Source organism: Bifidobacterium sp. ESL0732 (assembly GCF_029395535.1).
In the GTDB taxonomy this organism is placed as follows: Bacteria; Actinomycetota; Actinomycetes; order Actinomycetales; family Bifidobacteriaceae; genus Bifidobacterium.
This window is the reverse complement of the sequence record NZ_CP113920.1, coordinates 519,043-576,713: the sequence shown is the minus strand read 5'-3', so window position 1 is coordinate 576,713 and position 57,671 is coordinate 519,043. Positions and strand designations below refer to the sequence as shown.

Below are 57,671 nucleotides of genomic sequence, written 5' to 3'. Positions count from 1 at the left end.
ACCAGGCGGTGTCGATATGCCGGCATCCGGCGTCGAGCGCGGCGTGGATAGTCTCGATGCCCTTGGCCTCACCCAGATTGTTCTCGATGGTCAACGGCATCTCGCCCAAACCAATGGCGGTGGTGTCGAATGGACCAAGATTACGATGTAATACCATATTGTTCCTTTGTCGGATATCCAATACCAATGCCTCCAGCCTACGAAACCAAGCGGATTTTCTAAATGTCTTCGCCAACCCTAAAGAATTGTGATGCACAAGCGACCACTTTCTTGCATCTGCGCGCCCCCAAGCAAGAAACCGGCCACTCAGCAAGCCTCAACGACCACTTTCTTGCTTCCACACGAACACATGCCAGAAAACGGCCACTAAGCCGACCTCAATGGCCGCTTTCTTGCATCTGCACAGCTCCATGCCAGAAAAGGGTCGCTGAAACGAACTCAACTCAGTTATTTACGCCCTTAAATGACGGCTTGCAGCTGCCACATCGTAAGTGAAGTTAGCAAGCCAGAACAAAGTTCGCCATACAAGGTAAAATGCTGTCAGTTTCTAGGTAAGAAACAAGAGAAGAAAGGGCAGCGATGGCGCCGACGATACCGGATTGTGATTTCATCCGCGAGCTGGGAAGCGGATCCACGGCCGACGTGTATCTGTACCGCCAGCACAACCTCAACCGCGAAGTCGCAGTCAAGGTCGGTAAGTCGAGGCAGGACCGCAGTTTCGACAAGGCGTTCGAAAAAGAAGCCAAGATCATGGCCCAGCTTTCCACGCACCCTTATATCGTCTCCATTTACGGCTCCGGGCTCACACCGCAAACCAGCCTGCCATACCTCGTCCTCGAATACGCGCCACACGGCTCCTACAAGGAAATCATGCGCAGCCGCAGGCTCACCGTCGCCGAAGTGCTCGACCTGGGGGTGAAGCTCACGGGTGCCTTGCAGACCGCGCACCGTCACGGCATCATCCACCGCGATATCAAACCGGCCAATATTCTGGTGACGTCCGCCAATCAGCCGGCGCTTTCCGATTTTGGCATCTCGACGAGCATCTACGAGTCGAAATCGCGCACTGGCTTCTCCGTGCCATGGGCACCACCGGAAGTGCTCACCGGCAAGGGCGGCGGCACGGAGACCTCCGACATCTATTCGCTGGGAGCCACGCTTTACGGGCTTCTGGCAGGCAAGTCGCCTTTCGAATACATTTTCCATCCGCGCACGCAAAACGAGCTGGCACAGCATATCGTCTCAGACGAATTGCCGAAAAACGCCATCCCGAACGTGCCGAAAGAAGTCGAGCAGATCCTTCTCAAAGCCATGAACAAGGATCCGGACGCCCGTTACCTTTCGGCCCAGAAGTTCGGCCGGGCCATGCAGCAGGCGCAGGAAGATTGCGGGTTCAACATGACGCCATTCGTGGCGGAGGATTGCGACCAATTCCCGGCACGTCATACAATGCCGCAATCGGGACAGGGGCGTTTCGGCGCGAAAGTGGCCGTACCGAAACGGAAACGCTCGAAGAAACCCTTGGTTATCGCTATTGCCGCGCTGGCAGCGGTTGCGATAGTCGTGGCCGTCTTCGTTTTCGGGGTGATGCCACGGATGGATACCGGAAAATCGAACCAACGTACGCAAGTCAACACGATGCAAACCCCGCAAAACGACAAGACGGATTCCGACAATGCCAAAAACAAGAAAAACAGGAACACTCAGAACAACGCCCAAAAAGATGACGTGGCAAACGAGGACGCAGGCGCTGCCGTGCCGCAGGCCGCGAATCTTGTGGGGACTTCGGACGGTCAGAACGTGACGTTCACATGGGGCAACCCCGCCCCGAAAGCCGGAGATACTTACGCCTGGGCGGAAGTCCAGGACGGGGCGGCGGCACCCGGCACCCAGACGACCATCGTCAAAGAGCCCAAGGTCACACTCAATGCGGAAAGCGGGAAACCTCAGACCTGCATTCAAGTTAGTATTGTAAGAGCCGACGGGCATATGTCTGCGACTCCGACGATGGCTTGTGCAGTAACGAAACAGTAAAAAGCGGAGCATGCGCAGCAGCTCAAGATAACGATTGCAGAGTACATAGAAAATTTGGGGAAAGTCGTTCCGCGACTACCGTCAAGCAGAGAAGGAAGCAGTTGATGAAGGCATCGCGCAAACCACAAGGTGAGCATAGTATCCGTCTTGCCTTAAGACGCCTGAATTCGCAGACCAACCGACGCTGGCTCACCCCGGTAATCGTGCTGCTTTTGCTGCTCGGCATCGTTGCCGGAGCCATCATCATCAATACACTCACGCGCACGCATGTCCATCTGGACGACGGCACAGTGTGGGTCACATCGCTTAAGGACCGCAAGGCCGCACGTTTCAACGTCAAACTCCAGCAAGCCAACGGAGCCGTCGCGCCTACTACTCCCACCTTCGATGTCAGCCAGCACAACGATGACGTGATCATGTCCGACGGAGCCAAGGCACAGGGCATCGTCGCTTCCAACCTCGGCATTCACGGCAAGGCCGAGGTCAAAAATTCCACTTCTACATTCATCGGCGGCTCCACCACAGCGTTTTTGAACCATAAAACAGGCAATGTGTGGGTCGGCGATTCCAACAACCTCGATGCTATAACGCCCAAGACCTCCGCCCCACAGATGCAGCTGGGAGCGCATGGTCTTATTGCGGTCGACCGCAATGGCGCGGTTTACGGATACCGTCCGGCCGACGGTGCGGTATTGAAAATGGATAACGCCCACAGTGCGGTGAAAACGCTCAAATCCATCAGTGACGGCAAAGAGACCAACGCCGACAGTTTCACCGTCATCGGCGACCGACCCGTGATCGCTGCCAAGCAAAGCATCATGTGGCAGGGCGGCAGCGTCCAAATCGATTCACGCGGCCCGGTGAGCCTTCAGGCTCCTGCCGTCGATGATGCCCAAGGCAACTGGGTAGCCGCGAGCGCGCGCAACGGCGTCTTCACCGTGGATTTCAAACACAGCAACAAAACCTCGGCATTCATGAACAAGGGCATGGCCGAGGCTGCCCAGCCCGTTTCTTCCCAAGGCTGCGTTTACACCGCCTGGTCGCAGGCAGCGCGCAACTATATCCGTCTGTGCTCCGCCGACGGTGCAGCCAATGCAAACCAAGGCAAGGGCGACACCACCAAGGCGCAATGGCAGACACTGGAGTCCATCTCCCCCACTTCCCAGCTCGTTTTCCGCACCAACCACCGGCTTGTGGTCTTGAACGACGTGACCAACGGCAACGTATGGAATCCCGACCAGTCCAACAAAGTCATCAAGATCCAATGGCGCCAGATCGAAACGAAGAAGACCACCAACCAACAGAAAAATTCCGATTCCGCCAACAACCAGACACAGTTCAAGCCGACCTGCTCCGCCAAATCGGGCGAGATCAAGGCCGAAGACGACAATTTCGGCGCACGCGTGGGTGGCCAGCAGATTCTCGACGTATTACGCAATGACGAGCAGACCGATTGCTCGGTGCTGCATATCACCAAGGTCGGCCCTGTTTCGGGTGCCGGCATCACCGTAGCCCCGATTTATTCGGGTCGCTACCTGCAGCTGGACACGACCGGTGCCACAGCAGGCAGGACGAGTTTTACCTACGAAATCAATGACGGACGCGGGCAGTCCAGCTCCGCGACCGTCAACCTCACCATTTCGAGCGGCAATGTCAACCAGCCTCCGGCACAGACCGACACCCCTCCCGAATATGACGTCGAGCAAGGAGCCACGTTCACCGTCAACGCCCTGGGCAGCTTCACCGATCCGGAAGGCGACCCGATGACGCTCGTCTCCGCCGTGGCCCAGAACAACAACCAGGTCGCCATCTCCACCCGAGCCGACGGCCAGCTCGTCTTCAACACGGGATCGCTGACCGGTGGCCGCGTTGCCGTGGAGGTCACCGTCTCCGACGGCATGCACACCGGCACTGGGCTCATCTACTTCTCCGTACGTCCGGCAAACACATTGGGAGCGATGATCGACGCGGTGACCAAGAACACCACGCCCGACACCTCCACCACCGTCGAGCTCAAACAATACGTGCACGGCACCAGCGCCCAGCCGCCTGTGCTTTCCGCGGTCAACACCCCGACCGGGACGACCACTTCGACCAATTCCTCCGACCTTTCCTTCACGTTCAAAGCCAGCAATCCCGGTACCTACTACGTTCCGTACACCATCAGCCAAGGCAGCGTCGAGGCGCAGGGCCTGGCACGCATGGAGGTGCAACCGGTGGCCGGCGAAGCATCCAAACCGATAGCCGCCAACGACGTGGCGCTTCTGGGAGCCGACCAGACCGCCATCGTCGAACCGCTCAACAACGACACCGATCCGATGGGCGGCGTCCTCTCGGTCACCTCAGTCAACGTCGACCCGAAGCTCGGCATCAAGACCGGCCTGGTGGCACATAAGCGCGTGTATCTGACCGCCCGCCAAATACCGACCAAACCGGTCAAGTTGAGCTATACCGTGGCCAATTCGGCAGGTTCGTCGCGAGGCACTATTGTGTTGCAGCCGCCGGCCCTGACCACAGCCAACGCGGCCCCGAAAGCCGCCAACGTCACCGCCAATGTGCGTACAGGAGGCATTGTCAGCATCGATGTGATCGACCATGTCTCCCACGCCGACGGCACCACGGTGAAACTGCAGAACACCCTACAATTCAGCAAGAAGACCTTCAAAGGTCTGGTCTTCGTTTCCGGTGACGACGTGCGTTACCAGGCTTCGAACACCCCCGGCGTCTATCCGGTGACCTACACGGTGCGCGACAATCTGGGCAATGCGGCTTCCGGCATCATCACCATCACAGTGCACGCCAAGGACGCCAACAACAAGCCCGCCCCCACCCCTCAGGACACACAGGCGCAGGTGGCAGCCGGTCAGAAAGTGCGTATCCCGATTACGTTGACAGGCATCGACACTGATGGCGACGACGACACCCTGCTGGGCCTCGGCGACAAATCGCCGAAGATGGGCCGCATCGACGAAGTCGGCGCGAACTATATGGTCTATGAGGCCTATAACGATTCGTCAGGAACCGATACTTTCTCCTACGCTGTAGAAGATTGGACCGGCCAGCGAGCCCAGGCCCAGATTCGCGTGGGCGTTTACAAAGGCACTTCGGATTCCGGCGTATACGCGCGAGACGATCAGGTGACGCTGCGCCCCAACACCGAGGCCAACGTACCGGTGGCGCAGAACGATATCTCCGGCGACAACACCGACCTCACCGTCGAAAAGAACCTGCAGATGCAAGGCATCGGCGGGGCAAGTGTGTCCGACAACATGATTTCCTTCAAGACACCGGCAACAGCCGGAACATCATACATCGTGTACACGGTCAGAGACAAGGCAGGGCTTTCCGACACGGCCACGTTGACCGTGACCACCGACCCGAACGCACCCATCGAACCGCCCACCGCCTACGATTACCGCGTACCTTCCGCCGCAACGCTCGACAAGAAATCCGTTGACGTCGACCTTTCGCAATGGATCGCGAACCCCTCCGGCACCGCCGACGAACTCAAGGTCGACATCGATCCGACCGCCGCCGACCACGCCCACGTCAAGGGCGGGGCGAAATCCACCACAGTGAGCGTCGATCTGACCAACGAGGCGCGAAGCGTGCCATACACGGTGACGAACACCACCTATCACATCACTTCCACGGCCTTCGTGCAGGTGCCACAATACGGCGTCTTTCCGCCGACGCTTCGTCCGAAGGCCCCGCCGATCAGAGTCAACGCGAAGCGCAGCGTCAATATCAACCTTGCGGATTATGTGCGCGTAGGTCCCGGCAAGACCGCTTACGTCGACAAAGATTCGATCAGCGTCACCAAAAGCGATAATTCGGATTATTATGTCAACGACCAGACCATGAAGTTCACCGCGCCGAAGGACTACGCCGGCCCGGCCTCCATCACATTCACGGTTTCGGATGGCAAACGCGACGACAACAGCAAAGACAAGAACGGCTCGAAACAGGCCAAAATTATCAATACGTCAGTGCTCACCTTGCCCATCACCGTCATCGGCCGCAACGTGCCACCGCCCACTTTCTCATCCTCCACCATCAGCGTCGCAGCCGGCGAGGAAGCCAAGACCATCGACCTGACGGCCCTGACCCACGCCCCCAGCGGATTGGACGAGGATGAAAAGGACTACAGCTATTCCGGCGGCGAGGCCTCCGGCTCCATCGAATCGCATTTGACCAGCGGCGGCAAGCTCACCCTGAAGGCACCGACCGATGCCACCGTGGGATCGATGGCGAGCATTCCCATCACCATCAAATATTCCAACGGCACGGTTTCCGCAGGACTCACGGCCCAAGTCGTGCAATCCACGCGCCCGCTTGCCAAGATCTCCGGAGTCAGCAAGCGCATGAACGCGGGCGACAGCACCACCGTCAATATCCTCGACGGCGCCTTCAACCCATTCCCCGACTCAGCGCTTACGGTAGTGAGCTGCCAAGCCGACGACACCGCAAAACTCAAGGTCGACTGCGGCTCCAAGGGTTCCATCGGTATCCGCGCAGCCGCCGATATCGGGGCTTCGTCGAACACCGTGGTGGTCAACATCCAGGATGCGACCAAAACCAAGGAACGCGAAGTCAGCACCACCATCACCATCTCGATCATCGACAAACCGGCCCCGCCGCTGCTCTCACCGGTCGCCGGCCAGCCCGCCGATGGCGCGGTGAACCTAAGCTGGACGCCGGGTTCGGCCAACGGCAGCGCCATCAGCGATTACGAAGTGGATTACAACGGCCAGACCAAATCGTGCGGTGCTGTCACCACCTGCGATGTCACCGGTTTGACGAACGGCAAGACATATAGTTTCAGCGTCAAAGCCAAGAACGAGGCCGGCTGGTCGAAGCCGTCGAACAGCGTCGATGCCATGCCCGACAAGGTGCCCGACGCCCCCAGCGGCATCAAGGTTGACGGAGACTACCAAAAGGTCACCGTCAGCTGGGACGCAGCAAGCTATACCGGCACCAAGCCCGACGACTACCTCGTAACATTGAGCGATGGCCAGTCGAAGCACACCAACGGAACCGCCCAAAGTATCTCGTTCCCGATCAGCAACGGAGCCATCAGCGACGGAACCACCATCAGCGCAAAAGTCCGCGGCCACAACCGAGCAGGTGACGGTCTAGTAGGCGATTCATCGAATTCAGGCACGCCTTGGGGCGATCCCGATCCTCCTACCGTAATGCTGAGCCAACCGGACGAAGACCATATGAAGGTTGAAGCCACGGCCAACAATCTTCGCAACGCCGGCTGCAGCAGTATCACCATCGAAGGTCATGGGACGTTCGCCTGCGACAAGGCAAGCACGACGTTCGGGTTGTCTGAGCATGACTACGGCAACCCGATGAGTGTCAAAGCAACGCTCAAGCCCAAGAAAAACGCTTCCGATTCTTCTGCTACAAGCAACGATTTCACCCCAAGCTACGACGTCAAACAAGCCAAGAACGTCCAATTGAAACGCAATGGAAACCAGTGCACTCTCAGCTGGGAAGGTAATGGCACCCTGACCGGATTCAATATCGGAGGATCCCACACAACCACCAAAGACAAGGGCGACAGCTCCTTCTCATACACCATCGGTTCCTGGGAAAATTGCGGCACAGAAACCGTGACACAAAAACTCAATACCTCCGTCGGGTCCCCCGTCACGGCCACACCGGTAGGTGACCTTACCAACAAGGTAAAAGCCACCTTCGATGGTGTCTCCCTTGAATGGGGTAACGACCATAATCAAATCACCATTCACGGAACTCCAGAAACATTTGGACAAAGCGCCACGACCACTATCAACATTTGGTCTGGAAGCGACAAGCATACATACGATTGGCCGTCAACGTATCCTTTACTGGATATATCCACCTTGCCTGATGCCAGTAGTTACAAATGGCAAATCATCGTCACGGGAACGGATCCCGCATTAACCAACGACACAGGCGAGCATCCTGTCAGCGGGACAGGACGTAAACCGGCAGCATTGCCGACGCCGAACCCACCCGAAAGTTCAAGCCATCAGGGCGATCATCACAGCGGCGAGGATAAGAGCGGACAAAGCCAATCAGAATCCCAAAGCCTCGTCGACTACTTCCCCACCCTGCAGAGGATGGTCATCCAGCACAATCTCGCTGCCGCTGCCAAGAACCAGGGAGTGACACGATGATCACGACCAAGGAAATGAACGACGTTGCCTCAAAACCGGCCATGTCTTTGCATGGCAACATTCGTGCACCCGAAAAACGGAACAGGCAATACAACCAATACTTCAGTAACCACCAATCGGCTCATCCGGCAATCATAAAGGAGAATCTATGAGCACGCACCAGGTAGACCCATCCAACGATGAGACGAAAATCTCGGACGCCACTCACTTATCGCAAACCGGCGTAAGCGACGACACGACGAACCGCGGCAAAAGCGTGTTCCCCTCATTGCCGAAACGCTCCAAGTCCAAAGGCAAGACGGAAGCCAAACACACCGCCACAGCGCCAGACGACGACAGCACCGTGCTCGGGTCGATCCATGGCATCGGTGAGAGCGAAGCCATCTCCGAGGAAACCGTGCTAAGTACTTCGATGCCCAATGGCAGCAACGAATCCCCTGCTTTGCCCGTCGAAAATCCATCAAATGCCACCAACTCGCTGGATGGACAAACCGGCAACAGCTATATCGCGACTCCTACCACGCCGACGGCTACGAATCCAGGGCCTATCGAAAGTAATACATATACGTCCGACCAGACCGCAAACGCGCCGCAAAGCGGATATCAGAGACCGTCGGCAACGTCATATACAACCCCGGCCGGCAGCGTACAACCGCAGGTCTCTTCCGAGCCTTCAGCCGAATCTTCCGTCAGCCCAGATTCGCTTTCGGCCCCCTACACCGCGGCATCGCCGGTTTCAAGCATCATCCAGCCGCCCAGCGACTCCATCCTCGACTTCAAGCGTTCCTTCGACGCGCTGGTAGCCAACATCGGCAAGGTCGTCGTCGGCAAGCCCGAACCGATCAAGCTGTGCGTCACGGCCCTGATGGTGGGCGGCCACGTGCTCTTGGAAGACAACCCCGGCACGGGCAAGACCCAGCTCGCCCGCGGCTTGGCCAATTCCATCGACACCTCGTTCAAACGCATCCAGTTCACTCCTGATCTCCTGCCGAGCGACGTGGTGGGCGTGACCTTCTACGACCAGAAATCCGGCGAATTCGAGTTCCGCGAGGGCCCGATCTTCGCCTCGATCGTCCTGGCCGACGAAATCAACCGCGCCTCGCCGAAGACCCAGTCCGCGCTGCTGGAAGTCATGGAAGAGCAGAAGACCACCGTCGACGGCAAGACCTACCCGATGCCGCAGCCGTTCATCGTCATCGCCACGCAGAACCCGCTGGAACAGCTCGGCACCTACAAGCTGCCCGAGGCCCAAATGGACCGCTTCCTGATCAAAACCTCCGTGGGCGCGCCCGGCCACGACGTGTCGATCAGCATTCTCAAAGACATCGACATCACCGACCGCGCCGATACCGTTTCCGCTGTTTTAAGCGGCGACGACATCATCAGGCTGCGCAAGACCGCCAAGGACGTGCGCGTGGACGACCGCATCCTCGAATACATCGAACGCCTTATCGAAACGACCAGGTTGAGCGAAAAGCTTCGCGTAGGCTCCTCCATGCGTGGCGCTTTGGCCCTCACCCGTTGCGCCCGCATCTGGGCCGCCGCCGACGCCCGCGACTATGTGCTCCCCGACGACGTGCAGGACCTCGCCGTGCCAGTGCTCGCCCACCGCATCATCCTGAACGCCGAAACCGCGTTCAAGGGAGAAACCGCCGAACAGGTCATCGCCGAAATCGTCGAGTCTGTACCTGCCCCTGCCATGGGAGCCTGAAAGTAACACCATGCACTTCTTCAAAAACCGACAACAGCCGCAGGCGACGCCGCCAGGGTTCTCCGCGTCTGCACAGAACGGAACCATGGTGGTAGGTGCCAGCAGGCAAAACCACAAAGGTGGTCGACGTCTCAAAGGTCACAGACCTAGTCTGCTGAAAAACAACACTCGTCTTGCGCACCTTTGGCTCAAGGTGCGGCACAACGCGGCACAACTGCGCAGGAAGCTGCCCGGTTGGCTCACCGCCTACGTTTCGCCGCTCGGTTGGGCGGTGACCGGCGTGGCCGTGGTCGCCTTGGCGGCGTATCCGGCACTGGGTTGGCACGAGTTGTTGGTTTGCGGGATTATCGGCCTGGTCATGCTGCTCTGCGGCATCGCCATGTCACTTGGTAATACAAAATTCCATGCGGCACTATCCGTTTCGGATAATCGCATCACCGTCGGCGAGCGCGTCAAGGTCGATGTCAATATTGCCAACCCCGGCAAAAGCCCGACCGTAAGCGTGCTCGGCGACCTGCCGATGGGCGAGATGCACCAGCGTTTCCGCATTCCCGCGCTGGCTCCCGGCAAGACCAAAGACGAACAGGTCGAATTCCGCGCCACCTCGCGCGCCATCCTGCCCGTCGGCCCCTTGAAAATCAGCAAAGGCGACCCCTTTGGCATCGTCCGCCACGAGCAGTCGCTTTCGCAATCCGTTCAGGTCTATATCCACCCCAAAACCGTGTTCTTGAATTCCCTTGATTCAGGCATTTTCCGCGACCTCGAAGGCAGTCCCTCCGGCCAGGTGGTCGACGACGACCTCGACTTCTACGGTCTGCGCGAATACCGACCCGGCGATGACATGCGCAACGTCCACTGGCTTTCATCGGCGAAAACCGGCACGATGATGGTGCGACAATACGAAGCGACCAAACGCACCGACACCTCCATTACCCTTGGCGTCAACCCTACGGACTACTCGACCGAAGACGAATTCGAGCTGGCCGTCAGCGTCGCCGCCTCCATTGGCACCGAATGCCTGATCGAAGATCGCCCGCTGGCCATCCAGGCCGCCGCGGATTCCCTGATGCCGCGCGGGGCGATGCCGTTCCTCGACTGGATGAGTGGGGTGAAGCCGGATATGGACGAGAACCCGAACCTCGCCGTCGCCACGCTTCAAACCAGCCCCGGTGCTTCCTTCTATTTCTTCGTGGTCGGATCGGGTGCCAAGCTTGAACGCCTCCGTCGCATCGCCGCCGCGCTGAGCCGAGAATCCATCTGCGTGATGCTGCAGATCGACCCCATCGCCGGCAATGCCATTCACCAGTATGATGACTTTACCCTCGCCACGCTTTCCTCCCTCGACGACCTTCCGCTGATCATGGAGGCGCTGAAATGAGCGGCACCAATCCTATGGGCAATAGCAATACCTTTAATGCGGCAAACCCGAACGCGAACCAAGGCAATGGTTCCAGCTCGGTCTCCGCTTCCCTCCCCGATTTCACCGGCACAACCGGCACCACCAACACCACCGGCACATGGGCGAGCACGACTCGTGCCCCAATCGCCCTGACCGCAACGAGCGACGGTCAACGCCAGATATTCGTCACCGTTCGTCGCCCATGGGCCACCGCCGCCATCGGTGCGTTGCTCGTACTTGTCGCCGTCTGTCTCAATTCCGCGAATCTCATCGACGTCTACGGCAACGTGCTGGTCTGGGCGACGGCAGCCATTCCGGCTGCGCTGCTCGGTGCTCTGATCGCTCTGGCCGGTGTCAATCCGGCATTGAAACTGTGGTGGCAAATCGTCTTTCTGGTCCTCGCCCAGTTCCTCGTCGGCCCTATCATCGCTCTGAACGACACCACCATCGCGCATATCGTGCCGAGCCTGCAGACCTTAAGCCAAGGCTTTACGCAGACCTTCGGCTCGTTCAAATACGTCATCGCCGTCATCCCCCCGCTCGGCAATGCCAACGGCGGCCTGATGGCATTGTGGACGCTGAACCTCTGGACGGCGTTCCTCGCCGGCATTTTCGCGGTTTCGGCGAGCAACAAGATCAACCTCATCACCGTCTTCCCGTTGGCTATGAACCTAGCAGTGAGTGCGCTTCTGGGCACTTCCCGCGGCACATTGCGCCCTGCCTGCGGCATCATAGCCATGTTGGCCTTGGTCGCGTGGCTCGCTTGGCGCTGGCAATCGTTGGATATCCGCCGGCCGATCAGCATGATCATCATTATCATCCTTGCCGTTGGTCTCGCTTTTGGCGCGACTCTCATCGTCCCCCAGCATCGCTTGACGCTGCGCGACCGCTACAACCCGCCGCTCGACCCGCACCAATACACAAGCCCCTTAAGCGATATGCGTTCCTACGTCAAATACCATAAAAAGGAAACGCTGCTTTCGGTTTCCGGTCTGCCCGCCGGTACGCCGGTGCGCCTGGCCGTGATGGACCGTTTCGACGGCAATGTCTGGAACCTTTCGGATTCCACGGATGCCAGCGATTCCTCCGATTATCGCAAGATCGGCAGTGGTATCGCCAACACGACGCAAGGCGAGCATTTCAAAGCCACTTTCAAGGTGCACAAAGGCTTTTCCGAACAGTGGCTGCCGCTGGCCGGCGACCCGACGTCGGTAGGAATCAATACCAAGGATTTCTATTACAATATGGGCACCAATTCGGCCATCGTGCCAGACACGGCACTGGCTGGGCAGACCTATAGTGAATCCGGTGTCATCGCCGAGCTTCCCACCCAGCAGCAGGTTGCGCATGCCCGTGCCCAGCACGTCACGCAGCCCGAGGCCAAGGACATCCCCGACGGCGCCAGCAAACTCGCTCCCGCACTGACCGGCAAGCAGTCCACCGACGGCGCGACCGCACAGACGCTCGCCACCGCGCTTAAGACCAAAGGCTGGTTCTCGCACGGCCTTGCGGGCGATTATCCGTCACTGCCGGGTCACGGCAATTTCCGTATCGATTCCATGCTTGGCGGCAGCGCGATGGTCGGCGACAGCGAGCAGTACGCTTCGGCGATGGCAATGATGGCCCGGGAGCTCAATCTCCCCTCTCGCGTTGTGCTAGGTTTCATCCCGAAGGACAAAGACGGCAATATCTCCAAGTCCCGCACCACACACGCCAAGAACGGCGTGCCCCAGACCGATTTCACGGGCAACGACATCGAGGCCTGGGTCGAGATCAACTTCAAGGATTATGGCTGGGTGCCTTTCTACCCCACGCCCAAGGAGACAAAGGTCCCGAACAAGAATCAGGATCTGACGCCGCCGAATCCGAAGACGCTGGTGCGCCAGCCGCCGGTGCCGCTGGTCGATCCCCTGCACGACCAGAACCAGGCGCGCGACCAGTCCTCGCTTGACGGTGCGGATGCCGGGAATCTGAACGGCAACGCCACACTTATGCGAATCCTGGCAATTGCGAAAAAGGTCGCCGTTTACGGCAGCCCCGTATGGATTATTCTTATCATTTGCGGACTGATTTTGCTTATCAAAGCCATTCAGCTGGCCTTGATGGCCCGTCGTGGCAGCTCTGGGCAGCGCATCGCCTCCGGCTGGAAGGCCATCGACATGCTCGCCGACCAGAGCGGCATCAAGACCTCCGGCACCCGCCGGCAGCAGGTCGCTCAAATCGACAAGGCATTGAAGGTTGCGAATGACGCTGCAACAGTGACAGCAACGGATACGAGCCCTGCAACAGCAAGCTCTGCGGTTGCGACATCGGCAATGGTCTTCGGCACGGGGCAAGCCGTAAGCCCCAAAGCTCGAAAAGCCGCCGAAAAAGCGGCCAAGAAGGCCACCAAAGCGCAAAAGCGGAAGTCCTTCAAGGGCCATCCGATTGACATGGATCAGCTGAAGTTGCTCTCCCGCGAGGCCGATTGGGTCGCCTTCTCCGGCGAGAAGCCCGATGAGACGGCTTCCAGAGACTACTGGAAGCGGGTCAAGGCCATGCGCAAGGCCATCCTTGCTGACCAACCGCGTATGCGTCGTCTGCGCACCCGGCTTTCGCTCAAGGGCGTCTTCCACATACCGCATCTGAATCTCAAACGGCTGAAGGAGGCACTGGCCAAGCGCATGAGCGCAGCCAAAAAGAAACCGCACAAAATCTCAAAGGCAAATGCCGCAAATACCGCGAATTCGACAAAAGACGCGTCTATACTGACAGGTGTGCATTCGAGACGCTCAACCGCACGGAAAGGTCGTTGATTATGTCTGATCATCCACACATTCGTGCGGCCATGGGCACTGACATCGGCCGAAGACGGCACAACAACCAGGACACCGGCGTCAGCGAGCCAGGCGTCTATATGGTCTGCGACGGCATGGGAGGCGGCGTCGGCGGCGAACGCGCGAGCGCCCTGGCTGCCGAACACTTCAAGGCTGTCGCTGGCGAATCGGTGAGGTCAAGGCAGATCATCGAGTCGGCGTTGGATGCCGCCCAGCACGATGTCTACGATCTGGGTCAGCATCTCGGCGGCGTCGCCGGCACCACGGCCACCGGCATCATTCTCCCCGCTCGCCCAGCCGAAGACGGCAGCGAGCAGGCCCCGCTTTGGTACGTAATCAACGTCGGTGATTCCCGTACCTACCACTTCGACCTTGACGAAAAAGGCAACGCCGTCGCGTCTTCGATCAGCCGTATCACCAAGGACCATTCCCAGCGCCAGCAGGCCATCGACGCTGGGCTTATGTCGCCGCAAATGGCCAACGCAACTATCCCGCGCAACGTCATCACCCAGTGCATCGGCGCGCCGCAGGGCATCAGGCCGGATTTCTACGCCGTGGTGCCGTCCGGCCGTTTTATCGTGTGTTCCGACGGGCTGTATTCCGAGGTTTCCGACAAGAAAATCGCGACGATCAGCCAGGAGAACCCCGATCCCGAGAAGGCCGTCAAAGCGCTCATCAACGCTGCGCTTCACGCCGGTGGAGACGACAATATCACGGTCATCGTCGTTGACGTATGGCCGCAGGTCCCTGCTGACGAGCCTTGGCACGCCAGCAAACTCGACGATGGCGAGGAACTGGAGACCATCGGGGACATCACCTTGGACAGTCTGCATACATAAATCGCGCCAATCCTCAGGTTCCGGTTATCTGTGTGCCGTCCAGGCGACATAACGCAAACCAACCGATATAATCAATTGTTAGTGAAGCAGTACATAATCGATAATACAAACCGATGAACGTCGAGCGGTTCATCCGATAAGAAAGAGAAGTGAAGCAGATGGTTGATTACGACACCGCCGTCGCCATTGTGCAGGATTCCGAGGCAGACCCGGTCATGCTGGCAAAAGTCGCCTACGAAAACCCTGATTTCGGCGCGAACGTGGCCGCGAATCCCCGTGCCTACCCCGGACTCAAGCGCTGGATTGCCCAGTTTGGAGACGATCGTGCACGCGAGACGCTCAAATCCATGGGCTTTGAGGTGCCAGACCAAGGCGTTTCACCCCAAGAAGCGCCGGCACAACAGGCCGTTGCACAACCTTCCGCCGGTTCGTATTACATTGACCAACAGCCGCAACAGCAGACTTCCACCCCGTATATCGCCGACCAGCAGGCGGCCAGCAGCCAGTATGCCGCCGCCAATCAGTATGCGGCGCAACAGCAGCCGGTAGCTACCGCTGCCACCTCGGGCTACAACCAGCAGTTGCCGGTGGCCACGAACGCTTACGGCTACACCGCCGAGCAGGCACTGGACCCGAACACCGACCAGATGACCATCGCCAGCATCGCCCAATACGCCCCCGAGCTGCGTCCGTGCCTCGCTCGCAACCCCAACACCTACCCGGAGCTGCTGAACTGGCTCGCCCAGCTACACGACCCTGCCATCGACGCCGCGCTCGCCACTCGCCGCTAAATGCATACCATGCTGGCGCGTGCAGCTGAAAGCAGCGTTGCCGAAGACGCATTCGCCAGCATTTGTTATTCGACGATATACAACGATTCTAAGTCAGAGAAATTATCTGCCCTCTTTGCTCTCTTAAATGGCCATTCTTAGGGTTTGCTCTGTTTCATCCGCGAAACCACCCACATACAGACGTTTTACTCTGTTTCCCCACACCCGTATCCACGCAAAGACAAACTGTCGGAAATCCTATCGTACTTATGCCTCCAGCAAAAATACCAAAAAATATCTTTCAACAGACTGTATTGGTGCTATTGACCATTTTCTTATCTTGATTGTCACTTTTCACAACATCTGTGACGGCTCACGCTCTTTTTATCTAGTCATACTTTCCGTGCCTGTCCGAAACCCTTTTTAAGCTCGACCAACCGTCCTTAAGCCTTGATACATAAGGCTTTTAAGCCAACAAAAGCACTACAAAAAATGTAATATAAGGATGTTAAGGCAACAGCCGATATACAAGCAGAACGACATTATACCTGAAGTCACAATTTTGGAGAGAAGCAGAAATTGAACAGAAAGCTCAAACTCGCGATAGGCACGTTGGTGGCAGCGGCAATCTTGGCAACCCCTACACTCTCTCAGGCAGAGGAGATCCAACGATCCCATCCCGAAGACCAAACCCAGACTTCGTTGCAGGCTCCTGCCGACAGCAAAGATACCAGCAAAGACATTAATAATGCAGGCACACCCACTCCCGTCCCTGCCCATGCACCTGTTCCTACGAAAACAAACAGTGAGGGCAAGCTGGGGGACGACAATAACAAGGCGTCATCAACTACCCCGAAGGCTCCGACGACTTCGGAAGAACAGAAGACAGCGAATCAGGTCGGGCTCCCTGCCGCGCAGTCCTCTATCCCCCAGTCCGCTCAACCGACCGTACGCGACGCATCGTGTGACAGAATGATCGAGAAGACCGGTGCCACCTGGACACTCAGCCAAACGGGCAACGAATGCACCATCATCATCAACACCACCGTGCCCGGAGCCGAATTCGATGTCACCGGGTTCAAAGGACTTCCCGAGCGCACCAGCATCACCAGTGTGGCCTTTGAGGGTGCCATGACGAAACTTCCAGCAGATTCCAGCAATACATTCGGAGGAACCTCTGGATTCGATGCTGCGATGGCATCACTGAAAAGCGTAACAGGACTCGACAAAATCGATACCTCTGGCGTCACCAACATGGGTCATATGTTCGCGGGCTGCAACAAACTCACAAACCTTGATCTCAGCAGCTGGAATACCAGCAGCACCACCAACATGAACAGCATGTTCAGCATGGGCTCCGAACTCACCAATCTCAACATCAGCAGTTGGAATACCAACAAGGTCACCGACATGAGTCTCATGTTCAACAACTGCAGCAAACTCACAAGCCTTGATCTCAGCAGCTGGGACACCAGCAGCGTCACCAACATGAACAGCATGTTCAGCGGCTGCAGCAAACTCAGCGACCTAAATCTCAGAGATACTTTGATTACCGGCAAGGTCACCGACATGAGTTCCATGTTCAACAGCTGCTACAAGCTTGGTATCCTCAATACGGACAAGTGGGACACCAGCAATGTCACCGACATGAGTTCCCTATTCAACGACTGTCGCAACCTCACCCAGCTCGACACATCCAATTGGAAGACTGACAAGGTCATCTACATGAACAGCCTGTTCAATAACTGTCGCAATATCGGCACTCTGGACGTCAGCGGATGGAAGACCGACAAGGTCACCAGCATGTCGCAGATGTTCAGCCAATGCTGGGCGCTTGCAAACATTGATGTCAGCGGCTGGAATACCGAGAACGTCACCAGCATGAACAACATGTTCTCGTATTGCTACGAGTTCACCAGACTCAACGTCAGCGGATGGAAGACCGGCAACGTCACCGACATGACCAGCACCTTCTACGGTTTGAGCAAACTCACCACACTTGACGTCAGCGATTGGGACACCGGCAACGTCACCGACATGACCACCACGTTCGGTGGCTGCAGCGGGCTTACCAGTCTCAATGTTAAGAAATGGAACACCAGCAAAGTCGAAAAAATGACCACCACGTTCGGTGGCTGCGCAGGGCTTACCAGCCTCGATCTAGGCAGCTGGGACACGCGCAATGTCAAAAACATCAATTCAGCGTTCATTGGTTGTACCAATCTCACCAGCCTTGATCTCAGTAACTGGGACACCCATAACGTCACCTCCAATAATACGGCATTCGTGTTCGATGGGTGCACGAGTCTAAGCCAACTATCAATTGGAGAGAATACGAAGCTGGCTGACGACAGCTACTTGACAGACGCCTCCGCAGCCGAACCAACAGATGACACCTATACCGGATCTTGGATTCAGCTCGCTGTTCCGAGTACCCCGTCTGCAAATGTCGATCAGACCAAGACCTATACCGCCGAAGAGCTCCTGACCAGGTCGCGGGGCAATGACGGCAACAGGGCCGGCACCTACGTGTGGCAGCAGCAGCGCACGCTCACGGCAGACGCAAAAGCTCCCGAAGGCACCCACACCGATGGGGACAGCTCAAAGGTCGTCGCCACGGTCAAAGGCGGCATCGGCACGAACGTACCCGCCTACAATGCCGACGGCACCCTGAGAAAGACCTTCCCGACCCTGATTGCGCCGTTCCCCGTTGTCGCTGTGCCTGAGAATCCGTTTACTCTGCTTGACAGCAAGAACAAGGAGTCCAAGGACTACACGTTCAAGCACTGGACCGCCAATGGCGATATCGAAAATCCAGGTGACAGCATCGATTTGACCGATGGCAACCGCACCATCGAAGCGGTTTGGAACCATATTGATCACTCCGATACGCCCAGTACGCCTGAGCCCGGCAAACCCACTACTCCGGACAAGCCCGGCAAGCCCGATAACCCTGGCACTCCAGACAAGCCCGGCAATCCAAGCAACCCCGATACCCCAGACAAGCCCGGCAATCCAGACAAACCCGGCAAGCCGGATACGCCCAACAGGCCAAGCACCCCGGACAAACCCGGTACATCTGGCAACGCTGTGACTCCAACTAATCCTGGTCTTCCCGGCAACCCTGCGCCGGCCATCACGCCCAGCGTTCCAACGCTCCAGCCAGGCATTTCGGCGTTCGCCCCGACCCTGCGCGTTGTTCCCGGTATCAACAACGGCGGCAACCAGACAACCGGCAACGGAGGACATGACAGTTCGGCCAACGGCAACGCCCCACGTGTTTTGGGCCAGCAGAAAAAGAAAGAACCCTGCATACCGGCAAGCTATCGGCTTTCCGACGGCACCTCGGCTATCGCCGAAATATGCACGCACGACAACAGCGAGCCCACAGCTGCTCATTACGACGGCTTGCGACAGATGCCACTGTGGATGCTCCTACTGTGGCTACTGTTGACGTTCTTCATCCTCTTCCTGCTCGCTCACAGACAGAACTTCGAAGTCGTGCGTCACCGCAGCGTGGAGGAAACCCACTGACAGCTGAACAACACGGCGTCAACGTCCTTCAATCAAAGTAAACGTTTGGGTCCGGCTCCTCATCAACGAGAACCGGACCCAAACCTATAAGCTGCCTTCATTCAGAGCGATGACAAATGCCACCTATTCTTCTTCGGTGAGCTTGAAGAACTGATCGCCGATCCGCAACGTCGTAGGGGCCAGAAGCTGCACCGGGCTATCCTTGACCTGCCGCTCATGGTCGTCTTCGATGATATACGTGCCGTTGAGCGAACCGTAATCCTCAATCCACAGTGTTCCATCCTTGTCATAGCTCACGGCGGCATGGTTGCGCGAAACCGTGCGCGTCGGGTCGGCAAGCTTGATCGACATTGCACCTTCCGGCACGGTGGCCGAAACATTGCGGCCGAGCAGGGCACTCTTGTCGAGCAGAATATCCTGACCAGTGGCGTCGTTGTGCAGACGGTAGCGCTTCTTGGGCTTTTCGGCCATGAACGCGGTGGAAAGCACCGTGCCGTCCCAGTCCTCGATGTCGCCTTCACTGTTGGTCTGCGGAGTAGAGGAAGTCCAAGAATCGTCCACGGCAGGCTTCCTTGCCTCGACAGCCTTGTCCACAAGCGCCTGCGGGGTCTGGTCCGCGCTTGAACCCTGTTCGGGCTCATCGCCCACGGCCTGATTCGCGGATACTACTGTGGCGTCATCGTCATACCAACCGAGCTCCGGTGGTGGCGGAAAAGGCAAAGTGCTCATAATTGCAATTTTACCGCGGAACCGCAACATTTTTGAGGCAACGTTGACAGAGACAATACCAAAAATAGGCGCGCATACGAATTTGTCCCGGTGCGCACTCACGCATCGGGACAAATCGTAGCTGTTTAACCTATCCGACTCTTGAAGCCGGACTCAGCCGTCCTCAGGCCTGCGAACCGGAGTTGTCGGTTCCAGCACCCGAATTGGTGTCGGCGCCAGAGCCCATACCGAAATCGGTGTCGCCACCGAGCTCGCTGGCCCCGCCCTGATCGTTGAGGAAATCATCAGGGTTGAAGTCGTCGCCAAGCTTCAGGTCGCCGAAGTCGATATTGGAGAAGTCCATATCGTCCATGCCGCCCTCGCCGAAGTCGGAACCGGACGCGTCCCCACCCAAACCGAAGTTCGGGTAGATGGTGTCGCGGATGGCCTTGTCGGGCTCGACCGTCGCGTTGCGGTAACGCGCCAGGCCGGTGCCGGCAGGGATGAGCTTGCCGATGATGACATTCTCCTTCAAGCCCTTGAGCTCGTCGGACTTCTGCTCCAGCGCGGCCTCCGTAAGCACACGGGTGGTCTCCTGGAACGAAGCGGCAGACAGCCAGGAATCGGTGGCCAGCGAAGCCTTGGTGATGCCCAGAAGCTCCGGACGGCCGGCAGCGGGCTTGCCGCCTTCTTTCACGGCCTTCATATTAGCGTCACGGAACCTCGACTGATCAACCAGTTCACCGGGCAGCAGGCTCGTCGAACCGGAATCAATCACCGTGATGCGGCGAAGCATCTGGTGGACGATGACCTCGAGGTGCTTGTCGTGGATGTCCACGCCCTGCGAACGGTACACGTCGTGCACGCCCTCGACGATGTTGACCTGAGCCGCGCGAGGGCCGAGGATACGAAGAATCTTCTTCGGATCGACGGAGCCTTCGATCAGCTGGGTGCCAGTGTCGACGTGGTCGCCGTCCTTGACGAGCAGCGGCGCGCGACGGGTCACCGGGTAGGTGATCGGCTCGATGGTCGTATCGTCCGGGGTCAGCGTGACCTGACGGCCGTGGTCGGAATCCTCGACCTTGACGGTGCCCGGGTACTCCGTGATCGGAGCCTCGCCCTTAGGCGTACGCGCCTCGAAGAGCTCGGTGACACGGGGAAGACCCTGGGTGATATCGGAAGCGGAAGCGACGCCGCCGGAATGGAAGGAACGAAGTGTCAACTGCGTACCAGGCTCGCCAATGGACTGTGCCGCGACGACGCCGACGGCTTCGCCGACATCCACCAGACGATTGGTGGCCAGCGACCAGCCGTAGCACTTCGCGCACACACCACGCTTGGACTCACAGGTCAGCACAGAGCGGGCCTTGACCTCTTCGACGCCGTGGGCGACCATATCGCGCAGCACGTCCATGGAAAGGGCGTCTCCGCGCTTGTAGAGCACGGTCTTGCCGTCCTTCGGGTCGATGACGTCGTCGGAGAGCAGACGGGAGTATGGACCACCGTCCGCGTCCTTGACGAGCACGAGATTGCCGTCCTCATCGCGGTCGGCGATCTTGATTGCCAGACCCTTCTTGGTGCCGCAATCCTCCTCACGAACGATGACCTCCTGGGCCACGTCGACGAGACGACGGGTGAGGTAGCCGGATTCCGCGGTACGAAGTGCGGTATCGGCCAAGCCCTTACGAGCGCCATGCTGGGAGATGAAGTACTCCAAGACGGAGAGGCCTTCGCGGTAGTTGGACTTGACCGGGCGGGAGATGATCTCGCCCTTCGGGTTTGCCACCAAGCCACGCATGCCGGAAATCTGGCGAATCTGCATCCAGTTTCCACGGGCTCCGGACTGCACCATGATGTTGACGTTGTTGTCGTCCTTGAAGTTATCGCGCATGGCGTCTGCGACCTTGTCGGTGCATTCGGTCCACAGGTTGATGAGCTCCTGACGACGCTCCTCCTCGGTCAACAGACCCATTTCGTACTGGTCGTTGACCTTGTCGGCCTGGCCTTCGTAGTCGTGGATGATGGAGAGACGCTCCGGCGGCTCGACGATGTCGGAGAAGGACATCGTGACGCCCGACCAAGGAGCGCGGGTGAAGCCAAGGTCCTTCAGGGCATCCAGCGTGGCTGCCACCTGTGCGGTGGAGTAGCGCGTGGCGATGTCGTCGACGATTGTGGAAAGCTTGCCCTTGGCGACTTGCTCATTGATGAACGGGTAGTCGACAGGCAGGGTCTCGTTGAACTTCAGACGGCCGTAGGAAGTGGCGAAGAGGTAGGAACCGTCCTTGAAACGCTCTTCCTTGACCACATCGGGGCTGCCCGGCTCAGGATCGGTGACCTTGAGCTCGCCAGGCTCCCAGCCGGTCGGCAGGACGAAGTCCTTGGGCAGGCGCACGAGCACCTTGGCCTGGGTATCGACGTCGTGACGGTCAACGGCCATACGCAGTTCCTCGACGGAACCCAGCACGCGGCCCTGCCCCTTGGCGCCTTCCACCACAGTGGAAAGGAAGTAAAGACCCAAAATCATATCCTGGCTCGGCATGGTGACGGTGTGGCCGTCTGCGGGCTTCAGGATGTTGTCGGATGCCATCATCAAGGAGCGGGCCTCGGCCTGTGCCTCGACGCTCAGCGGAAGGTGGACGGCCATCTGGTCGCCATCGAAGTCTGCGTTGAACGCGGCGCAAGCGAGCGGCGGCAGGTGGATGGCCTTGCCTTCGACCAGAATCGGCTCAAAGGCCTGAATGCCGAGCCTGTGCAGCGTGGGCGCACGGTTCAGGAGCACCGGGTGCTCGCTGATGACGTCTTCGAGCACGTCCCAGACGGACGAATCCTGACGGTCGACCAAGCGCTTGGCGCTCTTCATGTTCTGCGCGTAATTCTGGTCCACGAGCTTCTTGATGACGAAGGGCTTGAAGAGCTCCAGTGCCATCGGCTTCGGCAGGCCGCACTGATGCATACGCAGCGACGGACCGACGACGATCACGGAACGGCCGGAATAATCGACACGCTTGCCCAAGAGGTTCTGGCGGAAACGGCCCTGCTTGCCCTTGAGCATATCGCTCAGGGACTTCAGCGGACGGTTCGAGGCGCCGGTGACAGGGCGGCCACGACGGCCGTTGTCGAACAAAGAGTCAACGGCTTCCTGCAGCATGCGCTTTTCGTTGTTGAGCATGATCTCGGGGGCGCCGAGCTCGATAAGCCTCTTCAAACGGTTGTTGCGGTTGATGACGCGACGATAGAGGTCGTTCAAGTCGGAGGTGGCGAAACGGCCACCGTCGAGCTGCACCATCGGGCGCAGGTCCGGAGGAATGACCGGGATCGCGTTCAACACCATCGCCTCGGGCTTGTTGTCCGTGGTGAGGAAGGCGTTGACGACCTTCAAACGCTTCAGAGCACGGGCCTTACGCTGGCCGGAGCCGGTGTCGATTTCCTCGCGCAGCTGCTTGGCCGCGGCCTCGAGGTCGAAGTCGCGCAAACGCTTCTGAATGGCCTCGGCACCCATGGAGCCTTCAAAGTAATCGCCGTAGCGGTCGCACATTTCCTGCCACAAGTCGACGTCGCCTTCCATGTCGCCCGGCTTCAAGGTCTTGAAGCGGTCGAACACGGCGGCGAGGCGCTGTGCCTGATCGTCGTAGCGCTGGCGAATGGACGCCATCTCGCGCTCGGCGGAGTTGCGGATCTTGGACTTGGCGCTGCCCTTGGCTTCGCCACTCGCCTCGAGCTCGGCCATGTCGGCTTCGAGCTTCTTGGCGCGTTCCTCGATATCGTTGTCACGACGCTTGTTGAGCTGTGCGATCTCGGTGTCGAATTCATCCTGCAGGTCCGGCAGATCCTGCTGTCGCTGCTCCTCATCCACGCTCGTGACCATGTAGGCCGCGAAGTAGATGACCTTCTCGAGGTCCTTCGGAGCGATATCGAGCAGATAGCCCAAACGGCTCGGCACACCCTTGAAGAACCAGATGTGGGTTACCGGTGCGGCCAGCTCGATGTGGCCCATGCGCTCACGGCGGACGCGGGATTTGGTGACCTCCACGCCGCAGCGTTCGCAGACGATGCCCTTGAAGCGCACGCGCTTGTATTTGCCGCAGGCGCACTCCCAGTCGCGGGTCGGTCCGAAGATCTGCTCTCCGAACAGGCCGTCCTTCTCGGGCTTCAAAGTTCTATAGTTGATGGTTTCCGGCTTCTTGACTTCGCCGTAGCTCCACTTGTGGATGTCCTCGGTAGTGGCGAGTCCGATCCTCAGTTTGTCAAATGCGTTGACGTCCAGCACTATGTTGTCCTGTCTTCCAATTGATAACAATCACGATTATTTTCTCCGGCCTGCCGGGCTTGGTGTTCTTATCCGCCAAGCCCAGGCTCAAGCCGTATGGATACGTTGCCTCTAGCGGTATTCCGGCTGAGGCGCCGCCTGATCGTCCTTGGCCGAGGCGTCCGGGCGGGCGCCGATGTTGAAGCCGAGATCGTTCGAGTTGCCCACAGGGTCGTCCTCAGCGTCGTTCAGGTCGATGGCCACACCGTCGGCGTTGAGCACTTCGACGTTGAGCGACAGCGACTGCATCTCCTTGAGGAGCACCTTGAAGGACTCGGGAATGCCGGCCGGCGGCAGGTTCTCGCCCTTGACAATGGCACCATAGGCACGCACACGGCCGTCGACGTCATCGGACTTGGTGGTCATCATCTCGTGCAGTGTGTAGGCGGCGCCGTAAGCCTCGAGGGCCCACACCTCCATCTCGCCGAAGCGCTGGCCGCCGAACTGGGCCTTGCCGCCCAGTGGCTGCTGGGTGATCATGGAGTACGGGCCGGTGGAACGCGCGTGGATCTTGTCGTCCACGAGGTGGTGCAGCTTGAGCATGTACATATAGCCCACAGAAATCGGCTTCGGGAACGGTTCGCCGGTGCGGCCGTCATAGAGGGTCGCCTTGCCGTCTTCGCTCACGAGCTTGTTGCCGTCGCGGTCGGGAAGGGTGCTACGCAGCAGGCCTTGAATCACGTCGGGACGCACGCCGTCGAAGACGGGGGTGGCCACCGGGGTGCCCGGATCGCCGTGCTCGGCGCCCTGCGGCACGTACTTCTTCCATTCGGCCTCGAGATCCGGGTCGAGCTTGATGTCCCAGCCTGCGTGAGCGATCCAGCCCAAGTGCAGTTCCAGCACCTGGCCCAGGTTCATACGGGACGGAACGCCCAAAGGATTGAGCATGATGTCGATCGGGGTGCCATCGGGCAGGAACGGCATGTCCTCTTCCGGAAGGATGCGGGAGATGCAGCCCTTGTTGCCGTGGCGGCCGGAAAGCTTGTCGCCCACCGTGATCTTGCGGTGCTGGGCGATGTAGACGCGAATCATCGAATTGACGCCGTTGGGCAGCTCGTCGCCGTCCTCCTCGGCTTCGTCACGCGTGATCTCCTTGATGGAGATGACCGTGCCGGTTTCGCCGTGAGGCACACGCAGCGAGGTGTCGCGCACTTCGCGGCTCTTCTCGCCGAAGATGGCGCGGAGCAGGCGTTCCTCAGGGGTGAGCTCGGTCTCGCCCTTAGGCGTGACCTTGCCGACCAGAATATCGCCGGCCTCGACCTCGGCACCGATACGGATGATGCCGCGCTCGTCAAGGTTGGCCACCGCTTCCTCGCCGACGTTCGGCAGGTCGCGGGTGATTTCCTCGGCACCGAGCTTGGTGTCGCGGGCGTCGATTTCGTACTCTTCGATGTGAATCGAGGAAAGGGTGTCGTCCTTCACCAGACGCTGGGAAATGATGACGGCGTCCTCGTAGTTGTAGCCGTTCCAAGGCATGAACGCGACCAGCACGTTCTTGCCCAACGCGAGGTCACCTTTCTGGGTGGCCGGGCCGTCGGCCAGGACGCTGCCGCGCTCGACGCGCTCGCCGTCCTTGACCAGAGGCACCTGGTTGTAGCTGGTGGTCTGGTTGGAACGCTGGAACTTGGCGAGCTTGTAGCTCGACTGGGTTCCATCATCGTTGGTGACGCGGATGATGTCAGCGGAGACGTAGGTGACCACGCCATCCTTCTCGGCCAGAATCGTGTCGCCGGAATCGTAGGCGGTACGCCATTCGGCGCCGGTGCCCACCAGCGGGCGCTCGGACTTCACGAGCGGGACGGCCTGACGCTGCATGTTGGTGCCCATCAGTGCTCGGTGGCCCTCATCGTGTTCCAGGAACGGAATCAGCGAGGCACCGACGGAAACCATCTGGCGTGGGGAAACGTCCATGTAGTCGACTTCAGAGACCGGCACATCGACTGCTTCGTCCTCGCCTGCACGCACAAGTGCGGTTTTCTCGACGAAGTTGCCGTTCTCGTCCAGCTTCTGGTTGGCCTGGGCAATAACGTGCTCAGCATCGCGGTCAGCGGTCATGTATTCGATGTCATTGGTGACATGGCCATTGACGACCTTGCGGTACGGAGTCTCGATGAAGCCGAACGGATTGACGCGGCCAAAGGTCGCGAGCGAACCGATAAGGCCGATGTTCGGGCCTTCAGGGGATTCGATCGGGCACATACGTCCGAAGTGGGACGGGTGGACGTCGCGGACCTCCATGGAGGCGCGGTCGCGCGAAAGGCCGCCGGGGCCCAGCGCGGAGAGACGACGCTTGTTGGTGACGCCCGAAAGCGGGTTGTTCTGATCCATGAACTGCGAGAGCTGAGAGGTTCCGAAGAATTCCTTGATCGTCGCGTTCACGGGGCGGATGTTGATCAGGGACTGCGGGGTGATGGCCTCGGCGTCCTGAGTTGTCATACGTTCGCGAACCACGCGCTCCATTCGGCTCAGGCCGGTGCGCAGCTGGTTCTGGATGAGTTCGCCGACCTGGCGAATACGACGGTTGCCGAAGTGATCGATATCGTCGGTCTCGACGCGAAGGTCCACGTCCTTGCCGTCACGCTTGCCAGGGAAGGTCTTATCGCCGGCATGCAGGGCCACGAGGTACTTGATGGTGGCGATGATGTCTTCGCGAGAAAGGCTGCGATCGGTCGGCTCGGCTTCAAGGCCCAGCTTACGGTTGATCTTGTAGCGGCCGACGCGGGCGAGGTCGTAACGGTGGTTGTTGAAGTAGAAGGACTCCAGCAGGTTCTTGCCGGCTTCCGGAGTGGCAGTGTCGGCCGGGCGGATCTTGCGGTAAAGATCGGTCAGGGCCTCGTCCTGCGTGTTGATGGTCTCCTTCTCGAGAGCATCGAGCACGAGCGGATAATCCTTGAAGGACTTCGCGATCTCGTCCTTGGTCATGCCGATGGCCATGAGGAAAACGATGGCGGACTGCTTGCGCTTGCGGTCGACGCGGACGCCCAAAACGTCACGCTTGTCAATCTCGAACTCGAGCCATGCGCCGCGCGACGGGATGATCTTCGCGCCGAAGACTTCCTTATCGCTGGTGCGGTCCGGCGTACGATCGAAGTAAACACCCGGGGAACGCACGAGCTGCGAGACGATGACGCGCTCGGTGCCGCCGATGATGAAGGTGCCGTGCGGGGTCTGCAGCGGGAAATCACCCATGAAGACGGTCTGGCTCTTGATCTCGCCGGTATCGCCGTTCTCGAATTCCGCGTTGACGTAGAGAGGGGCGGAATAGGTGTAATCCTTCTCCTTGCACTCCTGGACCGTATGACGCGGCTCCTCGAAGTACGGGTCGGAGAATGTCAGACTCATAGTCTGCGCGAAGTTCTCAATCGGGGAGATCTCCTCGAAAACTTCCTGCAGGCCAGAAGTATGGGCTACGTTGTTGGTGCCGGCCTTGATGTCGGCTTCGGCCTTCTTCTTCCAGCGTGCGTTGCCGATGAGCCAATCGAAGCTATCGGTCTGCACCCCCAGAAGATAGGGCACTTCAATGGGTTCCCTGATGGAACCGAAATTCACACGGTCCGACGCCTTATGCAACTTGATATCGTGCTCATCGGCGCGTGCGATGACTTGTGTGGTGTTCGTCTTGAGCTTATTTTCAGCCAATGGACGTTCCTTATCGCTCGCTTGATCTGTTCAATATTCTTTATCGAGGAAACGCGCCGCAAACGGCTACACTACGCGGGCGCTTCGTCGTTAGAGCATGCCCGCAATATGACACACCTTATGCAAAATATCTATTATACACGGTTATAGGACAATAAACGTTTGAGAAAGAAAGAAACCCCGGAGTGTCATGATATTTCGCATGAGTGACTTTCCCGGGGCAATCAATATTTATAATACATATATGACAAGCGAAAGTCAAACTACAACACTTACAAAGTTGCAAGAATGGTTCTCTACAGAACGAATGAGCACATATATTGCTGCGGCTGATTTACGTAACTGCGATCCGGTTGATTTATATATCTGGAACAACCGCGTTTCCAAGGCGTTCCTTGAAGATATCGCCCATGCAGAAATACTTCTACGCAATTTCATATCCACCCGTCTAGCAAAAGATTGCAATCGAAATAATTGGTATGACGACAACAGTCATTTTCACTTCGACACACGCAGGAGTAGCGGATTCTCCAACTCGGTAAACAAAATCAAAGACAGATTGCGAAATGACAGAAAACCGATTGACCCCGGGCACGTTATTTCCGGATTCACTTTGGGAACGTGGCATTTTCTTCTGAATAGTCGTTTGGAACAGACGGTCTGGAAGGCTCTACGTAATCCGCAAAACGGCGGTATGCCAAACTACCCTTCACGAAATCGCGCTGAATTTGAGGGGCACATGCAAACAATGCTCCAATTGAGAAATCGTCTGGCCCATCAAGAGCATATTGTCCTCATTGATGAGAGTCAAGAAAACACTTATCTCAATGAGCAATCAGCAAACATCTACTGGATATGTAAAATGCTGAATCCCGAAGCTGCAACATGGATCATCAAACAATCTCGAATCGCTGAAGTTCGAAATGAACGGCCATAATACAAAAGGTATCGCAGACTCGTTTGGTTACTTTCCCGACCTAACCATGTGGCTGACAGTCCGAAACAAAGTTTGTCATACTATTTTCAACGCAAGCCCATGGCGGAACGGCGGCGAACACGGGAGACCGCAGCGGCGACCAAGGCTGCAACGAGGGTAGCCAAGGCCAACGGGAGGTAGCGACGGACCTGCGAGCGCCAATTGACGCCAGTCATCGGCATGGCGGTCGCCGGGAATTGCAGGCGGACCAATTGCCCGTCTGAGTTCACCCCTTGCGAGCTGTTGCCTGCGGTGTCCTTGACGATAATCTTTGCATAACTGCCGTCGGGCACACCTGCCGGGACGTCGATGGCCCAATCCCCATTGGCATCAACAGTCGTGGGACCGGAGGCAGGCACGGACAACGGTGCAGTGCCGTCATGGCTGTACCACTCAACGGTGACCATGGCACCCGTATCCACCACAGCCTGCGCGGCGTTACCGGAACTCTTGGTCGACAACTTGAGCCGTCCACCGGAACCCGACGAGCCGAGGCCGACCTTCGCGCCCGTCACCACCGGAGCCACGACATCAAGGGTCTTGGTGGAGAATGCATACTCAGAACTGCCGTCGGCAGTCGTGTTTACACGCATACGGAAGGTATAAGGGATGCCAAGTCCTTTGGCGTCCATCGCGGCCAAGTCCGCAACAGGGAACGACGACCTCCACGTATATCCCGTGGTGTCCAAGGAGGTATCGGCTTCATCGGCCACTGTCCCGTCACCCAGAACGGTGGACGTCTCCTTGCCAGAATGCATCAGGCTGATCTCACCCTTGTCGCCTGACTGCAATGCGGCGATGCCCGCGTCCTGCTCCACAGTGCCGTCCAGCTTCACCTTGCCTGCTTCGCCGGTCGGCTGCGTCGGCGTCACCACATCCGACAACCCCGCCTTTGGCAACGGCTTCCACACCGCATAAAGGGTTGGATCATCACCAACGGAAAGTGGCAGAGACACAGACTGGCCCAGCGCATACCCCGTACCGGTCGCGGTACTGTTCGAGTTCCACCCACCGATTCGGAACCCGGAACGCCTCAACCCCGACACCGCAGGCAACGTCACATTAGGATTATCCGGCCAGCCACCGGAAACCGGAGCAGGAGCCGTACCCGTACCTTGATTCATATCAAACGAAACCGTGTATGGACGACCAACCCAAGTTTGTGAATCGGCAGGCAAACCAGATACGCCGGGATATCCAGTCCAATTGGAATTTTCACTTTCCCATTTGACCTGATGCCAACCTGTTTCCTCTACTACACTGGTACCATTCCATGCATTGAACGCATCTGAATTCAATCTTCCCAACCGAGGCAACTTCACAAATCTAAGTGAAGAGAACATGTGAGCAAACATGGCAGCAAAATCTGTTACATGTGAAACATCCCAAGAAGACAAATCAACTGTTTCTAACTTTGGATCTGCACCGAAAGTTGAGTTCAGGGATGTAAACTTTGACGTATTCCACTTTTCAAGTCCAATTATTGATTCCAAAGCATGATCATGTAAAAAAATCGCACCAGCATCACCGGTTTCAAGAGCAGAGAAATCTAGCTTCCCTACATCAGCAACACGCATATTCTGAAGACCTATGAATAAGGCACCAGAATCTTTTACCAAAATTCTATTAGAAACAACAAGTTTGGTAATATCATTCCTGTAGTCCCAGCTGCCATTCGAAGCTATAGGAGTCCATGGTGCGTAGCGGGAATATATCGGCACTGTGCCACTCTTTAATTCCAGCACACACTCGCTAGTACTTGTCTCCTCATGAACATTCCACACCAACGTATCGCTGCCTACCATCCAACGCTGGTCAACCACATGCCCATTCCCGTCAACTGTCTGGTTGCAGACACTTTGCGGAGAGATATCGCTCACGTGCGCTTTTGAAGACCTATCTGCATTTTGTTGGGAATCAGGTTCTAAAGATTCGGAGTTTTTCCTGTCGATTTGTTTTGGACCAGCAACAACACGAGAATCCGGCTGATTCTTTTCAGTATCGATTGGCGCTTCGGAATCCGCCTTACTGCCGGAATCAGTCATGGAATCTACAGAAGAGCTGCCCCCCCCGGAGCATTTTTCACATTCTGAGATTGCGTGTTGGACGAAGCTGATGAACTGACATTTCCGGTTTCTGCAGTATTAGCGGTATAGGCGGAATCACTGACTTCGGAGGCATTCGCACAACCGGGAAGCGCCAACGCAACCACGGCCAAAAGCGCCGGCAACATTGCCGTCACCCGCGCGAACCTACCACGTCGTTTCATGCTGCCTCAGCCCCGTCTTTGATAACTTGCAATGCCCAATTAACTAGAAATTCATTTTAAAAAATGCGCATGACATCAACACGTACCAGTCGCAGGATGCGACGAAACGATGGAAAATCGAAAGAGACATCAAGAAATCTTGAATTTTCCTTGATTCAAGGTTTTAGATTCGCCGGTACGGGTTTCCTTCGATAGACTCGAAGAAGCGATCTTTGCAAGAAACCCAAAACCCGAGGAGCATGTTTCATGAGTAACGTCAATGGAGATATGACGAAGCAGCCTCAAGGCGAAATAGTCCTGTATCAGCAGGAAGGCCAGAATGTCCCGGTTCAGGTGACGTATCGGGACGAAACATTCTGGATGACACAAAAAGACATTGCAGCATTGTTTGAAGTGACTCCGCAAACCATAACCCGACATCTGGGAAACATCTACAACGAAGGCGAACTTATCAGATTGGCAACTTGTACAAAAATTGTACAAGTTCAAAACGAAGGCGGCAGAACGGTTCACAGAGAAATTGCTTTCTATAATCTCGACGCAATCATCGCCGTCGGCTATCGCGTAAACAACAAGCAGGCCACCAAATTCCGCCAATGGGCCACAGCCACGTTGAAGGAATACGTAATCAAAGGCTTCGTACTCAACGATGACATGCTCAAGAACGGTCAACAATTCGGCAAGGACTACTTTGACGAACTGCTTATTCGCATCCGCGACATCCGCGCCAGCGAGCGTAGGTTCTATCAGAAAGTCACGGACCTGTTCCAGGACATCAGCGTCGATTACGACCCGAAATCGCAGACGGCACGCGATTTCTTCACCAACATCCAGAATCGCTTCCATTACGCCGTAAACGGCCACACCGCCACCGAAATCATCGATGAGCGCGCCGACGCCAGCAAACCGAACATGGGGCTGACCAGTTGGAAAGGTTCACCCGACGGCCGTATCCATTCCAGTGACGTGACGGTGGCCAAGAACTACCTGAGTCGTGACGAGATCGACCATCTCAATCAACTGGTATCGGGTTTTCTCGACGCCGCGGAACTTCGCGTGCGCAACCATACCATCACCACGATGGCGGATTGCGCGACACTTTGCGAACAATATATCTCACTGACCGGCGGTAAAACGCTAGAGAGCAAAGGACGCAGAAACAAAAAGCAAGCTGACGAGAAGGCCAAGGAGGAATTCCGAAAATTCAACGAGACTCAAGAATCCGACTTCGACCGTTTCGTTCGTCAGGTTCAGCATAAATCAAATACCGATAAATAGGTTATGCGCTAACAAGGTGATTAAGCCATCCCGTCAGTCCAATACTTACTCTTGCCGACTTACAAGTTCAGCCCGAGTCGGCTCTCTAAGGGAATAGGAGCCGGCTCGGGCTGAATCTTGACGGAAACGACGAACTACTCGGCGCGGGCCATGGCCTGGTCGTAGTCGCGCGTGCCCTTGAAGACTTCCTTCATCCAAGGATTGACACCCAGCTTCTTCGCCCTGTACAGGATGTAGGCGAGCGCGCCGATGTTCACTGCCAAAGCGACGACGGAAACGGCCAGGTTGACGTTGTAGTTGTTGACCGACTGCACGGCGAAACGGGAGTGCTTGGAGTCGAGGAAGAGCGGGAAGACCTGGGCGAACATGCACCACATGGCCAAGGTCGCCGCCCTGTTCTGAATCCAGCCGCCCTTGTTCCACAGGAAGTTGGCAAAGGTCGGGGCGAGCAGCAGCGCCAGGCCGCAGTACCAGGCGTGGGTAGGCAGGCAGTTATAGGTGTAGCAGAAGTTCCACAGATCGTAGGCCAGAATGAAAACCCAGGTCATATCGGGCCAGAGCATATCCTGCTTGCCCTTGGAAGCGTAGATGCCGAACCAGCCGGTCATGCAGAAGATGTTGATGAGACCGGCCACGCCGTTGAAGATGTTGAACCAGCCGCCCATAAGCGTCACGCCTTCGCTGGAGACGAAGGTGGTCCCCCAGCCGCGGAACGCCGATTCGAAATCGGAGACGACGGCGATGATGATGTTGATGGCGACGATGATGAACGGGAAGCACTTGAACCAGTGGACCTTGCCGAGTTTGCCCCAGCCGTACTTCAAGATCATGAAGCCGATGCAGCCGGCCGTGGCCGCGTAGAGCTTGGCATAGTGGAACCAGCCGTTCATCTCCGTATAGGTCGGGTTGTTAAGGGCCCAGCTGGCACCCATGGCCACACCCACATAGATGGAGACGAAATAGACAGTGAGAGCCGCGGGGATACCCACGAAGCAGAGGAGACCGCCGACCTTGCTGCGGCGGGAAATCTCATTGGCGACGACGAGAGCTGCGAAAACGAGCACCCATCCCAACCATTGATAGAGGGCATTGGACCCATAGACTTGGAATAACATGGTCCTTACTTCCTTTCCTTTGTTGTTGATTGTTCTTGTTGTTCTTTGCGATAAGACTCCAAATGGAGGGTCTGCGCCAGGATTTCGATGATGGTTTCGTCTGGGGTATCCGGGTGCTCGCGCAGGATGGCGATCAAACCGGATATCAACATCACCAAAGTCTCGTGCAGATGCTTCACGGGGAGTTCGCCGTGCAGTTGCACGAAATCTTGTGCCGCGGTGCGTTCGATATAGTCCGCAACGCGCTGCGAAATCTGATCGACGAAACGTATATAGAGCTCGCCGTTACCGGATTCGACCAAACGCTGGCTAAAGGGGCCTTCGTCATTCAAGATATCGCGCAACAAACGGACGATGTCGTTCATGGCTTTATCGACATTGCCCGCTTCCCTGGTCTCGTTCCAAGCGTCGATCCGAGCGACAATCCGATTGACGTCTTCGTCGAGAACCTCCGCCGCGATGGCCTCTTTGTTGTTGAAATAGTGGTAAAACAGCGAACGGGTCATGCCGACCTTGTTGGCGATGTCCTTGATGGTGATGTGGGTAAAACCCTTTTTCAAGATCATTTCCTGGGCGGCATGCACGATTTGCTTGCGCTTGCTCGTCGCTTGCCGAGTATCGGAAGGCGACACGACACCCATCTGCTTGCTCTCCATTGAAACGGCCTGCATCGTTGAAACCCTTTTCTGTAGATCTGGCACCAAAACTGCGTTCGTCGGCATCTCCACAGATGTCGTTGACACACTGTCAATCTTTGTTTTTTGAGTATACCGCCAAAATTGACACTGTGTCAAATTGCTCTTTGATGCTCAAATAATGCGTGTAAAATCAATGAAACGTCGGTCTGGTGGTCGGATGGAAGCGGTCACGATTGTCGCCAATGCGAATCCGCAACGCTATTCCACGATGCTTCAGCATGCCCGATCGTGCAGTTTGCTGATTCACAATGCCCAATCAACCGGTAGACTTTCCTAAAAAAATACGCATGACATCAACGTGTTGCTCAATAATGTCTTAACCCCCAAAAAACCATCAAATAAATTATCCAAATATGCTAATCAAACGTGAGACGTACTATAAAATAATGTCAATAACGACCGTCTTGGCGACCGCAAGTATCATAGTATGATTAGATTTGATACTAGGGAAGTTGTTACTGAAATCTAGATTGCATCGGAAGACCTCATGAGAAGAATCATGGTACTTGGAGCGGGTTACGCGGGCCTGCATGCCGTTAAGCAGCTCGTCGCCCAAAACCCCAACGCGGAAATAATGCTGGTCAACAGGGACGTTTACCACTACGACACCGCACGACTTCATGAGGTGGCAGTCGGCAGAACCGACCCGTCCGAAATCACCTTCAACCTGCGCGAAACCGTGAACCCCGGCGTAACCGTCGTCATCGATGAGGTCGTACGAATCGACCACGACATCCGGGCCGTCGAACTACGCAAAAACGGGCTGGTCTTCTACGATTACCTTATTAATGCACTGGGCGGGGCGTCCTCCACGCCCGACGTTCCGGGAGCCACCGGCAACGTCCTGCCGCTGATCACCCTCAACGACGCACTGGCCGCGCGAAGCCATATCGAGCGGGTGCTCACGGATTATCGCCTGAACCAGAACCCCAGCGACCTGCGCGTGGCGGTGTGCGGAGACGGGTTCTCGGCCGTCGCGTTCATGGCCGCTCTGATGTATCAACTTCCGGGGCTCGCAAAACAATTCGGCGTACCGGCCGGACGAATGGAAGTTCACTGCTTCGCCTCCAACCCGAAACCCCTTTATCGTTTCGACCCGAAGCTGACCGAATGGATCATGGAGGATTTGAGCGGCAGCGGCGTCATTTTCCACCCTTCCTCACGCGTGACGAAAGTCGCGCCGGGCACAGTCTTTGTCGGCAATCAGACTTTCCGTGCCAACACCATCGTCTGGGCGGCAGGAATCCGCGGCAGCGGGGTCGTCCCCATCTCCGGATACGCCCAAAAATTCAATCGCGTTATCGTCCGCGACGACCTGTCAGTGGTCGAGGCCGACGGCGGCTGGCCACGCGAATTCGTGATCGGCGACGTTTCCGCCGTGCCGAACCCACAGACCGGACGCGTCTACCCCGCCAGCGCCCAGCTCGCCATCCAACAGGCGGATTGCGCCGCCGCCAACGTCATCTCGCTTTTGAACGGCGGACGCACGTTCCGATTCGTCTTCAAGCCTTACGGCACGATTCTGCCGCTCGGACCGCACTCGGGCGTCGCCCAACTTGAGGATTCCAAGGGCAATTACACCCGGCTTAAGGGCGCCAAAGTAAGGCTCCTGATTAGCAGGATGAACAAATATTTCAGAAACTCCATCGTCTAGGAGCACTTCGGGAAGCATTTCGGAAGCGCTTCGGTTTAAAAGAACTATTATATCTCGACAGGACTCATTCGACAATAACGGGAACTTTTTCGCTTTTCACGTCCGGATGGTCTTTCAGACTCAACTGAGCCAGATAGGTACCACGATCGACGCGCGGAAGCTGCTCGTCGGGAACGCAGGTGGAACCGGTGCTGTCGGTCGGCCAAGTGATTTTCTGCACGTCCTTGTCGCCCTTGGCCATCAAGAGATTGCGTGGATCCGCGGGGCACACGGTGGAACTCCAGACGGTGTCACCGGTTGCGCTGGAAGCCGCATCATCCTTTGAATCAGCTCCAGCGCCGGAGGTCGAACCCGACTTTGACTTCGCGCCGGTGCCAGATTTCGACGCAGAACCTTGGCCGGAAGACGAACCGGAATCTGAATCCTGGCCTGAACCGTTACCTGAAATCGAGTAAATCGTAAGGATACGCGAAGCGTTCGAGGCGTCGATGAGGCAAGAACCGTCACCTTCGTAGCGGATGGTCGCCTTGAAATCCAATGACTCACCGACCCCGATACTTTGCGAGGCGGGGTTCAGCTCCAGCTTCACGTCCTTGGCGCCGCACTTCCTGACGCTGCTCTGGTTGGCTTGATTATTTTGGCCATTATCGGATTTCCCAGTTTTCTTCGAAGCCGAGCCCTTTTGAGCCTTACTGGAAGCCGAGCTCGAGGCAGATGCCCCACCGTGACCGTGATATGTCGAAAAAACGTTGGTCGCGAGCGTATAGATGCCGAACCCTATCAGCGCCAGGAGCGCCAACGCAACCACACCCACGACGATGCGGCGGCGAAGATAGACGCGCTGCATCTCCTTGCTGGGTCGGCGCTTGTTTTGGCGCTTCTGCGGTTGCTGAGAGGTCATAGTCCCCCAGTGTAAACGACCTTGCTGAATTTTCTCGAAGCTTCAGAACGGCAAACCAATAAAATCAAACTTCTGGGACTATATCATTGCGGCAGACTCAATGAACCGTTTGGACTGATTTCTATTAAACCATCTTCATCGAGACTGGCGATGCAGGCGTCCAGCTGGACGTGGTCTCCCCAGAGCTTTTCAACGTCGGCGCGCGGCAGAGAAGCCTGAACGGTGCTGGGAACCTTTTCTGCGGCATCATGTGCGATGGTTCTGCTGCTCGATGCAGAGGAAGCATCCGAAATATTTTTGGGCGACGTGACCTTGCCAGCAGTGTCGGAACCTGCGAGCGCGCGCAAGGCGTTCAGGACGATACCACGCACCTGCCGATTCGTGCCTTTGAAACTCTGGCGCGGACGGGTGCGCTTCTCGCCCATACCCGGGCAACCGGCGGCATAGAAGCGGCTATGCGAGGCCCACGGATCCTCGTCGATCTTCGGGTTCTTGGCGGTGCAGACCAGCGCGCCGAGCTCGATCAGCGCCTCGTTCCAGACCACGCTCTCCTTGGCGTCTTGCGGCAATACTGCATTCGCCAACTTGCGTTCTTCGGGCTTGGTGGCGCCGCCAAAGGATTCCTCGCCTTTGAACGTGCGCCAGAGCACGCGGCGGATGTTGGTGTCGAGGACGGCGATGCGCTCACCGAATGCGAAGCTCATCACCGCGCTGGCCGTATAGTCGCCGATGCCGGGAAGCGCGACCAACTCGTCGTAAGTGCGCGGCAGTTCGTTGTCATACTGCTCGGCGACCACCTTAGCGCATTCCTGAAGCCGCAACGCGCGACGCGGGTACCCGAGCCTGCCCCAAGCGGTGATGACCTCGGCCGTACTCGCCTTGGCAAGGCTTGCGGCGTTCGGCCAGACGTCCATCCAATTGGTCCAATACTGCACCACACGGCTCATCTGCGTCTGCTGGCTCATCACCTCGGAAATGAGGATGCCCCACGGCGTCGTACGGCCAAATCGCCATGGCAGATCGCGCGCGTTTTCGTCCCACCAAGTGAACAGCTCCTGCTTCATCGTTTCTAGTTCGGCGGCGCTGAAGCCCTCAACCGCCACAGCTGGGTTTCCTTCAGATTTTGTCATATTTATATTCTCGCGAGCCATCCGACTATTCTGGCTTAACGCCGCTACAGTTTCACTCTCATCTCAATCTATACGCAACAAACACGGCGCCAGACGACGAAAAGCGTCGCGGTTGCTGTTAAAAATCCGCGATAGACACCAAACACATCGCTCAGAAATTGCAATCGTGGCTTTCACAGCATTCCGTCAAAGCGGCGAGCATAAGCAGGCATCGCCGGTGTCGCTTCACGGGGATAGTTTTGAACCATGACAGACATAGCGCAAGCGGCCGAAAACGCCGGAAAATCCGAGAATCCCGAGAACAAAGTCACCGACATGTACGAATACGGCTACCGCAAGTCCAATTACGGGCCGGACGAGCTCGTCACCGACGCGCACGGCAACCCGATCAGCGTGGTCGACGCGATGATGAGCGCCAAGGATGCCGGCGAGGCCAAGACCGTGACGCCGCATCTGTGCTACTACTCTCCGCGCATTCCCGGCAACACGGGCTCGGCCATCCGCCTGTGCGCCGTGACCGGCACGATTCTGCATTTAATCGAGCCGCTTGGCTTCAATCTCAAAGACACGAAACTGCGCCGCGCCGGCCTGGATTACCACGATATGGCCCACGTCGTGCTGCACCCCGATTTCGACGATCTGGTGAAGTCCATGCCGAACTCGCGCATCATCGCGTTCACCGCCCACGCCACCAAGCTTTACACCGACGTGCAATACAAGCCGACCGACATCCTCCTCTTCGGCCCGGAGCCGGGCAACATCCCCGATCCGATGGATATCATGGCCGGCCCGCATGTCGCCGAACAGGTGCGCCTGCCTATGCGGCCCTCCTTGCGTTCGTTGAACCTCACCAACTGCGCCTCCATCGCCATCTACGAGGCCTGGCGGCAGTTGGGCTTCAAGGGCGGAGAGTAATTGCCGGTCGTGCGTGTTTTAACCCACCAGATTTCCTTTAGTGGCCCAAAACGGGCATAGCCAATGAAAAATGCAAGAAACAAGCCACTGACTAACCGTCAACGGCCGAAATCTTGCACAGCCTCGTGTATAAAGCAAGATATAAGCCGATAACCAACCACCAGCGGCCCAAATCTTGCACCACTAATGAGAGATGCAAGAAACAAGCCACTGACTAACTGCCAACGGCCGAAATCTTGCACCACTAATGAGAGATGCAAGAAACAAGCCGCCAACTCATCACCAGCACCTCACATCCAGCACCACTACCGTGAAAATCAGTTCTTGAAGCTGTGGATTGGGGCGGGGATGCGTCCGCCGCGGGTGATGAAAGCCTCGCAGGAGGTCTGGTTGACCGGGATGATCGGCGCGTAGCCCATGAGGCCGCCGAAATTGGCGACTTCGCCGACGCCCTTGCCATAAACGGGAATCACGCGCACGGCGGTGGTCTTTTGGTTGACCATGCCGATGGCGGCTTCGTCGGCGATGATGCCGGAAATCGTGGAGGCCGTGGTGGCGCCTGGGATGGCAATCATATCGAGGCCGACCGAGCAGACGCAAGTCATCGCCTCAAGTTTTTCGATGGTGAGGCAACCTGAAGCGGCCGCGTCAATCATGTTCTTGTCCTCGGAAACCGGGATGAACGCGCCGGAAAGCCCGCCAACGTAGGAGGAAGCCATGATGCCTCCCTTCTTGACCTGATCGTTCAACATCGCGAGCGCCGCAGTGGTGCCGGGAGCGCCGACCTGTTCAAGCCCGATCTTCTCCAGCACTTCACCCACCGAATCGCCGACGGCGGCCGTGGGAGCCAGCGACAGATCGATAATGCCGAATGGTACACCGAGCCGCTTCGAGGCCTCCTGCGCAACCAACTGGCCGACGCGGGTGATCTTAAAGGCGGTGCGTTTGATGGTCTCGCACAGAAATTCGAAATCCTTGCCTTTGGCGGCATCCAAGGCCTTCGAAACCACGCCGGGGCCGGAGACGCCGACGTTGACGACCACATCGCCTTCGGTTACGCCGTGGAATCCGCCGGCCATGAACGGGTTGTCGTCGGGGGCGTTGCAGAAGGCCACGAATTTCACGCAACCGTAGCTGTCGTTGTCGCGCGTGGCGTAGGCAGTGTCTTTGACGACGTGGCCCAAAAGTTCGACGGCATCCATGTCGATGCCGGTTTTGGTGGAGCCGACGTTGACCGACGAGCAGACGATATCGGTTTCCCATAATGCTTGCGGAATCGATTCGATGAGCATGTGTTCGGCGGGTGTCATCGACTTGGATACCAACGCGCTGTATCCGCCGATGAGGTCGACGCCGACCTCCTTGGCCGCGCGGTCAAGCGCGTGGGCGATACGCACGAAATCGGCCGGCGACTTGCAGGAACTCGCGCCCACCAGCGCAATCGGAGTGACGGTGATGCGCTTGTTGACGATCGGGATACCAAAGTCCCGTTCGATGGCCTTGCCGACCTTCACCAGGTCGCGGGCTTTGTCGGTGATTTTGTTATAGATGTTGTCGCAGACCGTGTCCACGTCCGCCGCCGCGCAGTCGAGCAGCGAGATGCCCATGGTGATGGTGCGCACGTCGAGCTTTTCCTGCTCGATCATCTGATTGGTCTCGTGGACCTCCATGATATTCAGCATTGTTAGCCTCTCTTATAAAATTCCGGGACAAATCTCTTTATATGACACCTCTTGGCGCACCAAGTAGGCCATTTTTTACTGAATCAAATCCAATTCATTCATTTTCGGGCCACTTGGCGCGCCAAGAACCCCGAAAAATGCCACAATTACCTTCATTCACACTTTATTTGGCCTCTTGGTGCGCCAAGAGGGCTCAAAAAGAGAGATTTGATGGGTTGACAAAGACAATTGTTAGAAAATATGCATCACTTCGCTCAGACGCGGTGCATACGCGTGAAGATTTCCTCGCGCTGGCAGCGGATACGCACGCCGATCTTGTCGCCGAGCTCCTCAAGCCCGTCGACAAGTGCCGAGAATTCCTCATCGGACTTGCCGTAATCGACAATCATCATCATGTTGAAGAACCCATCGATGATGGTCTGCGAGATGTCGAGAACGTTGACTTTGTGCTGCGAAAGGTAAGTGCAGACCTGGGCGATGATGCCGACAGTGTCCTGCCCGACCACCGTGATGACCGCTTTATCCATGGAAACCCCTTAAACCGATGTGTGAAACCGCCGATGGCAAACGCCCGCCATACCGTTTCCAAGTATAAATGAAACGGGAATGCGAACACTGACAATGTCCGCAAATAAAAACGAATGTCCGAAACGGAGAAAGCACGAAAAAACCTACAGAAAAAGCCATAGAGGCCTGTGAGGCCACAAAATATAAGATGAACGAGCACTGATGCTAGATTGGATAGCAACCAGCAACGTAGAAGGAGTGGGCATGGAGCATTCGCTGTTTCTCGGGAGCAAAACCAAGCGAGACGGACTTTCCCTTGCTTTTTCCTATTGCGGCATATCGCAAACCCAAGCCGGGCACTCGTACGGCCCGTCGTTGACCGACAGCTGGGTCTTCCATATCATCCTGAGCGGGACGGGCGAGGTGCACACTTCCAGCGAAACCTACCATCTTGGTTCCCATGACGGTTTCCTGATTCATCCCAACGACATCACCCGCTATGAAGCCTCGCAAGACACGCCATGGGCCTATCTTTGGTTTGCCATGAAAGGCGAAGCGGTACCCCAGTATCTCGATGAGATGGGATTCCCGCATGACACGGTCGCGTTTTCAGTGGACCAGAGCACACCGTTTCTGCGTATTCTTTCCTCGACGCTCTACCACGCATCCGGCAGCATCAGCGATGAGCTCGAACTCAACGCGCTCGCCAACCATTTCCTCTCCGTGCTGAGCAGACATCTCAATTCCGTCAACCAGAACGGCTCCCCCAACCAGCTCAGCGATATCGTCAAACGAGCCATATCGGTGATCCGCAACGAGTGGCATCCGGGCATCAGCGCAGGCTGGGTCTCCAAGCGCATCAACGTCGACCGCAGCTATCTTTCGCGTCTCTTCCACAAGGAAATGAATATGACGCTGAAGAGCTACATCGACAGGCTTCGGCTTTCGCACGCGCGGGATTTGCTGGGAATGACCGACTGGAGTGTGGCGGAAATCGCGGCGGAATGCGGGTTCAACAACGAAGAAGCCCTCACCCGCAGTTTCCACGACACCCAGGGAGTCACGCCTACCGAATTCCGACATTCCCGCAACGGCATTGTCAACAACCTGGATATCGGCATCGATTTTCTTCGCGCAGCCTTCGACGCCGACATCGATCGCGAGAACGAATGACGGGCGAATGACAGACGAATGACAGACGAGTGACGGGTAATAGCCAACGAGAGATTTTTCTTTGCAAAGTCCTTTCGCAGGCCATCACCCGTCGATACCGTTCAGCAAGCGCTTAATATGAAGAGCCTTGAGCTGAAATCGTGAGGATTGCCGAGACTGTTGGCACTACCGGCCTCCGCGGATGACGAAGCCGAAGCATCCGTGGAAAGCATGCCGATTCTCATCAGTTCGTCGCCGCCGAACGTCATCCCGTTGATGGTGCTGGCGCCTCCCCTGACTTGAATGCGATAACGAAGCGACGGGTCGAGGCCCTGCAGATGCAGGCGGGTAAAAGGCGACATCGGATGTTCGAGCATACGGTAGTCGCCCACGATGGCCTGCGTGCGATCCGCGGAAACCACCATCCACGCCACGCTGTCGTTACGCCGCGAATCCCGTTCGAATGGCGAAACCAAACGGTAGAAGTCCCCTTGATGAATAAGCTCACGATGCCGTTTGAAGAAGGCCACGTCGTCTGCGACCTGTTTCAGCTCCTTCTCGCTCAATGCCGCCGGATCAAGTTCATAGCCGAAGGTGCCAAACATAGCGACATTGGCGCGGGTGTTCATCGATACCTCGCGACCGGTCTGATGGTTGGGGACGATCGAGACGTGCGAGCCCATGGCACTCAAGGGATAGAACATGCTAGTGCCGTATTGGATGGACATGCGTTCCACCGCATCGGTATCGTCGCTCGTCCAAATCTGCGGGGTATAGTAGAGCATTCCCATATCAAAGCGACCGCCTCCCGAAGCGCAGCCTTCGATGATGAGATTCGGGAAAGCATTCAGCAGACGTTCGTGCAGCTGGTAGACACCGAGGATATAGCGATGGAAGACCTCGCCCTGATGCTCGGCACCGCGCGTCACGTCAAATGCCTCAGTAATGTAACGGTTCATGTCCCACTTGATATAGCCGATGTTCGCTGTGGAAAGCATCGCATGCATCTGCCGGTAGATCTCGTCGACGACGTCCGGGTTCGTAAAGTCGAGCACGTATTCGTTGCGACCGTGGCTGGCCCTGCGGCCCGGGGTGTGAAGCATCCAATCCGGGTGGGCGCGGTAGAGGTCGGAATCCTTGTTGACCATCTCGGGCTCGAACCAAAGCCCGAACATCATGCCCATATCATTGATGCGTTGGGCCAGTCCCTTGAGGCCTTCGGGCAAACGCTCGGGGTTGGGCGTCCAATCCCCGAGGCCGGCGGTGTCGTTATGACGCTCGCCGAACCATCCGTCATCGAGCACGAACAGCTCCACTCCAAGCTTTTGCGCCTGTTTGGCTATGGAAAGCAGCTTCTTTTCGTCGAAATCGAAATAGGTGGCCTCCCAGTTGTTGATAAGCACCGGGCGTTCCTTGTCACGCCACGGGCCGCGCACGAGGTGGCGGCGCACCAGGTCGTGGAAAGCATGGCTCATGCCGTTGTAGCCTTGCGAAGTGTAGGCGAAGACGACTTCAGGACTCTGGAAACTGGAGCCCGGGTCAAGATGCCAGGTGAAGCCGAAATCGGCGATGCCCATCTGCAGCCTCGAAACGGCGAAGGGGTCGACTTCGACATGCGCTTCGAAGTTCCCGGAATAAACGAACGCCGCACCGATGACTTCGCCATGCGATTCTGTGGTCTCGGGGCGGGCAAGGGCGATGGCCGGATTGTGGATGTGACTGGAGGCAGAGCCACGCAATGAGCCTATCTGCTGAATGCCCGGATGCAGGCGGCTGCGAACGATGCTGCGCTCGCGGGCCCAAGAGCCGGTGAGCTGGGTGAACATGTAATCGTCGTCGGGCAGGTCGAGACTCAGACTCATCAGCCGCTCGATGTCGACGGCCTTCTCGCCTCCGTTGTGCAAGCTCACGCTTCGGGCGATCACCGGCAAGGTGGCGAACATCGTATACTTCAACGTTGCCGTCACGCCTGTGGGAGCGTCGAAAAGGTCGATCGAAAGCGTCACCGCCTCGTTTTCCTGGTCAACATACGTGGCCGGCAAGCCGTCAAGTTTCGGCTTGCCGCCGCCAATGCGATAACCAGCGAAACGAAAGTCGGTGATACGCGAACCGTTGGCTTGGGCCATGCTGATGGCCGGCATGCGGTAATCGCTTGTACCGTATTCGGGGAATTCCTGCCGCAGGTGCTCAAGTGAATAGGTCAGGTTCCCCTCAACCGGGCACGAGGCGGTGGATCGGCGCTGCATTTCTACCAGATAGCCGAAATCGTCCCGATCAGAGACGGCCGCACCGTAATAAAGCTGCAATAGTTTGCCTTCAGCGTTCACCCTGACGATATAGCTCACCTGCCCATTGGTCAGATGGAATTCCTTGCCTTCGGCGTGAACGAATACCTTTGCCTTGGCATTTGAGGATTGCATGCGTTGTCTCCTTTGATCGACCTGTCGTTACCGATCCACGGCAAATCTATGCCATGAAATGGAACTCTATACCTGTAGATTGTCGTATTTCGCTCCCTGGGACGGAAGCGATATCGGTGTCTCTCTCCCGCGATTTTGTGACCAAACGAATCGACACCAAGCCGCATAAAGCACATTTCAACCATGCCTGCTAGCCAATCACCCCTTCGAACAAACAACAAAATCATGGAATCAGCCAACGTTATTTCCACCTTCCCACAGCTTTGCAGACAGATAATGATGAAAGCTGTTGTAACGGTGCATATATGGCAATCAATGCAAATCGAAAGGACACGGTGATGGACAAGAACAAGGTTGACACCGGCAATCCATGATTGTCTTTCAACGCGCGAGGCTCGCACCAGGCAGCGATGCCCGGATGAAACGACCAGAGCGCGCGGCAAAAGACAATCTCATTTCGAAAGCCGTGGGAGCGTAGTGGCTCCACCTTTCGCAGACTGTAAACAGGAGAACGACATGAGCAAATTAAAGCAATCCATCACCTACGCATTCGGCGCGTTCGGACACGACGCCTTCTATGCGGCCTTGACGACGTATTTCATCACCTTCGTCACCAGCCAGCTTCTGGAAACATCGAACGGCGGACAGGTCAACACCTGGCTGATCGGAGTAATCACCACGTTGGTTGTGACCATCCGTATCATCGAGATATTCTTCGACCCCTTCCTGGGCGCCTTGGTCGACAACACCCATACGAGATGGGGAAAATTCAAACCATGGATCATGGGCGGAGCCGTCATCAGCTCCATCGCGTTGGTACTGATTTTCTCCAATTTCTTTGGCCTCACCGCCAGTCATCCCATGGTCTATCTGGTACTTTTCGTCATCGTCTTCGTCATTGCAGACTTCTCCTATTCCGTGCTTGACGTTGCCTTCTGGGGTCTGCTGCCTTCGCTCAGTCTGGACTCCGATTCCCGTGCCAGCATCAGCTCCATCGCCCGTTTCGGCTCCACCTTGGGCGGCACCGGCGTCGCTGTGGTTTTGGTGCCTCTTAACGTCTGGTTCTCGCATGTCTTCGCGCATACTCAAGGCAACGAACAGACTCGGGCCGGCTGGCTTGGATTTGCCGTCGTCATCGCCGCCCTTTCGCTTATCGGCGCCCTGCTTACTTGCTGGGGTACTCAAGAGGGCAAGGACGACATCAGGAAGAACACCCAGAAGACCTCGTTCCGCGATATCTTCCGCATCATCGGCAAAAACGACCAGCTTATGTGGACTGCGTTGGCTTATCTGCTTTTCGCCTTCGGATTCTCCACAACCAATTCGATGGTTGTCTATTATTTCCGTTACGTTTTGGGCAAGCCAGAATCATATTCGCTGGTGGGCGTGGTCGAAGCCGTGCTCGGCATCCTCGCCGTCATCAGCTTCCCCACCCTGCAGCGGCTTGTCACCCGCAAGCGTGTCTACCTTTATTCGGTGGCCGTTGAAGTGGTCGGCTACATCCTCTTCATCTTCTCCGGGCACAGCGTGGTCCTGGCCTTGGTGGCTACTGGCATATGCTACGTGGCGCAACCACTGGTGTTCCTGGTTGTGCTCAACACCATTTCGGATTGCGTGGAATACGGCCAGCTCAAGCTGGGAACACGCAACGAATCCGTCACGCTCACCGTCCGCCCGTTGATCGACAAGCTTTCAGGATCGTTCTCGACGGCTATCGTCAGCTTCGCTGCAGTGACGGCGGGCATGACGGGAGCTGCCACTGCGGCCGATATCTCGAATACCGGAGTGGCCGAATTCAAAGGTTTCATGCTCTACATGCCATTGGTACTCATCGTGATATCGGCAATCGTATTCGCGCTGAAAGTCACCCTTACCGAAAGCAAGCACGACGAGATCGTAAAAAAGCTCAAGGCCAGGCTCGAGCCGGAGACACAGGCCTCTGGGGATGTATCTGCTGCCGAACCCGCGAGTGACGCTACTGCATCACAAACTGCAAGCGTGACGACAGACTCCAAGTCGAACGCCGCCGACGAATCTGCAGAAAAGAATCGATAGCGGCAAGCCTTCGCTTATTGCGTCGAATCTGAAGGCCCATAAGGGGCAATCGCGACTTAGCGATACTGCCGCTCGTGGGCCTTCATTCCTGCCAGATAGTGCGGTGCGTTGGCGGCGTGGTCGCTGCGGCCGAGGTCCTGTTCGCTTCCGTCTCTCACCAGTTCGGCACTGAACATCGCCTCGTATTCACTCATACTCAGACGCTCGCGGCCATCAAGCATAGCCCGATGAGTTTGTGCATCCAAACGTTGAGTGTAACCGGGCTGCAATGTGCCGAAGTAAAGCTCCGCGACGGAACCGGAACCGTAGGAATACAGGCCGATGCGGTCGCCTGGTTTAAGGCTCTCGTCATTCTCCAACAACGAAAGCAGGGCAAGGTAAATCGAGCCGGTGTAGATATTGCCGACCTCTTTGCCGTAGACGATGCTCTGTTCGAAACGCTCGGTCAAGCGCATGTAATCAGCTTCGTCGATTTTGCCGTTGCCCAACGTTCGCAAACCCTTCCGTCCCATTTTCGAAAACGGGATATGCAGCAGCAACGCCTGCAGGCTCTCGGGATTGGCCGAGCCCAGCTCCTGCGCCTTGTCCCAAAGCTCCTCGAACATGCCGACGTAGACTTCCTCCGAGAACTTGCCACGCGCGAAGGCAACGGTCGAATAATTCGGTCTCCAAAAATCGCCGGTGCTGCGGCTTTCATAAAACGATTCCGGCTCAATGGCCAAGATTTCCGGATTGCGGGTGACGAGCATCGCCACCGAGCCAGCCCCTTGCGTCACTTCGCCGGGGGTAGCGAGGCCGTAGCGCGCGATATCCGAAGCAATGACCAGAGCCTTGCGTCCGGGATGACTGCGCACGTAATCGCACGCAAGCTGGATGCCAGCGGTGGCCCCATAACAGGCTTCCTTGATTTCGATGGCGCGGAGATTGGCGCTGAGTCTCAAGAGGTCTTGGACGAAGAGCGCGGCGGCCTTGGACTGGTCGATACCACTTTCCGTGGCGACCACCAGCAGGCCGATTTCCTGCCGTTCATTATCAGTCAACATGGGTTCAGCGGCATTGGCGGCCATAGCGACGATGTCCTGGTCGAGCGCGGCCACCGACATCTTGCTCTGCCCGATGCCAATGAGGAATTTGTTCGGGTCCACGCCTCGGGCTTCGGCCAGGTCCACCAAATCGAGATAATGGTTGGGCGTGTAGAAGTTGATTTTGTCGATGCCGACCTTGATATTGTCGGTTGCGTTGGTTTCTTTCATCGCGATTCGTCCGTTCTGTGTTCATTTTTGGTTGGAATTACTTCGATGTATTACGTAGTTGATTAAGAAGGATTGTCGCCGTTTCCAAGCTGGCTTTCGCAGGATCGGAACGAAGTCCGGCAACCACTTGTTCCAGTTCACTTGACTTGGCACCGGCCGACATCGCAAGGCTTTTAAACTGCAGGTTCATGTGGCCTTCCTGAATGCCGCGCGTCACCAGCGCCCGCATCGCCGCGAGGTTGGATGCGAGACCTACGCTGGCGACGATGCCCATCAACCGCCTGGCATCAGGGTTACGTAGCAGTTTCAGACTGAACTTGGCCATCGGCAGCGTTGACATCGCACCGCCGACGCTGCCCAGAGGCAACGGAATATCGATGTGGCCGACCAACTGGCGACGTTCTTCGTCGATAGACCATTTCGTCCACGTCCGGCGCTGCTCACTGAGGTCGGCGTAGACCGCGGCGTTGATGTTTCTGGTGTCATTGCCGGTGGCGAGCACCACCGCATTGATGCCGTTCATGATGCCCTTGTTGTGCGTGGCCGCGCGCAAGGGCGAAATTTCGGCGAAACGCGCTGCGGCGACGATACGACGTGCGACTTCTGCGCCATCCATATCGCGGGTTGGCAGATTATCAAAATCGATACGCGCCTCCGACTGCGCACGTTGGTTCCCTGTATCGTTGGAAAGTATCGCCATCAGCAAATCAAGCCCGTCAAGCCGTTCGGCACAATATTTCGCAACCGCCTCGGCGATGGTATTGACCACGTTCGCACCCATCGCGTCACCCGGGTCGATCAGCAGGTCGATTTCCTCGAATCCTTCGGCGCTAACGGAAACACTGACCCCACGCAGCCCTCCACCGTGCGTCTCGAGGCTCGGATGCGCCTCGCGCGCGACCTTGCGAATTGCCGGTTCATGCTCACGCACAAATCTCGTCAAGCCACCATTATCGGATGACAAGGAATCATTGTTCGTAAATACAAGTTGTGCGGTAATACCGTCGCGATGCACCGACGTGCGGAAGCCACCGGCGCGGGCGATGCGGTGCGCGGCGTTGCTGGCGGCGGCGATCACTGACGGCTCTTCGACGGCCATCGGAACCCGCAGCGTCTCTCCGTCTATCACAAAATGATCGGCCAAGCCGAGCGGTACCGGAAAATTGCCGATCTGGTTTTCCACCATATTGGCGGCCACAGCGGTGGGCAACGCCGGCTCATCGGTCAAAATTCGCAAATCGCCATCGTCAATCGCATCTTCGACACGCAGTCGAGCAAGCCGTTCACCTGTGGAAAGCTCATAGAATTTCGTCATCGTATGTTCTCCACCTCCATGGCCACACCCTGCCCGCCGCCGACACATAGCGCCGCGACGCCGAGAGATTCTCCGGTTCGACGCAAGTTATGAACCAGCGTAGTCAATATTCTCGCTCCCGACGCCCCGAGCGCATGCCCGAGCGCGAGCGCCCCGCCGGAAATGTTGTAACGAGCCGGGTCGATGTCCAACTGTTCGCGCGTCAGCCAGGCCTGGGTGGCGAACGCCTCGTTGACTTCATACAGATCGATGTCGGCGACCTGCTGTCCGCAGCGTTCCAGCACCTTTTTGATGGCCGGAATCGTGGCGTAACCCATCTGGTCGGGCCGGTAGCCGACCTCGGCATATCCACGAATCACCGCCTGTGCCTTAAGGCCAAGTTTGCGGGCTTTGCCGAACGTAGTAACCACCATCACGGCGGCACCGTCGCTCAATGGCGATGTATTACCGGCGGTGACAATACCTTCTGCTTCAAAAACCGGCTTAAGTCTGGCCAGCCCCTCAACGTTTGTTTCCGGCCGCATCGTTTCGTCACGCTCAAGTCCCGCGACCGGCAGCACCTCGCCGTCGAAATAGCCGGCATCCCAAGCTGCGGCAGCCTTGCGCTGAGAATCGAGCGCAAACTGATCCAACGTCTCGCGCTCCACACCGAAGCGCTTGGCAAGGTTTTCGGCGGTGACCCCCATGGCATAGTCACCGAAAGCGTCGTTGAGCGCATCGTAATGCAAGGTATCGTGCCAATCGTCGAAATCGAATTCGTTCTTGCCGGTACGTCGCGCGAAGGCGGTCGCGTTCGACATGCTTTCCGTACCACCGGCCAGCACCACATCAGCGTCGCCCATCGTAATGGCGCTTTGGGCCAGTCGGATGGCTTTGAGCCCGGAACCACAGACCTGGTTGACGGTCATGGCGGTGCCAACAACGGGCATGCCCGCGCCGAGCTGCACTTGGCGTGCAACGTTCTGCTTGGAGCCGGTGCCGAGTACATTGCCTAGAATCACCTGATCGAACATTTCGGTAGACAAGCCGGAACGCTGCAATCCCCGTTTGACCAAATCGGTCGCCATATCCACCGCGCTCATGCCGCTCAACGTACCACGGAACTTGCCGGTTGCGGTGCGCCACGAAGCGGCGATGACCACGTCGTCATCGTTGATCAAAGTCTGTGTTCCGATCATCGTGCTGCTCCGACGAATTCAAGGCTCGCGAAATCGACGAGCCTTCCCAAGCCCAAATCCAACATGCGCATAAGCACAATCCTCCCTAGCGTCTGCCAGATTAAGCGAGGAACGCTGGGACGCAAAAGGGCTGTGACGCTATCTCCACCAGCGTTCACAGCCCCTTTACGGATATCGCAAGTTCATCACAACTTCAGCATGCTTGCTATCAAAACGTATGACAATATGCACTTTGCGCTTGCATTATCATTACAAATTGGGTTCGATTATCATATTTATCGATTTGGCTTATGCCTCTTTATGTGCGGAATCGGAGGCGACTGCCGCCAACGCGCGCGGAGCGTGGAAACCACGATGCGCGAACTGGTCGGCAATGGCCTGCGCCACCGGGCGGCCCTGGCCCTTGTCGACCAGTGCGATGATGGAACCGCCGAAGCCGCCGCCGGTCATGCGGGCGCCATACGCACCGTGCTTGCGCGCCACATCCACAGCCACATCAAGTTCGGGCACCGTGACTTCATAGTCGGCGGCCAACGAATCGTGGGAGGCATTGAACAAGCGTCCGGCCTCGGTGACGTCTCCTGCGGCGAACGCCCTGACGAACGAACGGACACGCGCGATCTCGGTGACCACATGACGCACCCGCTTCTTCATGGTCGGGTCCGGCAATGCGTCCAACGTTTCCTTGAGCGCCTGGAAGGGATCGGGCGAGGCGGCGATTTCGTCAGCCGTGACACGCAGATTCTTGACTTTGAGGATACGTGCGGCATCCTCGCACATTTTGCGCCTTTCAGCGTACTGGCCATCGTTGAGCTGGTGCGGAGCCTGGGTGTCGACTACAAGCAATTCCAACCCCAGCGCTCCGAGATTGAACGGTTCCTGCTTGGCGCTTTGCACGGCATCAAGTTCAGGACGGCAGTCAAGCAGCAATGCGCGGTTGGCCTGGCACCTCATGGAAGCGTTCTGGTCGAGCCCGCCGGTCGAGGCACCCGCCATATCGTTTTCCGCGCGCATGGCGGCATCGATGAGCCTGACTCGGCCTGCGTCCGTACCGCCGAAGCCCAGGTCATAGACATCATCCAACGCCAGCGCCGTCGAACAGGTCATTGCCGCTGAGGAACTCAAGCCGCCGCCGACCGGAACGCAGGAGACGAAAGCGGCGTCAAAGCCCTGGACTCCGGCAAATCCGGCCTCACGCAGAGCCCACGCCACTCCCGCAGGGTAGGCTCCCCAGCCTTTCACGCCCAAGGGCTTGAGGTCTTCGAGGTCGGTGGTGGTCACTGCCTTGTCGCCCATATCGGAGACCAGACGGACTACAGTGTCCTTGCGGGGGGAGAGCGCGATGAAGGTACGATGCGGCAACGCGATGGGCAGGCACAGACCGGCGTTGTAGTCCGTGTGCTCGCCGATGAGGTTGACACGCCCCGGCGCGCTCCAGACGCCCTTAGGCGCGGCGCCAAACGTGTCCACGAACAATTCAGCGACCTTGCCGACGGCCTCTTTGGCATTCAATGGCTCAAGATATTGTACGGTTCTGTTATCACTCGTCATAATGAATTCTTCCTTTGAAATGATGGTTCAGTAGAAGGGTTGTAGAATATATCGGCTCAGTCGATGTCGATCGGACCGAGCTCGTGGAAGCGGGCGGCGATGCGTTCCGGCGTCGTGTCGGAAACCCAAGCGGCCATGCCCGATTCCGAGCCGGCCAGGTACTTGATCTTGTTGGCGGCGCGGCGGAACGAGAAGAACTGGAGGTTGAGCCGGTAGTTCTCGCGGCGCGAATCGTGGATCGGAGCCTGATGCCAGGCCGAAATGTACGGCAAATCCATGCCCTTGCCGTCGCCCTTATCGAAGAAGGCGTTGCCGCGGCGCAGCAGATGCGAATACATCGAGGCCAAGTCCCAGCGTTCCTGATCATTGAGCTCGTCGATGGTCAAGACATCGCGCATCGGGGCGACGTGGACCTCCAAAGGCCAGCGCGCGGCCGCCGGAACGTAGGCGACCCAGCTGGAATTACGCATCACCACGCGCGTCCCGGCTTCAAGCTCGGCGTTCATGATGTCACGCAGCAGGTTACCACCGGTCTTCTCGTGGTAGGACTGCGTGTGTTTTAGCTCGGTTTCCATCTTCGGCGGGATGAACGGGTAGCAATAAACCTGACCGTGCGGGTGCGCCAGCGAGACGCCGATTTCGGCGCCGTGATTCTCGAAGGGGAAGATCTGCTCGATGCCGTCGATATGCGAGATTTCGGCGGTGCGGAAGGCCCACGCCTCAACGACCGTGCGCAGACGCGATACCGGTAGATCGGCGGGCAGGCCGTTCTCGTTCGGATCGAAGCAGATGACCTCGCAACGTCCGGCCGCGGGCCTCTGCTCCCAAAGCGGATTGCCGTCGACGTCAGTGACCACGTTCGGCACGCCGGGCACCTGTACCATCGAGGGGAAACGGTTCTCGAAAATGACCACGTCGTAATCGGTGTCGGGCACTTCCCCGTCCTGATAGGGGTCGCCGGGCTTGCGTGCCGCGAGCGGATTGCCTTTGGCCGTGGCCCCAGGACCGGCGGTAATCGGCCGGTTCATACGGGCCGCCGCCATCGGAATCCAGTCGCCTGTCAGCGGGTCGCGACGCATAATCGGCTCCGCGTACGGCACTTCGTTGCCGTCGGCGTCGCGATGCGGGGCGAACCGGTCGGCCAGCGGCCGAGGGTCGACCAACTCGCGGGTTTTGGCGCCGGAAACATACTCCGGGTCGTCGTCCAGATAGAAGAAATCACGTCCGTCCGCAAGCTTCGTCGGCGTGATGCGGATATGCTCAGACGCATATTTTCCGGGATGATAATACTTGAATTCATGCTGCTTCATTGCTGTTCCTTTGCGTAAGTTTTTGATTTTCGACGTTCAGTTTTCGACCTGCCCTGGGCCTTTCGTCAGAACCAGATGTTTGACCAGCTTGCGCGTTTCTTCGGCCGAAGTCGAGTCAAGCCCGTCGTCGGTGATGAGGGTGTCGACCTGATCGAAACGTGCGAAGAGGGAAAGCGAGGTGCAGCTCCACTTGGTGTGGTCGGTTAAGATGATGGTTCTGTCGGCGATGTCCATCATGGCCATGTCGGTGGCGGCCTCAAGCGAGTTCGGCATAAGGAAACCGCGGGGTACCGAGACGGAATGCGTGCCCAAAAACACGGTATTGACGCGCAGCGATTCGATGACCTTGTCGGAAATCGGACCGACCAGCGAATTCGAACGGGTGATCACGCCGCCGGTGACGATGACTTCGACATCCTTGCTTTCCAGCGCCTGCACCAGTTCCGCGACGGGGATGGAGTTGGTCAGGATGGTGATATTGCTCGCACGCTGGCTTTCCAGCAGATGCTGGGCGAAGATGTATGACGTGGTGCCGCCGCCAATGGCGATCACGTCGCCGGGCGAGACATATTTGACGGCTTCCTGCGCGATTGAGTCCTTGAGCCCGATGTCCATCTGGGATTTGACGGAGAACAGAGGCTCGCTCAAGAGCGTGCTGGTGGTCACCGCTCCGCCGTGGACGCGCTTCAAGAGCCCCTTGTCGGCCAAGTCCGCGATATCGCGACGCACCGTCATGGCCGAAACGCCGAGCTCTTTGGAAAGCGCAGTGATCCGTACCGCGCCGCGGGTACGAAGCCTGCTTAAGATCAAATGCTGCCGTTGTGACGAAATCATATGAACATTATCGCACAAATGTGAGCATCAAACAAACCCACTTGAGCGTTTCATATGGTAGGTTTACCAAAACCGAACATTTGATGAAACTGGACCATGCCTCTGTAAATCATCTTCCGGAGCATTTGGCATGGAATTTTTCAATCGTCTAAGATGCGACCAACATCAAACCCTGAGGAATGCCACCAATGCAACGCAAATGACACAAAGCAGACCCTGCGTTGCAAACGCGCTGACTTACCGCAACTAATCTATTGCCCGCCGTTCGTCTATTGCCGCTGCCCAAGCTGCGCGGTGTTGGGAACCTACTGTTGCTGTTGTTGAGTCTGTGGTTGTTGTTGTTGGGTCTGAGGTTGCTGCTCGTATCCCTGCCGGTCGGGAATGGTGTTGTTGCCCGTAGTGGACTGGCCGGTGTTATTGGTGGAAGTGCTGGCACCACCCATATACTTCGGGTCCGGAGCGCCGTAGTTGTTGTCGACAGGGGCTTGGATATCGGCAAGATACCTGTTCATGAAGTCTTTCCAGGCCGGGGTGGCGATATACATGCCGTACCATTGGCCGTAGGACTTGTGGTTGATGGTCTTGCCGTTGAAGGAAATCGGAACCTCAGCGTTGTTCACCGAGACGAACGAGGCGACTTGATTCGGCGAGAAACCGCCCGTGGTCATATACGTGTCCTCGTTGGTGCCGGTTTTGGCGAAGGTCTTGCGTCCGCCGTCAAGTTGGGTGGTGGCCGCCTCGCCGCCGGGCTGGACCACACCTTGGTTCAACGCGTAGCCAACGGTCTGGGCGATGCCGGGCTCGATGGCCTGATGGCAGTTGGCCGAAGGCACCTTCATGGATTTGCCGGCCTTGTTGACGACCTTCTTCAACGCGATCGGGGTGCATTCGACGCCGTTGGCGCCGAGAGTGCCGAAAACATTGGCCATCGTCAGCGGTGAGGCCGCCACCGAGCCGATTGTCATCGAACCGTTGAAGCGTTCCAAGGTTGCACGCGTGGACGGATCGGGGTCGCCCGAGGCGTTGTGGTAACCGATCGCCTTCGCTGCCTCGCCGATGGGGCAGAGCCCTATCTGCTGGGCCATGCCAGCCTGGGTTGTGTTGTGCGAACGAATGAGGCCCTGAAGAGGAGACTCCACACTGGCCGTCCCGCCTTCGGAATTGTGTACATTCCAGCCGTAAGGCTGTCCACCATAATTGGCGCAGGCGAACGAACCTACCGGATAGTAGCTGCTCAGACGCAAAGACTGAGTGATGGATTTTCCAGACTGCATCCAGGCCACCAGGTTGATGGGCTTCCACGTGGAGCCAACGCCCCAGCCGCCGCCACCGCCGTCTTTCTCGTCGACCGCATAATTGACAGCCGTGCGGGTCGGGTCGTTCTTTGCGGCATCGGTGGGATCGTAGGTGCGGTTGATGCCAAAGCCCAGCACTTCCCCGGTACCTGGCTTGATGGCCGCGATAGTCACCTCGAAGCCGCTGGGATCGTCGACGGGAATCGTATCGCGCGCGGCCTGCATCGCATCGGCGTTGGCGTGCACGTCCATCGTGGTGTAGATGTTGAGCCCGCCTTCGTTCAGAAGCTTGCTACGATCCTGAGCGGTCTTGCCGAATTCCTTGGAATTGAGGATCTGCTTGGTGGCGTAATCGCAGAAGAACCCTGCGTCACCGGCCACCTGGCAGCCGATCTGCGTGGAATTATCTTGCAGATTGAGTGTCTGCGCTATGGGCTCGGCGCGGAACTTGTCGTGGTCGGCTTGCGAGATGAAATGCTGCTGCAGCATCAGGTCAAGGACGATGTTGCGCTGTTTTTGGGCTTCGGGCTGGTTTTCCGGCACCGAAGGATCGTATTTCGCGGGGTTCTTGGTGATGGCCGCGATAGTAGCGGCCTGGCCGATGTTGAGATCTGCGGCGGAGACGTTGAAATAGCGCTTGGCGGCGGTCTGGACACCGTAAAGGTTGTTGCGCCCGAACTGGGCGATGTTGAGGTAACCCTGCAGGATCTCGGCCTTGCTATACTGCTTCTCCATCTGAACGGCGATCAGCATCTCGCGTATCTTACGGGCGATCGTGTCTTCCGAGGCGTGGTATTCGGCGATGGGGTCGTTCTTTTCCTTCGCCTCTATGAGTAATACATTCTTGACGTACTGCTGTGTCAACGACGAACCGCCCTGGGTGTCGCCGTGCCTGATGAACGTCTGGACGAAGGCTCGAAGCACGCCCTGCATATCCACGCCGGCGTGCTCGAAGAAACGGCGGTCCTCACGGGCGACCACAGCCTGCTGCATGGGCTGCGAGACCTGGCGCAGCGGGACCACGGTTCGGTTCTGCGCATAGAAGGAAGCGATGACGGTTTTGCCGTCGGAAGCGTAAATAGTGGATTTCTGCGGCAGGCTGGTGACGTCGAAATCGATGTTCTCCGTCTTGAGAGACGGTGCGATGGTGCGCGCCGCACCATTGAGGCCGAGCACACCGGGGATGAAGAACATACCGCCGACGACACCACCGGCGACGCAAAGGGTGACGTAGGTCAACAGCAAAGCGATCACGCGTCGCACAGTGAGGTTGTTCTTCATTTGAGGCATGGTGTCATTCTAGGATATCGCCTCTACCGAAACGGCCAATTGCATAGCCTTATCGCAGATTGCGTAGACCGTTTCGGAGAGTCTGGGAGGTCGCAGAAAGCAAGCCGAAAAATCCGAGGTCGGCAGATACAAATTCGCGGCCGTAGCCACAAAGCTACGAACCGCGAATATGATAAAAATCAGCGCGAAATACCAATCCCGATCAGTGACGGGAACGACGAATCAACGCACCAGGCTGATAGATGATGATGGAACGGCCTTCACGGGCGATCCACCCTCGGTTGGCGAAGTCCATCAGCGCCTTGTTGACCGTCTCACGCGAGGAACCCACGAGCTGCGCCATCTCCTCCTGCGTCAGGTCGTGCGGCACCTTGACACCGGATTCCACCGGCTCACCGAAACGGGAGGCCAGATCAAGCAGCGTCTTGGCCAGGCGGGCTGGAACATCCATAAAGACGAGATCGGAAATCTGCTCGTTGTTGGCGCGCATGCGGTTGGCCATCACCTGCAGCATGTCCACGGCCACGCGCGGGTGCTTGTTGAGCCAGGAGAACAGGGTGTCGTGCTCGAGCCAGCCCACCTGCGTGCCGTTGTTCATCGCGATGGCGGAAGCCGTACGGGGGCCACCGGCCGGGTCGAAGACGGGAATCTCTCCAAGAATTTCGCCACGGGTATGAATGCTCAAAAGCTGTATGCGGTTATCACTCGCCTCACGGGTGAGCTTCACTTTCCCACTTTCCAGCAGATACATACGCTGGTCGGTGGAACCCTCATGAAAGATGTAGTCACCCTTCTCGAATTCGGCACGCTTCATGTAGGGCATGAGCTCCTCCGCATCCGCGTGGGAGACATGCTTGAACAAAGCCGTCTGCAGAAGTTCATTGTCGGCTTCATTTGCCCCGTTCGGACTATCCACGAGATCGCACCTCCAAATACTTACTGTGTCGTCACCAGAAATTCATTTGCC

The 57,671-nt window shown here is 57.4% G+C and carries 35 protein-coding genes (1 of these 35 running past the window's edge); 14 read left to right on the top strand and 21 right to left on the bottom strand.

The genetic code is table 11. From position 1 onward, the window contains the following. Window positions 1-157: the 5' portion of an aldo/keto reductase gene (locus OZX70_RS01965; protein WP_277181601.1), read on the bottom strand. Its footprint begins 716 nt before the window's first position; 157 of the gene's 873 nt are visible here — the first part of the coding sequence; it begins with the start codon at window positions 155-157; its stop codon lies off the left edge, out of view. Window positions 158-579: 422 nt separating this feature from the next. On the opposite strand from OZX70_RS01965, the gene OZX70_RS01960 reads away from it, so the two are divergent. From OZX70_RS01960 to OZX70_RS01925, 8 genes are all read left to right on the top strand, one after another. Further along, a complete protein-coding gene (locus tag OZX70_RS01960; RefSeq protein WP_277181600.1) occupies window positions 580-2,034 on the top strand; it encodes a serine/threonine-protein kinase in 1,455 nt (484 codons plus the stop codon). A 104-nt stretch (window positions 2,035-2,138) separates the two neighbouring features. Next, a complete protein-coding gene (locus OZX70_RS01955) occupies window positions 2,139-8,204 on the top strand; it encodes an Ig-like domain-containing protein (protein ID WP_277181599.1) in 6,066 nt (2,021 codons plus the stop codon). 148 nt (window positions 8,205-8,352) lie between these two features. After that, the gene (locus OZX70_RS01950; protein ID WP_277181598.1) at window positions 8,353-9,915 is read left to right on the top strand and encodes an AAA family ATPase; all 1,563 of its coding nucleotides are present in this window, start codon (window positions 8,353-8,355) and stop codon (window positions 9,913-9,915) included. A gap of 10 nt (window positions 9,916-9,925) precedes the next feature. After that, complete coding sequence (locus tag OZX70_RS01945; protein ID WP_277181597.1) at window positions 9,926-11,293, top strand: DUF58 domain-containing protein; 1,368 nt, start codon at window positions 9,926-9,928, stop codon at window positions 11,291-11,293. Then, window positions 11,290-14,109, top strand: a complete 2,820-nt coding sequence (locus tag OZX70_RS01940) for a transglutaminase-like domain-containing protein (protein ID WP_277181596.1) — start codon at window positions 11,290-11,292, stop codon at window positions 14,107-14,109. Before OZX70_RS01945 ends, OZX70_RS01940 begins: the two co-directional genes overlap by 4 nt. A gap of 2 nt (window positions 14,110-14,111) precedes the next feature. Then, window positions 14,112-14,969 (top strand): serine/threonine-protein phosphatase, encoded by an 858-nt coding sequence (locus OZX70_RS01935; RefSeq protein WP_277181595.1) that lies wholly within the window; start codon window positions 14,112-14,114, stop codon window positions 14,967-14,969. A gap of 158 nt (window positions 14,970-15,127) precedes the next feature. Beyond that, on the top strand, window positions 15,128-15,760 hold the full coding sequence (locus OZX70_RS01930; protein ID WP_277182067.1) for a hypothetical protein: 633 nt from the start codon (window positions 15,128-15,130) through the stop codon (window positions 15,758-15,760). A gap of 594 nt (window positions 15,761-16,354) precedes the next feature. After that, entirely contained in the window at window positions 16,355-19,273 is a 2,919-nt protein-coding gene (locus OZX70_RS01925; RefSeq protein ID WP_277181594.1) for a BspA family leucine-rich repeat surface protein, read from the top strand. 123 nt (window positions 19,274-19,396) lie between these two features. Here OZX70_RS01925 and OZX70_RS01920 read toward each other — a convergent pair whose 3' ends face one another. The 3 genes from OZX70_RS01920 to rpoB form a co-directional block, all read right to left on the bottom strand. After that, a complete protein-coding gene (locus tag OZX70_RS01920) occupies window positions 19,397-20,002 on the bottom strand; it encodes an FHA domain-containing protein (protein ID WP_277181593.1) in 606 nt (201 codons plus the stop codon). A 163-nt stretch (window positions 20,003-20,165) separates the two neighbouring features. After that, the gene (locus tag OZX70_RS01915) at window positions 20,166-24,248 is read right to left on the bottom strand and encodes a DNA-directed RNA polymerase subunit beta' (RefSeq protein WP_277181592.1); all 4,083 of its coding nucleotides are present in this window, start codon (window positions 24,246-24,248) and stop codon (window positions 20,166-20,168) included. 111 nt (window positions 24,249-24,359) lie between these two features. Further along, the gene (gene rpoB / locus OZX70_RS01910) at window positions 24,360-27,926 is read right to left on the bottom strand and encodes a DNA-directed RNA polymerase subunit beta (protein WP_277181591.1); all 3,567 of its coding nucleotides are present in this window, start codon (window positions 27,924-27,926) and stop codon (window positions 24,360-24,362) included. Window positions 27,927-28,128: 202 nt separating this feature from the next. Between rpoB and OZX70_RS01905 the strand changes: the two genes are divergently transcribed. Further along, on the top strand, window positions 28,129-28,863 hold the full coding sequence (locus tag OZX70_RS01905) for an Abi family protein (protein WP_277181590.1): 735 nt from the start codon (window positions 28,129-28,131) through the stop codon (window positions 28,861-28,863). An 86-nt stretch (window positions 28,864-28,949) separates the two neighbouring features. Here the strand turns inward: OZX70_RS01905 and OZX70_RS01900 are convergent, their stop codons facing one another. Continuing rightward, on the bottom strand, window positions 28,950-30,026 hold the full coding sequence (locus tag OZX70_RS01900) for a hypothetical protein (RefSeq protein ID WP_348519435.1): 1,077 nt from the start codon (window positions 30,024-30,026) through the stop codon (window positions 28,950-28,952). A gap of 926 nt (window positions 30,027-30,952) precedes the next feature. Continuing rightward, window positions 30,953-31,171: a hypothetical protein gene (locus OZX70_RS01895; RefSeq protein ID WP_277181588.1), complete on the bottom strand. Its 219-nt coding sequence runs from the start codon at window positions 31,169-31,171 to the stop codon at window positions 30,953-30,955. 246 nt (window positions 31,172-31,417) lie between these two features. On the opposite strand from OZX70_RS01895, the gene OZX70_RS01890 reads away from it, so the two are divergent. Beyond that, window positions 31,418-32,449, top strand: coding sequence for a virulence RhuM family protein (locus OZX70_RS01890; protein ID WP_277181587.1), 1,032 nt, complete (start codon window positions 31,418-31,420; stop codon window positions 32,447-32,449). Window positions 32,450-32,583: 134 nt separating this feature from the next. Here OZX70_RS01890 and OZX70_RS01885 read toward each other — a convergent pair whose 3' ends face one another. Together OZX70_RS01885 and OZX70_RS01880 are read right to left on the bottom strand one after the other, a co-directional pair. Then, window positions 32,584-33,564, bottom strand: coding sequence for a DUF5692 family protein (locus OZX70_RS01885; RefSeq protein WP_277181586.1), 981 nt, complete (start codon window positions 33,562-33,564; stop codon window positions 32,584-32,586). A 5-nt stretch (window positions 33,565-33,569) separates the two neighbouring features. Next, a complete protein-coding gene (locus tag OZX70_RS01880; protein WP_277181585.1) occupies window positions 33,570-34,220 on the bottom strand; it encodes a TetR/AcrR family transcriptional regulator in 651 nt (216 codons plus the stop codon). 529 nt (window positions 34,221-34,749) lie between these two features. Here OZX70_RS01880 and OZX70_RS01875 point away from each other — a divergent pair. Next, complete coding sequence (locus OZX70_RS01875) at window positions 34,750-35,916, top strand: FAD-dependent oxidoreductase (protein ID WP_277181584.1); 1,167 nt, start codon at window positions 34,750-34,752, stop codon at window positions 35,914-35,916. A gap of 64 nt (window positions 35,917-35,980) precedes the next feature. Here the strand turns inward: OZX70_RS01875 and OZX70_RS01870 are convergent, their stop codons facing one another. Continuing rightward, on the bottom strand, window positions 35,981-36,817 hold the full coding sequence (locus tag OZX70_RS01870; protein ID WP_277181583.1) for a hypothetical protein: 837 nt from the start codon (window positions 36,815-36,817) through the stop codon (window positions 35,981-35,983). Window positions 36,818-36,900: 83 nt separating this feature from the next. Beyond that, window positions 36,901-37,881, bottom strand: a complete 981-nt coding sequence (locus tag OZX70_RS01865) for an A/G-specific adenine glycosylase (protein WP_277182066.1) — start codon at window positions 37,879-37,881, stop codon at window positions 36,901-36,903. A gap of 312 nt (window positions 37,882-38,193) precedes the next feature. On the opposite strand from OZX70_RS01865, the gene OZX70_RS01860 reads away from it, so the two are divergent. Beyond that, window positions 38,194-38,862: a tRNA (cytidine(34)-2'-O)-methyltransferase gene (locus OZX70_RS01860; RefSeq protein ID WP_277181582.1), complete on the top strand. Its 669-nt coding sequence runs from the start codon at window positions 38,194-38,196 to the stop codon at window positions 38,860-38,862. Between the two features lie 317 nt (window positions 38,863-39,179). Here OZX70_RS01860 and OZX70_RS01855 read toward each other — a convergent pair whose 3' ends face one another. After that, window positions 39,180-40,544 (bottom strand): PFL family protein, encoded by a 1,365-nt coding sequence (locus OZX70_RS01855; RefSeq protein ID WP_277181581.1) that lies wholly within the window; start codon window positions 40,542-40,544, stop codon window positions 39,180-39,182. A 254-nt stretch (window positions 40,545-40,798) separates the two neighbouring features. Beyond that, the gene (locus tag OZX70_RS01850) at window positions 40,799-41,071 is read right to left on the bottom strand and encodes an ACT domain-containing protein (protein WP_277181580.1); all 273 of its coding nucleotides are present in this window, start codon (window positions 41,069-41,071) and stop codon (window positions 40,799-40,801) included. A gap of 202 nt (window positions 41,072-41,273) precedes the next feature. On the opposite strand from OZX70_RS01850, the gene OZX70_RS01845 reads away from it, so the two are divergent. Further along, window positions 41,274-42,224 carry an AraC family transcriptional regulator gene (locus OZX70_RS01845; protein WP_277181579.1) on the top strand — a complete coding sequence of 317 codons (951 nt, stop codon included), beginning with the start codon at window positions 41,274-41,276 and terminating at the stop codon, window positions 42,222-42,224. Between the two features lie 101 nt (window positions 42,225-42,325). Here OZX70_RS01845 and OZX70_RS01840 read toward each other — a convergent pair whose 3' ends face one another. Beyond that, the gene (locus OZX70_RS01840) at window positions 42,326-44,623 is read right to left on the bottom strand and encodes an alpha-galactosidase (RefSeq protein WP_277181578.1); all 2,298 of its coding nucleotides are present in this window, start codon (window positions 44,621-44,623) and stop codon (window positions 42,326-42,328) included. 516 nt (window positions 44,624-45,139) lie between these two features. Between OZX70_RS01840 and OZX70_RS01835 the strand changes: the two genes are divergently transcribed. Continuing rightward, on the top strand, window positions 45,140-46,678 hold the full coding sequence (locus OZX70_RS01835) for a glycoside-pentoside-hexuronide (GPH):cation symporter (protein WP_277181577.1): 1,539 nt from the start codon (window positions 45,140-45,142) through the stop codon (window positions 46,676-46,678). A gap of 56 nt (window positions 46,679-46,734) precedes the next feature. On the opposite strand, the gene OZX70_RS01830 is transcribed toward OZX70_RS01835, so the two are convergent. The 8 genes from OZX70_RS01830 to OZX70_RS01795 form a co-directional block, all read right to left on the bottom strand. Next, window positions 46,735-47,931, bottom strand: a complete 1,197-nt coding sequence (locus OZX70_RS01830) for a hydroxymethylglutaryl-CoA synthase (protein WP_277181576.1) — start codon at window positions 47,929-47,931, stop codon at window positions 46,735-46,737. 37 nt (window positions 47,932-47,968) lie between these two features. Beyond that, entirely contained in the window at window positions 47,969-49,246 is a 1,278-nt protein-coding gene (locus OZX70_RS01825) for a hydroxymethylglutaryl-CoA reductase, degradative (RefSeq protein WP_277181575.1), read from the bottom strand. Next, a complete protein-coding gene (locus tag OZX70_RS01820; RefSeq protein ID WP_277181574.1) occupies window positions 49,243-50,424 on the bottom strand; it encodes a thiolase family protein in 1,182 nt (393 codons plus the stop codon). Before OZX70_RS01820 ends, OZX70_RS01825 begins: the two co-directional genes overlap by 4 nt. Window positions 50,425-50,712: 288 nt before the next feature. Further along, window positions 50,713-51,975 (bottom strand): galactokinase, encoded by a 1,263-nt coding sequence (gene galK / locus OZX70_RS01815; protein WP_277181573.1) that lies wholly within the window; start codon window positions 51,973-51,975, stop codon window positions 50,713-50,715. A 56-nt stretch (window positions 51,976-52,031) separates the two neighbouring features. Next, window positions 52,032-53,285 carry a galactose-1-phosphate uridylyltransferase gene (gene galT, locus OZX70_RS01810; protein ID WP_277181572.1) on the bottom strand — a complete coding sequence of 418 codons (1,254 nt, stop codon included), beginning with the start codon at window positions 53,283-53,285 and terminating at the stop codon, window positions 52,032-52,034. Window positions 53,286-53,321: 36 nt separating this feature from the next. Next, entirely contained in the window at window positions 53,322-54,137 is an 816-nt protein-coding gene (locus OZX70_RS01805) for a DeoR/GlpR family DNA-binding transcription regulator (protein ID WP_277181571.1), read from the bottom strand. A gap of 287 nt (window positions 54,138-54,424) precedes the next feature. Further along, window positions 54,425-56,704, bottom strand: coding sequence for a transglycosylase domain-containing protein (locus OZX70_RS01800; protein ID WP_277181570.1), 2,280 nt, complete (start codon window positions 56,702-56,704; stop codon window positions 54,425-54,427). A 202-nt stretch (window positions 56,705-56,906) separates the two neighbouring features. Then, window positions 56,907-57,620 carry a Crp/Fnr family transcriptional regulator gene (locus tag OZX70_RS01795; RefSeq protein WP_277181569.1) on the bottom strand — a complete coding sequence of 238 codons (714 nt, stop codon included), beginning with the start codon at window positions 57,618-57,620 and terminating at the stop codon, window positions 56,907-56,909. Between the last annotated feature and the right edge of the window lie 51 nt (window positions 57,621-57,671).

Coding starts and splice junctions, on each gene's coding strand:
- OZX70_RS01960 (WP_277181600.1), top strand. CDS start 580: ATGGCGCCGACGATACCGGATTGTGATTTCATCCGCGAGCTGGGAAGC.
- OZX70_RS01955 (WP_277181599.1), top strand. CDS start 2,139: ATGAAGGCATCGCGCAAACCACAAGGTGAGCATAGTATCCGTCTTGCC.
- OZX70_RS01950 (WP_277181598.1), top strand. CDS start 8,353: ATGAGCACGCACCAGGTAGACCCATCCAACGATGAGACGAAAATCTCG.
- OZX70_RS01945 (WP_277181597.1), top strand. CDS start 9,926: ATGCACTTCTTCAAAAACCGACAACAGCCGCAGGCGACGCCGCCAGGG.
- OZX70_RS01940 (WP_277181596.1), top strand. CDS start 11,290: ATGAGCGGCACCAATCCTATGGGCAATAGCAATACCTTTAATGCGGCA.
- OZX70_RS01935 (WP_277181595.1), top strand. CDS start 14,112: ATGTCTGATCATCCACACATTCGTGCGGCCATGGGCACTGACATCGGC.
- OZX70_RS01930 (WP_277182067.1), top strand. CDS start 15,128: ATGGTTGATTACGACACCGCCGTCGCCATTGTGCAGGATTCCGAGGCA.
- OZX70_RS01920 (WP_277181593.1), bottom strand. CDS start 20,002: ATGAGCACTTTGCCTTTTCCGCCACCACCGGAGCTCGGTTGGTATGAC.
- OZX70_RS01905 (WP_277181590.1), top strand. CDS start 28,129: ATGAGTGACTTTCCCGGGGCAATCAATATTTATAATACATATATGACA.
- OZX70_RS01900 (WP_348519435.1), bottom strand. CDS start 30,026: ATGAATCAAGGTACGGGTACGGCTCCTGCTCCGGTTTCCGGTGGCTGG.
- OZX70_RS01895 (WP_277181588.1), bottom strand. CDS start 31,171: ATGAAACGACGTGGTAGGTTCGCGCGGGTGACGGCAATGTTGCCGGCG.
- OZX70_RS01890 (WP_277181587.1), top strand. CDS start 31,418: ATGAGTAACGTCAATGGAGATATGACGAAGCAGCCTCAAGGCGAAATA.
- OZX70_RS01885 (WP_277181586.1), bottom strand. CDS start 33,564: ATGTTATTCCAAGTCTATGGGTCCAATGCCCTCTATCAATGGTTGGGA.
- OZX70_RS01880 (WP_277181585.1), bottom strand. CDS start 34,220: ATGGAGAGCAAGCAGATGGGTGTCGTGTCGCCTTCCGATACTCGGCAA.
- OZX70_RS01875 (WP_277181584.1), top strand. CDS start 34,750: ATGAGAAGAATCATGGTACTTGGAGCGGGTTACGCGGGCCTGCATGCC.
- OZX70_RS01870 (WP_277181583.1), bottom strand. CDS start 36,817: ATGACCTCTCAGCAACCGCAGAAGCGCCAAAACAAGCGCCGACCCAGC.
- OZX70_RS01865 (WP_277182066.1), bottom strand. CDS start 37,881: ATGAAGCAGGAGCTGTTCACTTGGTGGGACGAAAACGCGCGCGATCTG.
- OZX70_RS01860 (WP_277181582.1), top strand. CDS start 38,194: ATGACAGACATAGCGCAAGCGGCCGAAAACGCCGGAAAATCCGAGAAT.
- OZX70_RS01855 (WP_277181581.1), bottom strand. CDS start 40,544: ATGCTGAATATCATGGAGGTCCACGAGACCAATCAGATGATCGAGCAG.
- OZX70_RS01850 (WP_277181580.1), bottom strand. CDS start 41,071: ATGGATAAAGCGGTCATCACGGTGGTCGGGCAGGACACTGTCGGCATC.
- OZX70_RS01845 (WP_277181579.1), top strand. CDS start 41,274: ATGCTAGATTGGATAGCAACCAGCAACGTAGAAGGAGTGGGCATGGAG.
- OZX70_RS01840 (WP_277181578.1), bottom strand. CDS start 44,623: ATGCAATCCTCAAATGCCAAGGCAAAGGTATTCGTTCACGCCGAAGGC.
- OZX70_RS01835 (WP_277181577.1), top strand. CDS start 45,140: ATGAGCAAATTAAAGCAATCCATCACCTACGCATTCGGCGCGTTCGGA.
- OZX70_RS01830 (WP_277181576.1), bottom strand. CDS start 47,931: ATGAAAGAAACCAACGCAACCGACAATATCAAGGTCGGCATCGACAAA.
- OZX70_RS01825 (WP_277181575.1), bottom strand. CDS start 49,246: ATGACGAAATTCTATGAGCTTTCCACAGGTGAACGGCTTGCTCGACTG.
- OZX70_RS01820 (WP_277181574.1), bottom strand. CDS start 50,424: ATGATCGGAACACAGACTTTGATCAACGATGACGACGTGGTCATCGCC.
- galK (WP_277181573.1), bottom strand. CDS start 51,975: ATGACGAGTGATAACAGAACCGTACAATATCTTGAGCCATTGAATGCC.
- galT (WP_277181572.1), bottom strand. CDS start 53,285: ATGAAGCAGCATGAATTCAAGTATTATCATCCCGGAAAATATGCGTCT.
- OZX70_RS01800 (WP_277181570.1), bottom strand. CDS start 56,704: ATGCCTCAAATGAAGAACAACCTCACTGTGCGACGCGTGATCGCTTTG.